The organism is Paenibacillus algorifonticola (genome assembly GCF_050481745.1).
Classification (GTDB): domain Bacteria; phylum Bacillota; class Bacilli; order Paenibacillales; family Paenibacillaceae; genus Pristimantibacillus; species Pristimantibacillus algorifonticola_A.
Map to the genome: position 1 here is coordinate 115,343 of NZ_JBCNGR010000024.1, position 57,671 is coordinate 173,013.

A 57,671-nucleotide genomic window follows, 5' to 3' on the forward strand; every position below is an offset into this window, starting at 1 on the left:
CCTGTTCAAAAATAGGATAAAGCCTCCGCCAATCGCTAAAAACGATTTTGCGGAGGCTCTCCCTGCTATTCATGATGCTATTTGTGCTCCTAACGCTCTACCTTTTCAACGTTAAAATATTGCGCTTCCGGATGAGAAAACACCATTGCAGATACCGATGCTTCCGGCTCCATCATGAAACCCTCCGTCAACTCAACGCCAATATCCTCCGGCTTCATCAGCTCGAACAATGGACCTTGATCTTCCAGATCCGGACAGGCTGGATAGCCAAACGATACGCGAATCCCTTGATAACGTGCGCCGTGTCGCTGCTTCATCGTCATCGTATGCGGATCCGGGTAGCCCCAAATATCCCGCATCATATGGTGGACGCGCTCAGCGAGCCCTTCCGCCACTTCAAGCGCCACCGATTGCAGCGCGTGCGAACGCAAGTAATCGCCTTGATCCTTCCATTGCCCCGCCAAATCGCGAATGCCTTCGCCTGCCGTTACAACGAGGAAACCGACATAATCCATAATGCCGCTATCTACAGGCTTCAGGAAATCCGCCAAACAAAGGAATGGCTCTACCTGCTGGCGCGGGAAGGTGAAACGTTTGATTTCCTTCGTCTGATCGTTAGCGTCGTAAATAATAATATCGTTGCCTGAGGATTGCGCCGGGAAGAAGCGGTACATGCCGTTAGCCTTCAAAATCCCGTTTGTCGTTCCTTCATGCAAAATGCCGTCAACCGTATCTTTGAGATGAACCGCCTTCTCGTTCTTTTCCTTCAGCAGGTTTTCCACGTTGCCCTTCAGTCCTAGATGATGACCGAGCAGCATCTGCATATTGATATAAGGAATAATATGCGGCAGCGGAACATCGCGTAAAATGTGGCGATCCAAATCAGGCGGAATGTATACAGGTGCGTCTACGGAAATTTTCGAACGCTCGATCCGGGTAAGCTTAGGCAGCTCTTTGCTTTGAACCTCTTCTTCGCCGCCCGATGCTTTATATTCCGCCATCTCATCTTCCATCCGCTTACGGTGGTCTTTATCCATCAGCTTATTGGCAATATCAAGCCCGTCCATTGCATCCTTCGCATACAGCACTAAGCCGTCATACTCCGGACCAATCCGCGTCTTCGTAAATTTCCGGGTCAACGCCGCACCACCGACAAGAATTGGCGCGTCAATGCCTGCGCTGCGCATATCCTGAGCCGTAATGACCATCTGCTGCGCCGATTTGACAAGCAAGCCCGACAGGCCAATCGCATCCGCCTTCTCATTGCGGTAAGCCTCTATAAGCTTCTCAGGCGGAACTTTAATGCCGAGATTAATAATTTTGTAACCGTTGTTGGACAAAATAATTTCAACGAGGTTTTTGCCGATGTCATGCACGTCGCCTTTTACCGTCGCCAATATAATTTTCCCTTTTACGGACGATTCATCCTTCTCCATAAACTGCTCCAAATGAGCAACCGAAGCTTTCATGACCTCTGCGCTTTGCAATACCTCCGCCACAATGAGCTCGTTATTATTAAACAGTCTGCCGACCTCTTCCATCCCCCGCATGAGCGGTCCATTGATGACCTCCAGCGCCGTATATTTGGCAAGCGCCAAATCCAGGTCAGGAAGCAGTCCTTCCTTCGTGCCTTCAACGACATAAGAACCGAGTCTTTCCTCCAGCGTCAGATTGGAGATTTTCTCTTTCTTGACCACTTTCTTCTCACGGAAGGCAGCAACGAAAGCAGCTAACGTCTCATCCGTCGTATTAAAAATCAATTCCTCCGCCAGCCTGCGCTCCTCTTCAGGAATCGAAGCATAACGCTCCAGCTTTTCAGTGTTCACAATCGCATAATCAAGTCCCGCTTTTGTACAATGGTACAAATAAACCGAGTTCAACACCTCACGGCCCGCATCCGGCAAACCGAATGAAATGTTGCTGAGGCCAAGAATCGTTTTGGCAAGCGGATATTTTTCTTTGATTAGTTTAATCCCCTCAATCGTCTCCACTGCGGAGCCGATATATTGCGGGTCACCAGAGCCGACCGGAAACATATTCGGGTCAAAAATAATATCCTCCGGGTTCATGCCATACTTATCCACTAGCAAACGGTAGGAACGCTCTGCTACTTCGAGCTTCGCTTCACGGCTAACCGCCTGACCGCGCTCATCAATTAAAATCATGACGACAGCCGCGCCATATTGATGGATAAGCGGAAGAATCTTTTCAAACTTGGCTTCGCCATCCTCCAGGTTAATGGAGTTAATAATCGCTTTGCCTTGCGAATATTTAAGCCCCAGCTCAATAATATGATCGTAGGTTGAATCAAGCATGAGCGGTACTTTAATCTTCTTGACGACTTGCGGTAAAAAATGATGAACGGCGTAAGCTTCATCAATGTCCGTATCCTGCAAGTTGATGTCAATGACATGGGCTCCGCCTTTTACTTGCGCTCTGGCAATTTCCGAAGCTTCGTCAAACTTCTCTTCTTTAATGAGGCGCTTGAACTTCCGCGAGCCGGAAATATTCGTGCGCTCCCCAATCATAATTGGGCGGTTTTCAGGCTCAATATAGACAGTATCAATGCCGGATACTGCTGCAGGATGCTCGCCATATTTGGTACGCGGCGGGTATTTCGCCATCGTCTCGACAAGAGCGCGAATATGTTCCGGCGTCGTACCGCAGCAGCCGCCAGCAATGTTCAGCCAGCCCTGCTCGGCAAAAGCAGACATTTTTTTCGCGAGCGATTCCGGAGACTCATGATAATTACCGTTCTCATCCGGCAAGCCCGCGTTCGGATAACAGCTTACTGCCGAATTGGCAATTTCGCTAAGCGTACGAATATGGTCACGCATAAACTCAGGACCCGTCGCACAGTTTAGCCCCATCGATATTGGCTTCAAATGCTCCAGTGAAATATAAAACGATTCAATGCTTTGGCCCGCAAGCGTCGTTCCCATAGGCTCAATCGTTCCCGAAATCATGATCGGAAGCTCACGGCCCATCGTCTCAAACGCATTGCGAATGCCGATGCTTCCCGCTTTTACATTAAGTGTATCCTGGGAGGTTTCCAGAAGCAGCGCATCTACATCCGCTTCCATGAGCGCAATGACCTGCTCGTAGTAGCTGTCCACAAGCTCCTCAAAAGTAACACCGCCTGTTACAGAAAGCGTCTTCGTCGTCGGACCAAGCGCTCCTGCCACATAACGCGGATGCTCAGGCGTCGAATATTTATCCGCCGCTTCACGGGCAATTTTCGCCGCCGCCAGGTTGATTTCGCGAGCCTTCTCCGGTATATCGTATTCAGCCAGCACGACGCTCGTTGCTCCGAACGTATTCGTTTCCAAAATGTCCGTGCCTGCCTCTAAATATTGTTCATGTATTGTACGGATGACATCAGGTCGCGTCAACACGAGTATTTCATTACAGCCATCCATATCCTCACCGCCAAAATCTTCCTCGGTAAGACCAGCTTGCTGAATCATCGTTCCCATTGCGCCGTCCAAAATCAGTATCCGCTTCTGCATCATTTCCTGTATGGTTGGTTTCGACAATTATGTGCACCCTTCCTGTGAAAATCACTAAAGTTCAGTTTAACAGAATCGACGCAATGTGAAAAGCAATTGCAATCGACAATCGCTTGTTTTTGCATTATAATCATTATATATTTAATATAACATTTAATTTCAATAGGAAAAGAGGGAATTGTGATGGCTGAGATTAGAATTCGCAATACTGAGGAAAGAATATCTGGCGAGCAGAACGTTCGCGCGTTTTTGGAAAGTCAAGAAGTTCTTTATGAACACTGGGATGCTAGTAAGTTGCCAAGCCATCTGCAAGATAAATTTGTATTATCCGATGAAGAGAAAGCGGAAATTCTCGCTACTTACGATGTTGAAATTCGCGAGCTTGCTCAGCGTCGCGGTTACAAAACATGGGATATCGTTGCCCTTTCAGACGCTACCCCAGGTCTTGATGATATTTTGAAACGTTTTGAGCAAGTCCATACACACACGGAAGATGAAGTGCGGGCGATTACAGCTGGACGCGGCATCTTTATTATTAAAGGCAGTGAAGAAGTCGGTTATTTCGACGTTGAGCTGGAAGCTGGAGACGTTATTTCGGTTCCAGAAACAATTCCTCACTTCTTCACATTGATGGATAATCGTCAAATCGTTGCTGTTCGCCTGTTTATTGAAACAGAGGGCTGGATTGCCCACCCGTTCGAAGATCCTGCTTTTACTAAAGCTTGATTGTTCCTTCATCAGCTTACGTCATTATAGAGAGAAGCCCCTTGAGCCATTTCCAATGGACCAAGGGGCTTCTTCTTATCCTTATGCAGCAGCAATGGCGCGAGTATACGCGGTTACCCCAACAGCGGCAGCAGTTCCTCTAAATGCTTAATTTCATATGTAGGCACAATTTCATCCGAACGAACAGCGCCATGGCGATTAATCCATACTGAATCCATGCCAATGGTATTTGCACCTAAAATATCCGTAGTCAGCTTGTCCCCAACCATTATGCCCTGCTCCGGTTCAATACCAAGGCGCTCCAGTGCATGGCGGAAAATCGAAGCTGCTGGCTTGCCTTCCCCGAAAGCGCCAGAAATAATGATATGATCAAAATAAGGCGTGAGCTGTGGAACACCTGTAAGCTTCTCTTGCTGCAAATCAGGTGAACCGTTCGTTAGCAGCAGCAGCTTATACTTGCCTTTTAGCGCATCCAGCAATCGAAACGTTTCATCATATACAATCGGGCGCGCTCTGCGCTCTGCTGGAAACTGCTCAGCCAGTCTGGCGCCAAGCTCTTGATTGTCTACGCCCAGCGCTTTTAACCCTTTCGTCCATGCTTCACGACGATAAGTGGGTGCAAGCTGCTCCAGCTTTCTGAACTCCTCCTGTTCTCCCTCACGGAAGTTAGCCCATAGGCCTTCGAAAGGATTAATTCCGATCATTTTCGTAAAAGGGAACGTCTCATACGATTCATATAAGCTGCGAGCTTCCTTGCGAACAGCTTCCTCCAGCTCTACAGCATCTACGCCCGCTGCTTCCGCACCCGCTCGACAGGTCGCATCAAATGCTTCTTTTACACTACGGTCATCCCATAGCAGTGTGTCATCCAAATCAAATAATACCGCTAGCTTTGCCATTGTTCACTGACGCTCCTGGTCGTTTTATTTTTGTTCGTATGTTATACCGTTATCTTTGGCAAATTGCTCTAATCTTGCGCTGATTTCATCCGTTGGATAACGATGAAATACTCGCGAAAAAGCCCACGTCGATCCTTTTTGCGGTTCAATCGACACATAGCCAGGCTGTACGCGAATCGTCTTGATCGCTTCTGCACCTAGCCGCTTGTCGCCAGTCATCTTGCGAGTTTGAACATAGTTTTTACCGATTGTAATATACGGGCGCCGCAGGAAAAACACAATTGCCAGAAATACATAGCAGCCAATTGTCACACCTAGCAAGGTGTCGAATTTAAATTGCGGGTCCATTTGGGCAAGTATAACGTACATGGCAATAAACAGCAGAAGCAAAATCGGCGCAATATAGCTGCGACCAACAAATCGATCTGACTGGGCTCCGGCTGGCTTAAAGCTTGGACCGCCTTGTTTTTTGCGATTTTTGTTAATTTGATTCGTATTTCGGCGCACCTTGCGCTCCCATGTACGTGACAAAGTCGTTCCTCCTTATTATGCTGCAGCACAAAATCACGCTTAGTAATTCAAGTCTGACAAGTGATGCAGGCTGACACCGTATATCTCTAGGTTTCACAGTAATTCGTTAAAACGGACGTTTGAATTTTGCAATAAATCGATTCGGATAGTCTTCGGCAAGCGCGCTGACCTGGTCCAGACGGTTCCATATTTCTTTAGGCATCGTCCAGCCGACAGCTCCCATATTATCCTCATATTGCGCAAGCGTACTAGCTCCAAAGATTGGTGAAGTAATGCCCTCCCTTTGCAGCAGCCAATTTAATGAAACTTGAGCAGGTGTTTTATCAAGCTCCTTGGCGGCTGCCAATACTGCATCCAAAACAGCAAAGTTTTGCTCACTTGCCCGGTTTGCCCAAGCACTTTCGCCTACTTTGCTCGTCAATCTGCCCTCTGTCGGCTCTGTACGATCATACCTGCCTGTCAGAAAACCGCCACCAAGCGGAGCCCATGGGATAACGCCAACATTTTCTTCTAGGCAAAGCGACATCATTTCGCGATCCATCTGGCGGCTGACGAGGCTATATTGAGGTTGCAGCGAAACAAAGCGTACATACCGATTAGCATCGCTCCAAGCCAAAGATTTCATAAGCTGCCAAGCAAAAAAGTTGGAGCAGCCGATATAACGCACCTTGCCAGATGTGACAAGATCATCGAGCGTACGAAGCGTCTCTTCAATCGGCGTAGCATGATCCCATACATGAACCTGGTACAAGTCAATGTAATCGGTTTGCAGTCGTTTAAGGCTCGCTTCCACGCCTTCCATAATATGCTTGCGGGACAACCCTACTCCATTAATATCAGGCGATGTTGTCATTCTAACTTTCGTCGCAACGACCATTTCAGAACGACGGCCTTTAATCGCTTTTCCGACGATCTCTTCTGAGCGTCCGCTTACATAAACGTTCGCCGTATCGAGAAAATTGCCGCCGCGCTCCACAAAACGATTAATCATCTCAAGCGAATCCTGCTCATCTGTTGTATTGCCAAATGTCATCGTTCCAAGACAAAGTTCAGAAACAGCTAGTCCACTACGTCCAAGCAGTTGATATTTCATAAAATAATCCGCCTCTCCCATTAAAATAATTAATGCTGTGGCTTCTCGTCTCCCGCTTCGTTCTCTTCATCTTCTACGAATTTAATCGTATCTAGCTGTTGGCGAAAATTGCTTTTAAACTGCTCCATATATTTACTGCGCAGTTCAGCCCGTTCCGTCAGTTCCTCGGGCGTCAAACCAACTGTTTTATTTTTACGGGATAATTCATTAATTCTGGCAATAAGCTCTTCCATTGATTGCTCACCTCACTTGCTGTACTTTTCCCAAACTCTTTCTACTTTGACATTACCAATGCGTTGTTGTCAAGAAAACGCGGCGATAAGTGAATTACCTACCAACTATGAGGTGGTGGCTTCTTGGTCAATGGAAGCTACTGCTCCAAGTTTACCCAAGCTTACAAGCTAGATTCCTTACCTCTAATAGATGCCATTTACATGGTTAGTTTCAGAAGGTTTTGAGCAGCGTTTACGTCTCTGTCATGATGCGAATGACAGTTTGGGCATGCCCATTCTCGCAAGGCAAGATTCTTCATCTCAGCATGTTTGTAATCGCATCAAGAACACAACTGGCTGCTTGCATAGTTCTTTGGTGCAGTCATCCCCCACTTTAGAAGAGGGTGAATTCTGACAACTAACGTTAAATACAGAATAGATCGTTCAATGATAATGCAATCATTGTTCCGATCTATTCTGTATTTTAGGTATCGTATTGGCACTCCCTGAACCCCATTATTCAGCTATATGATTTCTATCATGCAGACCATGTTGCTAAACGACACTATGGCGAAGGAATAACCAGCTTCTGCCCAGGCCATATATCCGGTGACGACAGATGGTTGCGCTCCCGTATTTGATAGACGGACCAACGTATATCCTCAGAATTGTCCGAGTATTTGCGTGCAAGCTCCCATAATGTATCACCTTGCGTAACCACTACCGTCTGCTCTCCAGCAACCGCTGGCGCAACATGGTTCACCGAAGCTTCTGTGCGCACCAATAAAAGACCTGAAAACAATACTATAAACAGAGCCAGACACACTGCCAACTTCAAAACATAGTTGCTAAATCCAGCTTTGCTGATTTGCCATTTCATCTTTACCGCCTTAACAGGCGCTTTCTTTGAGAAAATAGATTGATAGGATTCTGGATAAATGATCATTGCCCTCACTCCCAAACGTTTGTTCTGTTTTGATATTAACACGAACATTTGTTTGTGGTCAACAGACAATGCGAACTTTTGTTTTTAGGAACTTATGTTTGTACGAACGGCGGTTCCATGTTATAATTTGAGCAATAAATACTCATATTGCACTTCGATTGAAGTGCATGGATCAAAGATTCAATCAAAATTCATGTCGCACTCATCATGAAGTGCGTGAACTGGAGTGATCGTGTTGTCCAAAGCTTTCAATCGCCAGCAGTCGATTCTGGAATTTATAAAGAACGAAGTTCGCGAGAAGGGTTATCCGCCTTCCGTACGTGAAATTGGAGAAGCAGTTGGACTTGCTTCAAGCTCGACTGTTCACGGTCATCTGGACCGTCTGGAGAAGAAAGGACTTATCCGCCGCGATCCGACTAAACCTCGCGCTATCGAGATTTTGGATCAGGAAGATGTCGACGGGATTATCCGTCCTGCTGTTACCCATGTACCAATCGTCGGTAAAGTTACTGCCGGAGTGCCGATTACCGCTACCGAGAATATTGAAGAATATTTTCCTATCTCTTCTCATTACGTAGGAGATGATGATGTATTCATTCTTAATGTCATTGGCGAGAGCATGATTGAAGCCGGCATACATAACGGCGACTACGTTATTGTACGCCAGCAGCAAACCGCTACTAACGGTGATATAGTTGTCGCAATGACTGAGCACGATGAAGCAACGGTCAAAACCTTTTACCGCGAGAAGGATCATATCCGTCTCCAACCGGAAAATGTAACCATGGAACCTATCCGCCTGAAGAACGTTACGATTTTAGGCAAAGTCATCGGCCTGTTCCGAGATTTTCATTAATCGTTGAAATTTCATACCTTCTTACATGAATAAAGCTGCATCCTTGCCCGCACAAGAAACGGGTTGGATGCAGCTTTTTAATTTAGGCAGAGGATTTTTTCTAGCTCACGATCTTCCTAATCATACCGCTTCGGTATGACGACATTTAGGAAAGCTTGAACAACCCAAAAACTCTCCACGCGCACTTTTACGACGAACTAAGGGCTGGCCGCATTTTGCACATGCTACTTCTGTTCTTATTTGCTTCGTACTCATTTTCTCTGTATTGTTTTGTTCTGGGACGGAATGTGGTGTTGAAATTGATCTATCGGCATTGATCTTCAAAATCATTTCAATGAGCTCTGCTCGATCAATAAGCCGAACGGCATTTGATTTTGCTAAGATGATTGCAGCTTCTGTATATCCACTATTGGAAATGACCCATGCCTCACTTGCCGAATAATGTGCGATAGAAGCCTGTGCTTCTTGAACAGCCTTAATCCCGACATTTTTACTATAACGTTTAGCTTGAATGACCACCCTTTGCTCCCCTTTTGCTATAACAAGATCTGCCCCGAAATCTCCTGCTGCCTGCGTCACCGTTACCTTATAGCCATGAGCCTCTAAAAGATGTCCAAGATACTTCTCGAACTGTCGGCCCTCCATCTTATCTATTTCTGCGATACCGGAACGTTTAAGGCGTTCATTACGTTTGCGAGCAATTGATATCGCTACAATTGCATACAACATCATAACCGCACCAAATGCGGCACCCGCTAAAATAAAAGAATTTGTAAGCTTGTAAGCACCAAAACCTGCACCAAGCATAAGAAGCAACACTAATGCTTGTAACGGATCCAATTCCTCTTTCTTCCTTCTACGTTTTGCCATATTTAGATCCCCTTTGCTCAACATAATATACCTTATATCGGCAAATATAATATGGGTTTGTATATAATAATAAAAAATATATAAAAATTCTCAGTCTACGTTTCAACACGATCAGATCAGTAGTGTCGATTTTCGCAATAACTAACACCATATTAAAAGGCTGACACAAAGCACTACTGATATCTACATCAGTAATGCTCGTGTCAGCCCTCTTCGAATTTACAATCGGTTACCCTTATCTATGCTATTGTTTCATCATTCATTAGAAGTCATGGATCTGATCGAACCCAGCGAGGAAGAGCCAAACTTCCGTAATCAACAGTATAGCGGAGTGAAAGTAGTTCCAGTTCGCTGGACTGTGAGACGAAAATAATTGCGGCTTTATCTCCCCGCTGCCTGGAACTCGATCATTCCTGCTTTAATATCTTTCTGTCTCTATAATGATATTTGTTTCCCTCTGTTTTACATTTTTAATATAACACAGGATACTCATGCATTTTGTCGTTTTTTGTCGAATTGTTTAATCGTTCGATACTAGTATCGATTTTTATTGACATAATAATGAAAATGTGTATTAAAAAAGGACTAACCCAATTCTGGATTCAGCCCTTTTTTAGTAAGTGTTCCACTAATGGTAGTTTTCCTTTAGCTACGTTTGCTGTATAACCGCCTTCGAAATGTGCAGTTATTGCGTAAAATGTTTTAGTTACCTCGCGAATATGCTGTACGTTCACGAGGTTGTTAACATCCAGTGCAACAAATCCCAATGGCAAAAATATTTGTTTGCACGCTTCAAGTGTCGTTATGAATGTGAAAAGGCCCTTAGTAGTATGGAATCTCGGAATATGATAGTTTTTTTTGGGCTGAAATATATCCACAAAAAAAACTTCACCTAATTTGAATGTATCAAATTGCTCTCCATCGATTTCCCCATCGAAAATTCGTTGTCCTAAAATCTCAGTCGTTAGATCCATATGATAGCCACTCTACTTACGAAGTTCTTTCGGGATTGGTTGGGCTCCAATGAACCCTTTCCGATTTCCAGTTGCAACGGAACGTTCAGCGTCTTTTTGCAGTTTCTCTGCAATTTTACGCGCTAGTTTTTGCATCATATTCAACACCTCCCTCCCTTTGATGAATGATTACCAATACCATCTGAGCGAAGAAAGCTAACGCAACAACATCTGATTGAAAAAATATATTTGACAAAATGAGCAGCAAAGGTATATTCCTATCACTGCCTCTACTCCAGCAAATCAATAACGTTAAACTCAACAATATCAATATTATCATGACCATGCCACTTAATACAATATGTGGAATTATAGATAAAAGGAAAGTTGAGACGACTACACATGTTGTTAAAGACTTGAAATGGAAGCCCCCAGTAAACTTCCTCAAAGTCCAAAAAGCCACTAAACCGATTAATGACGGTATAAAAGATTCTGTTGCAATCCCAATTAACAATGTGAACACGATTATAGTTGCAGAACAAATCCGATTCCCCAACGAAAATGCCATCACTTCTACAGACACATCACCCTTAGGATCGAACCTTTTTATAAATAGCGCCATTTTTCGTGAAATAAATTCTATCATCTTCTGATTCCCTCCTTCTTGAAAGGAAATACAGGGCGCCAAGTATTAATAATACCAAGGGGTACGCGTACAAGGCTGCATCGTAATGTACGGTCAAATATAAGGATGTCGTGATTATTGCTGCAGCAGCCAATGTGGATACGGCAAGCATTCCATTCGTTCCGTTGAATAGTTTCTCCTTGCGGCTTAAGTCATGCGGAGGAATGACAATGAAAGTAAAACCGTAATTAAACAATGATATCAGCCATCCGACCATCAAAGAAGCAGCATCTGTGAAAAATTGAATCGCAATAACCCCGTTGCCTCCCGTATTTAGAGCTATAACATCGCTAACACCTAGTGCTGTCACGGCAAAATAGATCGGGAACTGAATGCATACATAGGCAGCATAACCTACCGCTACCATCAAACCAGAATAAACAAGTCTAATTTTAAGAGAAAAACGAAAAAACGCGGCGAAGATTAAAAATTGGCCAAATATATCTATGTATGGAGATAACCCAACAACAACCCGAACGGCATATGACCAACCAGCGACCCCAATACAAATGAAAAGAACATTCCATTTATATGCTGCAAGTGGCTGCCTGTAAGATTTAATCATCAATACAACCATCGCAATTGCATCCAATATGCTAAAAAGCAGATAACTCGCTGTTTCCATTTATAGCGCCACCATCTTTTATTTTATTTTATTTTAAATTTTGGTTTTCAGGTTTATTACTTTCATCATTGCATGATCGCAACTCTATTGGCAAGAACGAATTTTAATACCAGATGGATATACGCAACCTTAAAGAACTTCCCCATAAAAAACAATCCATATTATGATTTTTATAACCAACAGATTGTTACGAATATCTTTCCAAAAACAGCGCAACCTTAAATAAAAAAAGGGAGCGTGAAATTATTATGCATACCGTCTGGAAAGGCGCTATAAGCTTTGGTCTCGTACATGTACCAGTCAAGATGCACTCTGCCACAGAGGATAAGGACCTTTCATTTCGCAGCTTGCATAAAGAATGTGGGATGCCAATCAATTACATGAAGACTTGCCGACACTGTAACAAAGAAGTAAGTCCAGATGAAATCGTGAAAGGCTTCGAATACGAAAAAGATAAATTTGTGATCGTTAAAGAAGAAGAGCTTGATGCCATTAAACCCGAGTCCGCTAAGACCATTCAGATATTAGATTTCGTGGACTTATCTGAAATTGATCCGATCTATTTTCAAAAGGCCTATTACCTCTCCCCCGATATGACAGGAGCTGGAGCCTACAGCCTTTTATTAGAAGCAATCCAGCAGACTAGCAAGATCGGCATTGCAAAAATAACCATTCGCAGTAAAAGCAGCCTAGCAGCTGTCAGAGTCGTGGGAAATTGCTTATGTTTGGAAACGATGTTTTTTCCAGATGAAATTAGAGCCATATCTCAGGTTCCCAACATCCCTGCTCAAACAACGATTAACGAAAAAGAACTCGATATGGCCAAGATGCTTGTGGAGCAGCTTAGTGAGCCGTTTGATCCTGCCAAATATACGGACGATTACCGTATCGCATTAACTGAATTGATTCAACATAAAATAGCAGGACAGAGTGTTGATGTTGTATCTGCACCGACAGCTGAAGGACGAACCAATGTCATCGATCTGATGGCCGCCCTACAAGCAAGTTTGGACGCTACAAAATCCGCCATACCTCCAAACGCTCCCCCAACCAAGAAAAAGAGAACAACCAAAGCAAAGGGGAACGTATCATGAACATGCAGCTCCCTACTGTCCCTATGGCTCCTATAACCTCCCCCGATATTCCCGAAGGCCCCGAATGGGGCTATCAAATTAAATGGGACGGCGTGCGCACTTTGGCCCGCTTAGATGGTGTAGGGAGGGTGGAACTATTCGGACGAAGGCTGGAGCCGCGTAATCATACTTTCCCGGAAATAGTGGCCTTATTAGAGCCGATCCGAGTTGGCCCTTGTATTTTGGATGGAGAAATCGCCTATTTTGATGGGGTGCGCCCAAATTTTCAAAGGGCCAAGTTAGGGGTGCGAAAACGAAGCCCTGATGATGGCCTTATATTTGTAATGTTTGATATGCTCAATTCGAACGGTGAGGACATTCGCAAACTCCCTTATAAAGAACGTTTTGAGAGGCTGCAAGCCACCTTCCCCGAGAAAAGCCCACGTCTCTTCGTAACAGATTTGCATTTCGATGGACAAGCACTTTGGAATTGGTTGAATGAGCGAGAATGGGAAGGAATTATCTCGAAAAGATTAGATAGCCCTTACATGGAGGGAAAAAAGCATCAATATTGGTTTAAAAAACGCAAAGAAGTACGGATAGTCGCAGATGTTGTCGGCATAAAACTGCGGGATGGACTTGTTTCAAGCCTTGTCCTGCGATATGAAAATCGTTACATCGGGCATGTGTCGGGCTTGGATCAAGCATCCAAGCAAGTGCTTCATCAGTTCATGGTAGATCATCCTGGTGAGTGCCCTTTTAAAGAGCTCACTCCTGGCATGGTAAAATCTGATGTTGTGTGGCTTTCAGTCCCCTTCTCAGCTCGTGTTACAGCTCTGGAATTTACTGACTCCGGACTACTTCGCCAGCCTAAACTACTCGGATTTGGGGACAAATAAAAACCAAATTACTTTTAAAAAGTCCGACGAACGCAAAAAGCCCTTGATTTTCCAATTGAAAATGCAAAAAAAGCCCGGTTCATTCCCCGGGCAAAATACACTTTAGTATCGGTTATTTTTTTATATACTCAATCATTTTCTGATGCAATTCACTCTCGGAACTTTGAAAGATCCCATTAAAATCCTGAGGGTTACGGATCAATTTGTTTAAATGATCTATTCCATATCGCTGAACAACAAATTCCACGAACATATACGAGAACTGAAAACCCTTCATCGTCTCGAAATCCCAGGTATCATTATCTAATTGTTCAAATGTCGGGATCGCTAAATTGTGAATAGCCTCTTTCGTTGTACCTTCAATATAGTCCTGTGTCATCAGCTTGGCTTCATATACGCCTATTCCCTGCCTGATCCATTTTTGAGCCTTCGGATTAATTTCACTAATTAGCCATATGGTGAACAAGTGAACCGTACCTTTAAGATCGATTGATATCGTACCCATGAACCAATTGGGAGCATCTGCTTCTCCGACTGCTTGGTAAAATGTTGGCAGATCAGGATATACTTCAATAACTACTTTTCGTGATGGTTGGTGATTGTACTTAAATGTGATTCTTTCAACGTGATTGCTAAGTTCATTGAAAAGATCATGGTGTACTTTATTAAGTCTGTTGTTTGAACCCTCGTTTTCCCCCTTATTAACAATTGAAATTAAATCTTGAATAGACATGATGGTAACGTTCCCCCATTCTTTCAGTTCCTTTTTAAGTTTTTCTAAAGATCTGTATAATCTGTTCTTTACTGCACTTTCACGCATCCCGACGATCTTAGAAATTTCAAGCAAAGTGCAGTCCACAAAAAAGCGTAATGCAATGATTTCTTGGTCAGTTTCATCTAGCCTTTTCAGCGCAGCTCCGATATCAATTCGAAAATCAACATATTTCGTAAATTCAAGGGAGATCGACTGTGACTCATATTCCGTAAAATCAAATGGAATTTCTTTTTCTTTTTTTCGCGATAACCTTCGATATTCGTTTTTCACCGTATTCTGAGCAATCTTAAATATCCAGGTGAATAAACTTGATTTACCTTGAAACCTGTGAAGATTCTGCACTGCTTTCAAGAAAACCTGTTGAGTCAGATCATCTGCAACCATTGGGTTCAATCTCAGCGAAAAGTACTTGCAAATTCTTTGACGATACAGCTCATACGTGGATTCAAAGCTGGTGATACTGTCCTGTTCATCCGGATAAACAGGTTTTGTGTCATGAGCTCCTGACATGGTAAGAACCTCCTCTTGATTTACAATAAATTAGACACCACAGACAACCAAAAAGCCACGTGAATGTAAAAAATAAAAATACCCCAAAGAGAGACTTTACAAAGTATCTATTCTTTAGGGTACAGTAATCTGTTTTCTGACGGTCACGGGCAACGAGTACACACACTTGGTCATTACTAAAGTACAGAAAGTAGGTCTCGTCCATTTCAACGATACCTTGAAATACTTCGGTTGGTACCTGCTTCAGTGCAGCAAGAATCTTATGTCGCCAGTAAAACAAGGTGACATGAGTGACTTCACCGTATAACTGCTCTGCACATTTTCTCAGCGAATAGCCCTCAAAATAAGGGCTTGCAGAATAAACCTATCATTATGAAGGGAGCGGAACTCTATAATGCCAAAACAAGAACGGCGTACCTTTACCAATCGAGAAATCATTGGCCATCGTGCAGGTCTGAATCTTGAAGAAATATAAAAGCCCGCCACAGCGGGCCTTACTTAGAATTTAATGGTACTTCTTCTATTAGTGTTGCATAGGAGTTTCTGACATTCCCAACATTTCTCGATACAGGGTATTTCACCATTAACTCTGCTGGGTAAGGCCTGAGATAACTCAGGACATCGTCAGTGCCCTCCATGTCTTCATTTATCCAACTGGCTGCAGCTTCACCAGTTAAAATAACCGGCATACGGTCATGTACATCCGATACTAGCGCGTTTGGTGTTGTTGTAATAATCGTGCAGCTCTGCACTTCTTCCCCTTCAGGGTTGCGCCAGGTATCATACAAACCAGCGAACGCAAAAACAGATTTTGTTTTTAACTGAAACCTAAAGGGCTGCTTACCTCCCTCTTCTTGGCGCCACTCGTAAAAACCATCACTAGGGATGAGTAATCTGTTTCGTTTCAAGAGGTGACGGAATGCTGGCTTCTTCTCGATTCCCTCGGCCCGCGCATTTATGGTCTTGTACGCAATCTTTGAATCCTTGCTCCAGAACGGTATAAGCCCCCATTTAAAGTCTTCCATAATACGCTGCCCATCATTATTAATTATTCCCGGAACCAATTGTGTTGGAGCTACATTGTAACGCTCCATATATTCATAATTCGTTTTCCTCACAGAAAAAACTTCAACTACCTCTTCGATATTGGAAGTTATCGTATATCGTCCACACATCGCCCATCCCTCCTCCATTCAGGATTTCCTTTCATGATGAATTTAATCATTTTATATTTCAATAGGTTTGACTTCAATTTGATCTGCAACAAATTCATTTTTGGCGCTGTCGTATTTATATGTAATATTGAAATCGCAAACATATTCGGGAGATATACCAACAGATCCTGAGAGGTTTAATTTTATTTTCTGATTCTCCAATGTATAAATAACTACACCACCAAAAGCCAGCTCCTCTTGCTTATAATCTGGTGCTGGATCATAATCAAAGTTAAAATTATATTCTTTCCCTTGTGTTTTAACTGTAATGGCTAATGTACCATCACCATTTTTAGCAACATGCGAATCAATTTGGTCGGCGACAATGTCCTCATAATTCTGGACTTTAATTTCGGAGAAGTCCTCGGCATTAACTACATGAATATCATAGTTATTTAATCCTGTTCCTTTTCCAGTCTGAATAATAATTATGGCTTCTTCCTTCCCGTCACCCGTAAGATCAGTATAGTTTACCTGCGGATTTGTTCCCGTATCACCTGGGAATTTCCAATCAAAGTCCTCTTCGATACCATTAATATCCATTCTTAACCCATCGGTCGTTGCATAAAGTTTTACTTTTTCATTCTGAGAAGCCCCAATCCCTTTTACATCAATATCTTGTTCCGGCTGTGTGGTTACTTGTTTACTTGTAGACTCGCCCGACCCCTGAATAACCGTCGCAGACTCTGATCCACATCCTGTAAGCAAAACGGCACTCAATAGCATCATTACGCCTAGCTCTCTTTTCAATACTATTCTCCCCTTTCAACTATTTTATAGAAATTATATCTGAGCAAAAGAACAGATGAATGACAAAAGATTAACAAATTCTCATTCCACACTGCCCTCCTATTCCAAATATCGCCAAGATGCAAATTTTGCAGTAGAATGATGTCATACATGACAAGGGGAGAATGTGGTGAAGTTGAGTTTAAAGCGCCAGGAGGAGAATAACGAATGAGGTCTCTATTATAGCGTCATTAAAAAACAAGCCCACTTAAAAGGGATATGTCCGCGACGAGTGGCCTATGGCGATGTGTCCTAACAAAACTCAAAAGCCCTGCCAGCCTAATGGCTGACAGGGCTTTTGTAAATACTATCCTTTTAATTTTAGAACAATGTCAAATATTGATCTCTTTCCCACTGGTGGACTTGCGTCTTGTACATATCCCACTCAATTTCTTTCAGCTCGTAGAAGTGAGCCAGAGCGTGCTCGCCGAGCGCGCTGCAGATAACATCGCTGCGAAGCAGCTCGTCCAACGCTTCCTTAAGATCAACCGGCAAGCTTGGCACGCCGGACTCAATACGCTCTTCTTCGGTCATGATGTAGATGTTGCGGTCTGTTGGAGCTGGAAGAGCTGTTTTGTTCTTGATTCCATCCAGGCCCGCTTTCAGCATAACAGCAAGTGCCAAATATGGATTGGCAGCAGGGTCTGGGTTACGCACTTCAACGCGCGTGCTCAGTCCTCTTGATGCCGGGATACGGATCATTGGCGAGCGGTTGCTTGCAGACCATGCCACATAGCAAGGAGCTTCATAACCCGGTACAAGACGCTTGTACGAGTTGATTGTCGGATTTGTAATAGCAGCCATTGCGCGAGCATGCTCCAAAATACCTGCCATATAATAACGAGCGGTTGCGCTAAGGCCCAGCTTGTCGCTCTCATCATAAAATACGTTGGTGCTGCCTTGGAACAGCGATTGGTGACAGTGCATACCCGATCCATTAACGCCGAACAGCGGCTTAGGCATAAATGTAGCGTGCAAGCCATGCTCTCTCGCAATCGTTTTAACAACGAGCTTGAACGTTTGAATTTGGTCAGCGGCTTTAATCGCATCTGCATATTTAAAATCAATTTCATGCTGTCCTGGGGCAACCTCGTGGTGGGATGCTTCGATTTCAAAGCCCATTTCCTCAAGCGTCAATACGATTTCACGGCGGCAGTTTTCACCCAAATCCATAGGTGCAAGGTCAAAATATCCGCCTTGGTCATTCAGTTCCAATGTAGGCTCGCCACGCTCATCGGTTTTGAAAAGGAAAAATTCCGGTTCAGGACCGACGTTCATCGCCGTATAACCCATTTCTTCCGCTTCCTTTAGCGCACGTTTCAGAATACCGCGCGGGTCCCCTGCGAAAGGTGTGCCGTCAGGCATATAAATATCACAGATTAGACGAGCTACACGATCTTGTGCAACCCATGGGAATACAACCCATGTATCTAAATCAGGGTAAAGGTACATGTCAGATTCTTCAATGCGCACATAACCTTCGATGGAAGAACCGTCAAACATCATTTTATTATCAAGCGCTTTTTCCAACTGGCTCATTGGAATTTCAACGTTTTTAATCGTTCCCAGCAAATCTGTAAATTGAAGGCGGATGAATCTTACGTTTTGTTCCTCGGCAATTCTCTTGATATCCTCTTTTGTGTAGCTCACTAAAAGTCATCTCCCTTGTTTGCTTGATTATAATCGTACGATTGCACCCTAGCGCTTGTGCAAGAAACGCGATAGCTGACCCTGTATAAGCGAGGCCTGACCAGGCCGTTTCTCCAATAGTTGCTGCTTAAGCATCCGGTGAAGCTGGGCATCAGACAGTTCCTTACGCGTAACCTCCGATTGCTCACTAACAATAGTCGCATCGTCGGATTCTTTGGAAACCGGATTCATAACCTGCTTGATCCCGGCAATATTGACACCCTTCTCAATCAACGATTTAATCTCCAACAGCCGTTCCACATCATTGAAGGAAAAAAGCCGTTGGTTACCAGCCGTCCTCGCTGGAACGATCAGCTCATGCTGCTCGTAATAGCGGATTTGGCGGGCGGTTAAATCAGTTAGCTTCATTACAATGCCTATTGGAAATAAGGCCATATTTCTACGTATCTCGTCAGCCATATCACATCAACCTTCCAGTCGCTCATTTACATCTATTTTAACGTCCTACCAAGGAAGTGTCAAGTTGTGTGAGGTTTAATTACAATTAATCCTTCAACAACGAGACGCTTCAATGCCGTCAAAATACCGTATTTCGCATGGGCAAACGTAAGCCCACCCTGCATGTAAGCGATATAAGGCTCGCGAATTGGCGCATCTGCAGATAACTCAAGGCTTCCGCCTTGAATAAACGTTCCTGCCGCCATTATGACAGGATGTTCATAACCGGGCATATCCCATGGCTCTGGTGTAACATGGGAGTCAACTGCCGCTGCCTGCTGAATGCCCTGTACAAAAGCAATCAGGTGCTCCGCGCTGCCAAATTTGACAGCTTGAATTAAATCCGTGCGCGGTGTATCCCAGTGAGGCTGCGTATCAAATCCAAGCTGAGTGAATAATGCCGAAGCGAGCACACTGCCTTTAACCGCTTGTCCCACTAAATGAGGGGCCAGAAACAGCCCTTGGTAAATCGAGCGCAGCGTTCCCAGCATGGCGCCTACCTCGCCACCAATGCCTGGAGCGGTCAAGCGGTAAGCCGCTGCTTCGACTGCTGCTGCTGTACCGGCAATATATCCGCCAGTCGTGGCAAGACCGCCTCCAGGATTTTTAATCAATGAACCTGCCATTATATCAACGCCAACCTGGGTCGGCTCCAAAAGCTCGGTAAATTCACCATAACAATTGTCCACGAACACAAGCACATCAGGTTTGATCTGCTTGACGCGGCTCGTTATTTCACCAATTTGCTGCACAGTAAAAGAAGCACGCCAGCTGTAGCCGCGAGAGCGCTGGATGCCAATTACTTTAGTTTGCGATGTAATAGCTGCTTCAATTCCTGCCCAGTCAAGGCCGCCATCCTCCAGCAGTTCCACCTCATTGTATTGGATGCCAAAATCCTGCAAGGAGCCCTTTCCATCGCCCGGCTTGCCAATGACTTTATGCAGCGTATCATAGGGCTTGCCTGTAACGTATAAAAGCTCGTCTCCTGGTCTTAAAACCCCAAATAACGCGCAGCTAATTGTATGTGTCCCAGATACAAAATGCGGGCGTACGAGCGCTGCCTCTGCATCGAATATATCGGCATATACCAAATCAAGCACTTCACGCCCACGATCATTATAACCATAGCCAGTGGAGCCGCTAAAATGATAGTCGCTGACACGATGCTTTTGGAAAGCCTGAATGACCTTCCACTGATTGCGTTCTGCAATGCGGTCAACCGCCTTCATTCGATCGCCTGCAAGCTCCTCAGCTTCCTCAGCAAGCTCCTCAAGCCGTTTCCATACCAAGTCTTCTTCCTTGCCACTCCGTCCATTTTCAAATCCGCTATTTCCGTTCATTGCTGCTGTAGTCTCTCCCTTTTGTCGATCGGCTTCGAGGCATCCTTATACGATATAAGGATGCAGGCGGTGCCCATTCACTTCATAATCCTGTTTGCTTAGTTGAATCGTCAGACGGAGCAGTTCTCCCTCTTCGCCATCCACTTCTTGCTCAATTACTTCCCCTGTACGATAAGCAAGCGCGATTAAATCCCCTCTCGCGGCTGGCAGCGCAAAAACAATGGTATCCCCCATCAGCTTTTCCTGAATCGTATCGCAAAGCAGCTTCAAGTCGGCTTCCTTGTACGCATTAATGATTAGAGAATCTCCACCAGAACGAAGCGTGTAGGCTTCTTCAGGCGAACAAAGATCAATCTTATTATAAATCGTCAGCGTCGGTTTGCCCGCGGCCCCCAGATCGTTCAGAATGCGGTCTACAACGGCCATTTGCTCGTCGCGCATCGGCGAACTGCTGTCTACAACATGCAGCACTAAATCCGCCTCGTTCACTTCCTCGAGCGTCGCGCGGAAAGCGGCAACGAGATCATGGGGAAGATTTTGAATAAAGCCTACCGTATCGGTCAAAATCACTTCTCGGCCGTTAGGGAGCTCCAGCGTGCGTGAAGTTGGGTCAAGTGTAGCGAATAGCTGATTCTCCACATATACATCGGCATCCGTCAATTGACGCAGCAGCGTTGACTTACCCGCATTCGTATAGCCAACTAGCGCCACTTGAATGATGCCGGATTTTTTTCTGCGCTCGCGGTATAAATGCCGATGGCGAACAACTTCGTCCAATTGGGCTTTAAGATCAGAGATTCGCCCCCGAATATGGCGCCGATCTGTCTCCAGCTTGGACTCGCCGGGACCGCGCGTACCGATGCCGCCGCCAAGACGCGACAAGTTTTTGCCGTGTCCCGACAAGCGCGGCAGCAAATAACTGAGCTGTGCCAGCTCAACTTGTATATTCCCTTCGCGCGTTCCCGCACGCTGGGCGAAAATATCTAAAATAAGCTGCGTCCGGTCAACAATTTTCACATCCAGCATCTCTTCGAGATTGCGCACCTGCGCCCCGGAAAGCTCTTGATCAAAAATGGCAGTCGTCGCTCCCATTTCATCGGCTACCAGACGAAGCTCCTCCGCCTTGCCTTTGCCGATAAACCATTTTGTATCGGGCTTTTCACGGTTTTGCGTTAACGTTGTGAGCACTTCAACGCCTGCCGTTTCAGCAAGCTTCACCAGTTCCTGAAGCGAATGCTCCGGGTCACTGGAACCTCGTTTAATTTGTTGCGTAACCAAAGTGACCAATATAGCGCGGTCCTGAATTTCAGTCTGTGTATCGTGCGTCTTTTCTCGCATAGGTTTACCCTCTCAATCGTTCATTGTGGCTCCATCAAGCTTTCGGCTCCCATTTGAAGTCCTCAGGCCTAATGGTCAACAGCTCTTGCTTTGGCGGTACACCGCTTGCATAATGATTCAGCAGCCGCACCGCCTGATGGCGAATCGCCTTTTCCAATATGTTTCTAACGTATCTTGCATTGCTGAAGGAAAAAATGTCATTTTGCTTCTCCGTCATTAAATGCTGCCTTAACTTAAATATGGACTGCTGAGCCAAATGATAATCACGATCCTTGGACATCAGCTCGGAAATTTGAATTAATTGGTCCACCGAATAGTCAGGAAAATCAATCTGAATCGGGAACCGCGAAGGCAAACCGGGATTCGTCAGTAAAAAATGCTCGATCTCGGCCGGATAGCCGGCTAGAATCAGCACAAAATCATTGCGCCGATCTTCCATGCACTTCACAAGCGTATCAATCGCTTCTTTGCCAAAATCCTTTTCCCCGCCTCTGGCAAGGCTGTAAGCCTCATCGACAAACAACACGCCGCCCATGGCCTTGCGTACCAAATCGCGCGTTTTCTGCGCCGTGTGGCCAATGTATTCACCTACAAGATCAGCACGCTCTACCTCAATCAGATGGCCCTTCGACAGCACGCCCATTTTTTGAAACAGCTTGGCGACGATGCGTGCAATCGTTGTTTTCCCAGTACCGGGATTGCCTTTGAAAATCATATGATACACATGCGAGCCGCCAAAAAGACCTGCTTCCGTCCTCATGCGGCTTATATAGAGAAGGGCATAAATTTCATAAATCAGCGTTTTCACATTTTCCATCCCGACCATTGGCTCGAGCTCTTTCTGAATTTCAGCAAAATGGTCGCTCGCAGGCAAAGGCTTTACCGCTGACAAAGACTCGCTTTCAGTGAGGGGCGCAGCAGCTGCGACTGCATACGTCTCATGGCTTCTGAGAATAACGTTAATTTGCCTTGAAGGCCTGGGTCCGCTATTTGTGCCCGATTTGACCTGTCCGCTCATCTGACGCATCACCTATCCTTCGCACTTGTCTTTAGGAATGAGCGCATTTGCATAAGCGCCGCATTCAAGGTGAAACGGCTGTCGCCGTCCTTTGACGGCGCGGCGCGTTTCAGTCCGAGAAATATAGAGAAAGGATGGGAAAATCATATACTTTCCTATATTTCAAGCAGACCGCTCCCTTGCAGCAATCTCGCTGCTTGGGCATTGTTCCGCTTTACAAGTGTATTCAGGCTTAAACGGTCCTATTAACAGATTTTATAACTAAAGCTGTCATAGGATCACCCCAGCCAAAGTATCAGGGCGTCAAGCTTCCATTTCGTATAGGCCAGAACCTCGCGTCCCTCAGCGTTCCACGGCTTCAATACCTGTGATGCTGTACCCTCAGCTTCTACTGACTCATAATTCAAAAATTTCGCAATTTCCAGTGCCCTAGGCGCATGGAATTGATGGGTAATAATTAAAGCGCTCGCAAAACCTTCGCGCTCCATAATGGTTTTGCTGAAAAGCAGATTTTCATACGTGCTCGTCGATTTGTCCTCCAGCAGCACCTTGTCCTCTGGAATGCCTTTATTGACCAGATACGTCTTCATTCCCGCTGCTTCTGTCACAACAGCGCCCCCTGCATCAAGACCGCCGCTCATAATGAGCTTGTCCACCTTGCCTTGCTCATAGAGCTTATAGGCCAAGTTCAGACGCTCTTTAAGCGCCGGACTTGGCACATTGTCCCAAAGCGCAGCGCCGAGTACGATACCGACATCCGCTTTCTCGCGCTCTTTAGGAGCATCATAGCTGTTAATAACCCATAATACATAACCACACCAGAAAACCCCTGCAACGGTGCACCAGGCCAACATACGAAACAGGAGCAGCCCCGGACGCTTATTTGTCCGCCACTTGCGTCGGCTGCTCCCTGTCCTTAGCATTTGCTTCATGACTCGCTTAACTCTCCTGTCTTCTCCACCAAGCTTTTGCGATGCTTCAAGCTAAGCGTAAAATAACGGAAACGCCCATTGCGAATATTGGACAGCAGCCTGCCGGCTGTCTTGCGTGCCATAGCAGCCTCCTTGCCTGTTACATCGCCCTGACGCAGCGCATCCTCAAGCTCATCCTCATCGAGCAGAAATACTTCACCGCTTGGCAGCACAACCACATCAAGAAACAGATCATCAAACCAGGGAACCTGTTGATCCGTCAGTCCCTGTGTCTTGCAAATGTCAATGTACCACTGCACAACACGGCCCTTGTCATCAAACATCGTCGTCACGACGAAATGCTCGCCACGAGGAAAATGCTGCATCCACAAATAACCTCGATCTGCCAGACAAAGCCGACGTCCGTTGTACTCTTTCCAAAGCGGCTCCCGCAATTCGTGAATGCGGTAAAAGGTTACCAAGCCTCGGAACTCATCATTGTCCAGCGTGATGCAAGAGTAGCTCTTGCGCAAAATGCGACGCCAGTTCGCACGGTCAGAAAATTTTCGTTTCATACGGAACGTACCTTTCCGTTGAGATAAGCCCTAAAGTAACGGCTTTCGATGGTAAAGGATAGCTTTGTAAAAAGCTTACCATAACCAGCCGCTCATCTCCACCCGACTTGAAAAATAAACCAAGCTTAGCCTTCTTACACTGCAAAATCGCCGCCCCGGTAACGGGACGGCGATGGCAAAGCTATTTTTCCTGGATGACTATATTTTGAATAATGATTTCTTCAAGCGGCTCATTATTGTCAACTGGCGTCTTCGCAATTTCAAGCACCGTGTCCATACCGCTTACGACTTTGCCGAAAATGGAATAGTTCGGGTTCTGATTCAAATTCTCGGAGCCAGAGCCTGTGCAAATGAAAAATTGGCTGCCGCCGGTATTCGGCTTCCCAGCATTTGCCATTGCAACAATGCCAGACTCATACTTAATTTCCGTATCCAGCTCGTCAGGAATCGAATAACCAGGTGTCCCAACGCCATTGCCTTGCGGATCGCCACCCTGGATCATAAACGACTCAATAATGCGATGAAACGTCAAACCGTCATAAAAGCCATGGCGAGCCAGAAAAACAAAGTTATTTACCGTTATAGGCGCTTCATTCGCATACAGCTTCACAGTAAAGTTCCCTTTATTCGTTGTAAAAACGGCGGAATACGATTTATTGAGATCCAGTTCCATCTCCGGCATGCGCTCCCAGCGCATCACCTTCTCGGCATTGCCGGATTCCGCCGCCGTTCCTGTACCGGTCAAGCTTCCTTTCGCTCCACAGCCGGCAAGCAATGTCATTATGAAAAGTGCCATTACAAAAGCACTGCATACCGACCACTGTTTCCTGCTCATTCCTGTAACCAGCTCCTTACGTATTGCCGCTTGCTACCCGGCTTCGTTAGTCGTTCCATCCCCTTGGGCGGGGTCCGGCGTCGCGTTCGCCGGATTATCCCCTCCGCCTACATTGCCGCCATTTTGCCAGCCCTCTTCAACTGGAGGGCTAGCCATGTTATCCGTAGGCTCGGGACTAACTGTCCCTGGGTCGACAGATTCAATTGGAGGTGTCTCCATGCTAGGCGTCGGGGTTGGCGTCATACCGCCGTCAGGACTAAAGGATGGCAGCTCAATACCCCCTTCATCAGGATCAATGGAATCCATCGGAACGTCTGGAACATCAATGACCGTCTCGGGAATTTGTACGGTTATCGTCTCAGACTGCTTGCTTGTCAGGTTGTTTTCCGCATCGATTGCTACGACATAATAGTCGTACGTCATGCCTGGTGCAACGGACATATCATCAACGGTTGTTCCAGCAGCATCAACAAACAAGCTGAAATCCGCTTGATCCATCGCTTTGCGATAAACCTTATACGAAATGTTGCTGCTTGCTGCCCCTTGCCATGACAAAGCAACTTTCATTTGCTCTTGAACAAACACAGCGTTAAAATTCGTTACTGCTCCGACATCTTTAACCGGCTCTTTCACGCCCTGCGGCTTCTTAAAGCTGGTCTTCGGCATGTCTGCCATCGCCTGCTTCATCACCTTGGAGAACATGGCAGCCGACTGGGCACTGCTTTTCTTGAGCACATGCTGCTCATCTGTTCGATCGTACCCCATCCATACAGCGGCTGTCCACTCCGGTGTATAGCCTACAAACCAAGCGTCACGGTTTGCGCTGGAGTTAAAGCCGGGAATACCATGCTGAGTCGTGCCCGTCTTGCCGGCAACTGGGCGATCTATTGCCGCGCCTGTTCCCGTACCTCCGGATTGGACAACGGTCTGCAGCATTTCAGTCATATACCAAGCGGTATCCACATTCATAACTTGCTCAGTTGACGGAGCTTTGTACGTATAGACAGCCGTATTGCTGCTCGTCGTAATTTCTCTAATGGTATGGGAATCAACGGTTTGTCCACTATTGGCAAAAGTACTGTAAGCTGTCGCCATTTGCAGCGGTGTAACACCTTCCGTCAATCCGCCAAGAGCAATCGCAAGATTGCGATCCTGGTCGCTCAGCTCAAAACCAAGCTTTGTCGCAAATTTAACGCCGTTGCTAACGCCAATTTCATTCAGCGTCCATACGGCAGGTAAGTTGCGGGAATGCTTAACCGCCTCCTGCATCGTAATCGGCGTTGCGCCTCTTGAATCTTTAGGACAATAGTTGCCAAAGCACGTTTTATCATTTTTCAAAACCGTCCACGGAAAATATTGACCGGTTTCCAGCGCCGGGCCGTAAGAAGTAATCGGCTTGAACGCCGATCCCGGCTGACGCGGCAATTCCACGCGGTTCAAGCCTTTGCGTTCATAATCGCGGCCGCCTGCGATGGCTTGGATGGCCCCGTCCCGATGGTCGATAATGACCATTGCGCCTTGAACCTTCTTATCGTCGACGCTTTCCTCGAAGTTGGAGTCGTCGGCAAATTCTTTCTCAACGACGCTTTGCGCTGTTGGGTTGAGCGTCGTATAGATTCGGTAACCGCCAATACGCAGATCCGTTTCAGTCATATCCGGCATAACTCTCAAAGCTTCTTCCACTGCGTAGTCAACGAACGCTTTATAAGGCTCGTCCTTGCTTTGCTCTACGGTTGGCGGAGTCACGTAATCGACGGCCTTCGCCTCGTCCATTTCGTCCTTCGTAATGTAGCCCTGATCGTACATCAGCTGAAGCACAACTCCACGGCGCACCTTGGAGCCTTCCGCATCATTAACCGGGTTGTAGCGGCTTGGCGCTTTCGGCATGCCGGCGAGCGTCGCCATTTGCCACAGCTTCAAGTCTTTCAGCTCGGTGTTGAAATAATATTTTGCAGCTCCCTTGACGCCGTAAATGCCTTTGCCGAAGTAAATCCGGTTTAAATAAAGCGTCAATATTTCTTCCTTCGTATTGTTGTTTTCCAATGCGACAGCAATCGAAGCTTCCGTCGCTTTCCGGAACAGCGTTTTATCCGAGGATAAAAACATATTTTTAGCTAGCTGCTGGGTAATCGTACTTCCGCCCTCGACCGCGCTGCGTGCGATAACGTCCTTGACGAGTGCCCGGCCAATTGCAAAAAAGTCGATGCCGGCATGCTCGTAAAAACGCTGATCCTCCGTCGCCACCACGGCATTCATCATTTCTTTCGGAATTTCATCGTATTCGGCAATTTCACGATTTTCTTCTGGTGTGGACAATCGAGAAATTTCATCTCCATTCGCATCATAAACAATGGATGCTTCGCCCATAACCATCATATCGGCTCTTTCCTTCAGCAGCCGCTCACCATTCAAAATAATAAGCGAATACCCGATGATCCCGCACACGATAGCTATAACTACAGTGAAAAATAACAGGAAAAACCATGTTTTCCCCGACATTCTTCTTTTCTTCTTAGGCGCCGTTTTCTTCTCAGGTTGTGTTCTTTGCCTGCGATCAGCCATTGTGACTCCCCTCCTGCGCTTCTTCTTAGAAGCTGTCTGTCTTCTTATTTATACCCCCGGAATGAAAAGGACAACCCCTGTTAAAGCGGGCTGCCCTTTCCTTCCGCTATCTAGTTAAACGCAGATCGCTATTAGAAAGTTTCACTAATAACGTGCGCCTTACGAGTCAGAGCTGCTGTTGTCCTGCATGAGAGATACATTTCGCTGCGGAGTAAACGTCGAAATGGCATGCTTGTACACCATTTGTTGACGGCCTTCGCTGTCAATAATAATGGTGAAGTTGTCAAACGCTTTAATAACGCCCCGGATTTGGAACCCGTTCATCAGGAAGACTGTAACGGGAATGTTATCTTTACGCAATTGGTTCAAGAACGTATCTTGAATGTTGATGGATTTGTTCATTGGACGTTACCTCCGTCTACAAAAGATTGATTAGAAGTATATTCAAGATGGACTTGAAACTTTCCTGCTATTATACCATGAATCCGATGTAAATTGTTGTGAAAATTTTCCCCCATATCGATCCATTCGATATCTTTCATGTGACGAAACCATGACAATTGGCGCTTGGCAAAGCGTCTCGTGTCCCGTTTCAGCAAAGTTACCGCAGCCTCAAGCGTACATTCTCCCCGTAAAAATGACGCTATTTCCTTATAGCCGAGTCCTTGCATGGCTACAGCATGAGGCGGAACGCCGCGCGACAGCAGCGCCTTCACTTCCTCGACCAGCCCCTGCTCCAGCATCTGGTCAATTCTCAGCTCAATCCGGCGGTACAGCTCCGCCCGATCCATCGTCAGCCCGATGATACACAATTCGTAAGGGGATTCTTTTTTCTGACCCTCGAGCTGCTCTGATTGCTTGATTCCTGTTAAATGAAACACTTCAAGCGCGCGTATGACGCGCCTTTGGTCATTCGGATGCAGGCGTTCCGCGGACTTCGGGTCAATAAGCGCAAGCTTCGCATGCAGCGCCTCAGCACCGTGCGCAAGAGCAAACTGCTCCTGCTCCTGGCGAAAGGCCTCGTCTGAGCCGCTCTCTGAAAATTCAAAGCCGTAGCATACGGCTTCCACATATAGTCCCGTGCCGCCAACGATGAAAGGCAGCTTTCCCCTAGCAGCGATCTCTTCAATGCTGCTTCCGCAGCCTGCCTGAAAGTCTGCCACCGAATAGGGGTCATCCGGGTCGCGAATATCAATTAAATGATGCGGGATGCCCTCTCGCTCTTCCAGAGGAAGCTTCGCTGTTCCGATGTCCATGCCGCGATATACCTGCATCGAATCGCCCGAAATGATTTCCGCCTGCCAAGCTTTGGCCAGCTCCAGGCTTAAATTGGTTTTGCCAACTGCCGTAGGGCCAATTAATACGAGCAAAGGCTGCTTTTTGCCCAGCGCAGTTACCCGCTTATTCTCTTGTTCTGGCAACCTCTATCACTCCATAAGCAATTTTTGAAGAATGTAAATGCCGCCGCTCAAAGCCGAGTCTTGCAAACTCCTCGCTATGGCGATGCTCCTTAAGCACGACGGTTTTGCGCGCCACTCGCAGCGCTTCTGCCACTGCCTCAGGAGACAAGGCGCTGTCATTGACCAATTGGCGCAGCGGCTGAATCGAGCTTGATTCATGAATCGGCTGCCGGAACATCGGGTCAAAATATACGACGTCGACGCTCTGATCCGGCAGCTGCCGCAAGTAGTCCAGATGGTTCATGCTGATCATTCGAATTCTGCGCATCGCCGCATCCACATCAGCAAGTCCCGATTCGTAGACGGCAAGCCCTTCGCGTACCAGGGCGCATAGTACCCGCTCGCTTTCAATCGCAGTTACTTGTCCAGACGTACCGGCCGCATAAGCGAATACGAGCGAATCAGAGGCAAGTCCAGCTGTACAATCTACAATCGTATCGCCTTCCTCGCAGCCGGAGAGTGTAATCAGCGGATCTGTTTCTCCTCTTCGAAGCCGCTTGACTCTTACAAATGCCATGCTGGGGTGAAAAAATAACGGCGCATCCGTCTGTCCTTCATAATACCTGACTTCGCGATCCGTCACAACAAACAGGCGAATCTCGGCCATTTCGGCGCCGATTTGCCGCAGCGTCATTCGGCCTCTCGCCCGATAAGGGACGGACAGCTCCCCTGCAATTCTTCTCGCCTTGGCGACCGTCGCCTCAGACGGACGATCGGCGGTCGTTACGATCATGACATCACCCGCTTAAACATTTTTTCGAGCTGATAGGTGGACATATGCACGACTATCGGGCGTCCATGCGGGCAAGTATACGGTTGATGGCATGCACCAAGCCGGGAAAGCAGCGCTTCTCCCTCTTCCCTTGTCAGCCTGTCATTCGCTTTAATAGATGCCTTGCAAGAGCACATAATGGCCGCCTTCTCGCGCAGCTTGGCAATATTGATCGATTTGCGCTCGGCCAGCAGCAAATCGGCCATTTCTTCAATAATATCCTTCTCCTCGCCATCCGGCAGCCACTGCGGATAAGCACGAACAAGAAACGTTTGGGAGCCAAATGGCTCAAGCTCGACGCCCGCTTCGTTAAATAGGGGCAGCAAGCCGCGCAGCTGCTCTGCCTCTCCCGGCGTAAACTCCAGCGTAAGCGGCACTAGCAGCTGCTGGCTAGCTGCCTCGGGCATGCCAAACTTGGCGTAATAATATTCATAATTGATCCGCTCATGCGCCGCATGCTGGTCAATTAAATACAGTCCTTCCTCGGATTGCGCCACAATATACGTGCCATGCAGCTGTCCAATCCAATGCAGCTCGGGAAAACCCGCTTCATTGGCCGCTGAAGGCTGCTCCGGAGCAGCCGGCACTTGTCCTCCTTGACCGAAAGGAATGTCGGGCAAGGCAGCCGTATGAACAGGAGCAGCAACTCCACTGCTTAAATCAGCTGCTGCCCCTGCGCTTTCCAATCCGTTGCCGGGCTCGCTTCCATTCGCCACAGTCTGCAGGCTAGCCGTGCTAGCTGCGTCTTGGCGTATCCATGAAGGCTCGGATGGAAGCGGTGCGTCTTCGCTTTGCGACGGAGAACTATTCGCCGCTGCACGTCCAAGGGGCTGCTTTGCCTCAGAGGCAAGGTTCCCCCATGCTGTGCTTGCTTCACGCGCCAAGCCATTTCCAGTTTGGGCAGGCTTGTACAAACGTTCAGCCGCATCCTTTGGCACAAATTCTCTGGAAGCACCTTGGCCAAATGGGGAATAAGGTGCTTGTGCGATCGACCGCTCCCCTTTGTTGTCCTTCTCAGGTACAGGTGGCGTTTTGGGTTCCGGACGATGAAAGGACATAGCACCCTGAACAAATACAGGACCTGACCTTTTCTGATTATGTATCGAGTCCGGGCCGGGAATATGACGTTCCTTGCCAAGTGCAGCCTGAATAGCCGTCTCAACGAGCGTCCGCAGCTCTGCCTCCTTGCTGAAGCGTACCTCCATTTTGGAAGGATGTACGTTTACATCAAGCAAGCTCGGATGCATGCCAATTTCAATAATCGCAAGTGGAAAACGATTGATAGGCAGCAGCGTATGGTAAGCCTGAAGCATCGCCTGATTAACGGCATGGCTGCGAATATACCGCCCATTTACAATGACGGTTATGCCATTGCGATTCGAGCGGGTCAGCTCCGGCTTGGAAATGTAGCCTAACAGCTCATAATCCGGGCTTTCGCCTTGTATCGCCATCATTGCTTTGGCCGTATTCGAGCCGTAAATAGCAGCGATCACTTGCAGACGGTCGCCCGTACCGAGCGTTCGCAGCAGCGTATTGCCATTGTGCTTAAGTGTAAAAGCAATGCCCGGATGCGCAAGCGCAATGCGGTAAATATAATCTGAAATATGTCCAAGCTCGGTTTGCACCGCCTTCATATATTTCAACCGGGCCGGCGTATTGTAAAACAAGTCGCGCACCGTCATATCCGTTCCTTGCGGAGTAGCAGCCGGAATACTGGCCGTAATCGTCCCGCCTTCAATGCTCAGCTTCTGCCCTAAGCCAGTCTGTCCGGTAGAGGACAAGCATTCCAGGCGCGACACGGCCGCGATACTTGGCAGCGCCTCGCCGCGGAAGCCTAGGCTTGCGATGCGGAACAAGTCGCTGCTCGTTGCAATTTTGCTCGTGGCGTGGCGCTGGAATGCCGTCTCCATTTCTTCAGCTGGAATGCCTGAGCCATTGTCTGTTACACGGATAAGGTTCAAGCCGCCCTCTTCCACCGTGATGTCGATCGTAGAGCTGCCAGCATCAACAGCATTTTCGACCAGCTCCTTAATGACAGAAGCAGGTCTTTCTACCACTTCGCCTGCGGCAATCTGGTTCGCGAGCTGCTCGTCCAGTACGAGAATTTTACCCATATCTGTTTTCCTCCTTCCCACACGGACACGCCGCTTCTAGTCGTTCATTTTGCGTTTCATATCATTTAGCCACTGCATCGCCTGCATTGGCGTCATATTGAACAGGTCGAGCTTGCGCAGCTGATCAGCAAGCTGCTCGGATTTGGGGCTGCCTTTACGGCGGCCCGAATCAGCCTGCGCGGCAGCTGGCTCATCCCAAATGGACAGCTGAATGGCTGCCGCTGTTTCGCGTACGCCAGCATTCGATGCTTGGCTGGAAGGATCGGAATCAGATGAAATGCTGCTGTATGCATGGTCGGAAGCATTAGACAAAGCATCATTAGACTGCAATGCTGCATACGAATGGTCCGGTTTATTTTTATTAGAGGCGGATTTCTCCTCAGCAGTGTGACTAGCTGTTTCATCAGCATCAGCAGCAGTTGTACTCATCTTGATACTCGCATTTTTTTCAACCAAGGCATCCGAAACTTCCAATAGCTCATAGGATCGGGAAATAATGGACTCAGGCAAGCCTGCAAGCTTTGCGCAATAAATGCCGTAGCTCGTCCCTGCTGCGCCGGGTATCATCTTGCGCAAAAAGGTAACATGATCGCCGCTTTCCTGTACCGCCATACATGCATTGGTCAGCTGAGGCAAGGAATCCTCCAAATGCGACAGCTCGTGAAAATGGGTCGATACGAGCGCTTTGCAGCGAATCTGATGATGCACATATTCAATAACCGCTTGGGCAATGGCCATGCCTTCGCCCGTAGAAGTACCGCGCCCAAGCTCGTCAATAATGACAAGGCTGTTCTCCGTCGCCTTCTCGGTCATAATTTGAATATCCTTCATCTCCACCATGAACGTGCTTTGTCCGCCAATCAGATCATCCGCCGCGCCAATCCGCGTGAAAATCCGGTCGGTCAGTGGAATTTGTGCCGATTTTGCCGGAACAAAGCAGCCGATTTGCGCCATAATGCCAATTAAGGCCACTTGGCGCATGTAGGTGCTTTTGCCCGCCATATTCGGTCCGGTAATGAGCAGCATCGAGTTATGCTCTTTATGTAGCTGCGTCGCATTTGCAATGAACGCTGCCCCATTTTCCATAACGGCCTCCACAACGGGATGCCTGCCTTCTTCGATGACCATATCGAACGAATCGGTAATCGAGGGGCGGGTAAATCTGCGCTCTGCGCTGACCGTCGCAAATGCCTGATACACATCAAGCTCTGCTATGGCTTCAGCAAGCCGCTGCAGGCGGTGAAGCTGGCCTGCTAAATGGTCACGGAGCTCGAGAAAACGTTCATATTCGATATCGACCATTTTTTCCTCGGCCTCAAGAATCAGGCGTTCCTTTTCCTTCAGCTCCGGCGTTACGAACCGCTCGGCATTGGAAAGCGTCTGTTTTCTTTCGTAGCGGCCTTCCGGCAGCATCGCGAGATTGGCTTTGGAAACCTCAAGATAATAGCCAAATATTTTATTGTAGCCGATTTTGAGCGAACGAATGCCGGTTGCTTCGCGCTCTGCGCGCTCCAGCTCAGCGAGCCATTTTTTCCCATTGGTGCTGGCTTCCTTAAGCTGGTCCAAATAATCATCGTAGCCCGCACGAATAATTCCGCCTTCGCGAATCGAGACTGGCGGCTCGTCTACGACTACCGTCGCAATCATTTCTGCCAAATCAGCGCAATCGTCCAGACCGTCAACCAGCTTTTGCAGCCGCTGCGAACCCGAGGCTTTGCATAGCTGGGCTAGCTGAGGGACGCGCTGAATAGACGTTTTGAGGGCATTCATATCGCGACCATTGGCACTGCCAAACGCCACTCTGCCGACCAGACGCTCCAAATCATAAATATCATTCAGCTCAGAGCGAATATCATCGCGCAAAATCAAGTTGCGGTACAACGTATCCACCGCATCCAGCCTTGCTTCAATCGCGGTGCGCGACAGCAACGGCTTGTCGATCCAGCGGCGCATCAGCCTTGCACCCATTGAGGTTTGACTGCGGTCCAGCAGCCAAAGCAGCGAGCCCTTCTTCGAGCGGTCGCGCACAGTTTCAGTCAGCTCCAGGTTTCGGCGGGTATAATGATCAAGGATCATATATTGACCCGGCTCATAGCTGCGAATGGCGCGAACATGACCGAGCGAGCGCTTTTGCGTATCATCCAAATAGCCAATTAGCAGGCTCACCGCGCGCAAACATGCTTCATTCAGCTGTACAAGCTCCTGCTTTCCAAACTGGTCGAGCAGCTTTTGCTCCGCTACAGGCTCGCGCTTTGTCAGCAATATCGGGCGGTTCCAAGCGTCTGAAGCTTGCAGCTTGCCTAGCAGTTCCTCATCGCCAACAATTTCCGCAGGCTGATAAACATTAATCTCATCGATCAGCGCTTCCATCTGCAGCGGGAACGAAGTGACGTACAGCTCGCCTGTAGACAAATCGCATGAGGAAATCGATACTTTCCCGTTTAAAAGAGCAATCGCTGAAATAAAGTTATTCGTTTTATCCGCGAGCGCTTTGGACTCCATGACCGTTCCAGGGGTAATGACCTGAACAATTTCACGTCGTACGACGCCTTTGGCAGCCGCTGGGTCCTCTACCTGCTCGCAAATGGCAACCTTGAAGCCTTTTTCAACGAGTCTTGCGATATAGTTTTGCGCAGAATGATAGGGTACGCCGCACATTGGAATTTTTTCCGTGCCGCCTCCTTCTCTTCCGGTTAGTGTAATTTCAAGCTCTCGTGAGGCCGCAATCGCATCTTCAAAAAACATTTCATAGAAATCGCCCAGACGAAAAAAAAGAAACGCATCCTTCGCTTCTTCTTTAATCGCAAGGTATTGCATAATCATCGGGGTATAGCTTGCCACTGTTGCCCCTCCTTTATTGTGGTAAGCGAACGCGGGCGTTCGCCGTCTATGTTTATCGTATCATCAGAGGAGCAAATTTCGCCAAATCTCCGAAATTCTTCCGATGTTCTAATGAAGCAACTTTCTACTATTATATCAAGCGTTGGCTTTCCGCGCCAACTTGACTATTTTTCCTGATGTTTATATAGGGAGAAAAACCGGGGAAATTAGCAAAAAAAGAGAGAAGTAAAGGGAGAAATAAAAGAGAAGTAAAGCGGAGAAAAGAGGAGAATGGCCTGTTTGCTTGGGAAACAAGCCGGGTTGAAAGTGCAGGGTAGCTCTTTTGTTGAATAAGGATGGAAATAGGGCGCTATGTGAAAATAGTGAATTTGCTTCATTTCTGGTTTGGAAAAATTGTGAAGCTAGTGAGCTGGCAGCGTTTTGCCGCTACGTTAAGTGGGCACCGTACAGGCTGGATTTAATGTCAGCTTCGTTTGCTTCCATATATAGAGCTGAGGCGAAGCGTGTAATGAACATTAAAGATTAAAGATTAAAGATTAAAGATTTAACATTAAAGATTAAATAATAAAAATTATGTCGTCCTTTTGTTTGGCAGCATGTTAGAAGTTGGAGCTGGCATAGGGATGCGCCATTTGTGGCGGATGTCAGCCCGCTCATCCCAGGTTATGCCGCGCCGCGCTGCATCGAGCAAAGGCTCGATATCGGCCGCAAGCGCCGCATAGCTTGGCGTCGCCGCCATCGCTGCGGCAAGCGGGTCCAGACATCCGGCCAGCTCTGCGCGGTCGCCGGAGTAGAAGGCTTCGACATACCGCTCGTCAAGAGCCGGTATGTCGGTGAGGGCTATAGTCTCGCGCGCGCATAGCAGAGCGAGCGCGAGCGCGGCTTTTGCCGCTGCTGGCGAGATGAGCCAGCTCGGCAGCGTGCGGTATTCGAAGCCGCCATGCGGCTGCTGGCGGTATTCGCCAAGGGCGCCGTAACGGGGGCGCCTGCCCCGGCCGGCCGGGTCTTCGACGAGAGCGAGCGGAAACGCCGCGTAGCTGTCGAGCAGCCGCAGCAGTCGGCTGGATAGCGGCGTGCCGCTGAGATGGATGTGCCCGCCGAGCGGCAGCCCCGGCACGGGCATGGCTCCGGCGACCCAGCAGAGGCTGGGGTCGCTGATGCGCTTGGCGGCGCGCAGCAGCAGCCGCCGGAGATGCGCGGCCAGCGCAGCCGGGCTTTCAGCCGGCTCGGGCCGCAGCTCGGCGACAGGATAGACGATCCGTCGCCCAATGAGCATGGCGTCGCTGCCCGCGGCCCCTTGGGCGCCATCGCCAAAAAAGCGCGAAGCCGGCACGATCCGCCCATCCGGCCGCACCAGCGCAAATTCCGGGTCGGCGCCCAGCATTAGCTTGGGCGCCGTTCCCGGCACAGGCGCTGCAGCCGCCTCATACCAGGCGGCCATCCGCGCCAAGCCCACCGCGCGCAGCTTCGCATCGCGCACAGCCCCCGCTGCGCGGACGGCGGCCCGCCCGCCTTCGCCCAGCACAACCTCGGCCTCGCCCATATCGAGGCCGAGTGCATACAAAGCGGCGACTGCGGCGCGGATGACCCGCCGCAGAGCCGCATCCCGCGGCCATGGCGCTGCCGCATGGCCGCCTGGCTCCGCCCGCAGCAGCGGCTGCCCCGCTGCGGGCCTGCCCCAGCGATCGAGGCGCTGCAGCTCGATCAGCTCCAAATGCGCAATAGCGACCTTATACAATCGGTCGCTATTTCCCAGCTCCTGCCGCCGGAGCAAGCCTGCCCGTCGCAGCCTTTGCTGCTGCTCGGCGGCAGACATCGCCGCAAAGCCGATCTCCCCCTCATTCAGCAGCCAGATGCCGCTTGGGAAAGCAGGCAGCACCTGCTTTTCCAAGCCTTCACGCTTTTCACTCATATGCTGTTGTTCCCTAACGCCCTTCTGATCCCTCTTGCCTCCCTGTTCTTTAACGCCGTGCTGTTTCCACAAGCCAGCCTCTTGCCTGCTCTCGCCTTGCTGTTCTCTCTCTTCCTGCCTAGATTCACAACCCTTCTTTTTCTCAGTGACACAGTCGCTCACAATAACCGCGTCGCCTGCCTTGATCTCTGAAAGCAGGCTTGCAGTTGGAGCTGACCCAGCGGCAGTTGCAGTCTCTTTACCTGCTAACTCCAATCGCCCGGTACTGCTGTTCCACAGCCATACTGCCGCCATCCCATTACTCCTTTCTGCTAAAAACCACTAACGCTATACATCATTCCCTGGCCAAAATCCCCCATCTTCTCGGACCCCGATATAGGGCATACGCCCGATTATGTTTAATATCAACAAAAAGAGGGCTTTCGCCCTCAAGTTTGCGGACATCGCCGCATATCATACCGTACAGAAGCCGAGGCACAATGGAGTTAAGCTAACGTGGAGAGGATTTAAGCTTCCGTGCCGGGAAGTTTCAATCCACATAAGCCACATGGCCGTCAGGCTGCCAGATTAAAGCTCGTCGTCGAGCAAATCCGGATCAAGATCTTCGTAGTCGTCATCGCCGAGACCAAACTCGTATTCCTTGGCATCAAGGCCGTCCAAACCTCCAGGGATACAAGCAACCGTCACTTTTGTCTCGGCAACCAGCTCTACCGAAAATTCGCGTTCAACCCGGATGACAACGCCGGAGCCGCTCGATGAAACATTCGCTTCGATGCAATTCGGCTCCTGAAGCGCGTCTGCTGAAACTTCCACCGTTGTGGCACGATGCTTCGGATCGACAAACGAAAGCGGAACATTTTCTACATAATGAACAGATTCCTTCGCAACCTCGGTTTGCGAGTTTTTGCTGTACGAGTACCAGATGTTAATGTCGTAAGTACCGATGACCTCAATCCCATCGCCCGAACGAACCGCTTCATATTGATGGTTGATAATCCATGCGCCCAAAATACTGGTCGGATGTTGGGGCGGCGTAACGGTATGGGTTACAGTGGAAAACTTACGACCTTTGCCGCAGACAGCTTTGGTGATAATTTCTCTGTACTGAAGCTGTTTATCTGCATTAGCCATTGATTTAACCTCCTCCATGCAATCATTCACTTAAAGTGTATGCAGGACGTGGGCGAATGTTGATAAAACGAATGCAGACAAAGAGAGATTGTTTTAAAAAATACCCACAAAACCCGCTGCAAAACGTAAATCCACGTTTCCCCAAGACCTTCGCTCCCCATTTCCCCGCCTTTAGTTGGCCGCTATATACGAGCAGCTTGCGGGAGGCTCGCCGCAAAATCCTTTTTTCACCCTTGCAGCTCCCGCTCCTGTTACGAAAGCGCCAGCTAAAATCGAACTATACTCATAGTTATGAAGCCGCCCCAGCCATTATGCCAAAGCCTGTTTTTGTACCTTTCGGGCAACTCGGAACTAGCTCGATAAAATACATAAAAATCGCTATGCCATTTGTCCTACTGCTCACGCCAACCATCCATTAGCCTGCGCTCCAGCGCAGAAACAGCTTTGTACATAACTGTCGCAACCGCAGCAATGACAAGCAGGCTGGAGAGAACGAGCGTAAAATTGAACACTTGGAAGCCATAAATAATAAGGTAGCCCAGCCCAAGCTTCGCCACGAGAAACTCGCCTACAATCACGCCGATCCATGCCAAGCCCACATTCACTTTCAACGTCGAAATAATAACTGGAAACGAAGCTGGCAAAATCACGCTGCGAAAAAGCTGTGACCGCCCTGCTCCGAACAACCGGACAACTTTAATGTAGCCTGCGTCCACCTCACGAAACTGGTTATAGATGTTCAAGGTTGTAATAATAACTGTTACCGACAAGGTGACCGCTACAATGGAGAGAAAGCCAGGGCCAAGACAAACGATAAAGATTGGCCCTAGCGCCACCTTCGGCATGCTGTTCAGCACGACCAAATAAGGGTCCGCTACCCGCGATACAAAAGGAAACCACCATAGCAGCGCCGCAAGCAGCGTGCCCAGCAGTGTGCCTAGAGCAAAGCCGACAATCGTTTCCGATACGGTCACCCCAATATGCGGCCATATTGACCCGTCCGACATCGTCCCCCACAATTGATGGAACATCTTCGTTGGATAGCTGAACAGCAGCGGATCAACCCACCGATATCGTCCCGCGGCCTCCCATAGCCCAATAAAGAGTACTAAAATAATGAACTGTGTCACGCCGACTAACGCCGTCGTCCTTTTTGCCCGCCGCATATAAGCCTGGTGCAGCCAGTCTAGCCAGACTGCTCTGCCCTCATTCACATCAGTAGACGATTGTTTCTGCTCCATCCCCACCCGCTGCGGCTCTCTATCTGTGTGTTGCTCCCTTTGCTGATTTGAACCCTCGTCATCCTTCATTGCTTTCGCTCCCTTCCCAGAGGGTCTGCTCGGCAGCATCCAGCTCTGACCATAACTGATCGAACAACGGCTGAAATTCCGGCAGCTGCCTGGCTTTCATCGGCGATGCCTGCCGGATTGAATCAGGTACCGTCAGCTCGTAGCGAATTCGCCCTGGATTTGCTGCCAGTACAACGACGCGATCACTCATCGCCACAGCTTCAGCTAGATCATGCGTGACGAGCAGCGCCGTTTTCCCAAGCTTTCGCAGCGTTACCTGCACCAAATCCTCCAATTGAAGCTTAATGTGCAAATCCAGCGCAGAAAAAGGCTCATCCAATAGCAATACTTCCGGCTCAGTTGCCAGCGTCCGCGCCAAGGCGACCCGCTGCCTCATACCGCCCGACAGCTCATGCGGATAACGGGTTCCCGCTCCGGGCAGGCCGAGCTCAGACAGCAATTCAGCTACGGTTTCAAGCGCAGCATGCGTCTTATTTCCCGTCAATTCCAGCCCCAGCGCCGCATTATCCAAAATCGTCCGCCATGGAAACAAATAATCCTGCTGGAGCATATAACCGACAAGCGTTGACGGTTGTTTAACCTGTCGATTGTTCAGGAGCACTTCGCCGCGTGTCGGTAAAAACAAGCCCGCCAGCATGCTGAGCACCGTCGTTTTTCCGCATCCGCTTGGGCCAACCAGACTGACGAACTCGCCGCGCTGAACGGTCAAGTTCAGATTCTCGACAGCAAGCGAGGCGCCCTTGTCATTCACATATACATGAGTCACTTCCCGCAGCGTAAGCGCGGGGTCACTATTCGCCATCTTTTTCCCTCCTCGCAGCCATCCCTACTTCACGGCTTCAATCGCAGCTTCCGCAAAGGCTGTGTTTACGATGGCATCATGCTCGGTTCGCGCTTTCAGTTCGCCGGCTGAGGTCATGACATCCAGCAAATTGTTCCATTCCTCCTGATCAATGATCGGGTCGGTCGCAAAAGAGCCTTGCTGCTTATAACGATCAATCGAGCTAATCAAAATGCCGCGATCTACATTTTCAAAATAAGGCAGGACAACGTCCGCAATGGTTTCGGCACTATTTTCAGCCACCCATAATTGTGCCCGATGAATCGCATTGGTGAAAGATTGCAGCGCCGACTTGTTTTTATTCGTAAAGCTTTGCTTCGCCATATAAACGGTGTACGGCAAATGCCCGCTCTCCGCACCAAAGGAAGCCACAACCTTCCCACGGCCCTCTTTCTCAAAAATAGAAGCCGTCGGCTCAAAAAGCTGCACGAAATCGCCTGTCCCTGAAGCATAAGCTGCCGAAATGTTGGCAAAATCGACATTTTGGATCAGCTCCAAATCCTTTTGCGGGTCAATTCCGAATTTTTTCAGCGTAAATTCTCCAGCCATCTGCGGCATGCCGCCTTTCCGCTGTCCAAGGAAAGTTTTCCCTTTCAACGACTGCCAGTCGAAGGTAGGCTCCGGCTCGCGAGCAACTAGAAACGTCCCATCGGTCTGCGTCAATTGGGCAAAATTGATGACCGGATCCTCCGCTCCCTGCTGGTACACATAAATCGAAGTTTCCGAGCCGACAAGCGCCACATCGATTACGCCCGACAGAAGCGCCGTCATCGTCTTGTCCCCGCCAGCCGTTGTCGTTAGTTCAATGTTCAGCCCTTCCTCTTCAAAAAAGCCCTTCTCCAGCGCTACATATTGTGGCGCATAAAAGAGAGAGCGCGTAACCTCGCCGACTTTCAGCGTTGTTTTCTCGCTTTTGCCGCCGCAGCCTGCCAGCGCGGCCGCCAGCGCCAACGTGACAACTAGCAGCAACGTTGTCCATCTTCTCCTCATCCTTTTTTCTCCTCCCGCTATTTACAGCTTGCGTGTTTACTCCAGCCTATGCGTGCGCACGCACGGCGGTGATTGCCGCTAACGGCTTTTGGGCATGAAAAAGCCGTTATTCCACCTGATGAGGAATAACGGCTCTACGAAAAGACTATAAAACTATTTTACATTTTATATAATTTAATAGACATTTTAATCCTCGCCCCAGCACGAGGAGCGACTGGCGCCAAACACGACACAATTTACACAGTTGAAGTGTTTCAATCCACGCTCCCGCACAGGGAGCCACATATATGCGAGCATACTGTCTCGCCACACTGCGCTTGTTTCAATCCACGCTCCCGCACGGGGAGCGACATCATATTTGACCCTCGTCGATAATGCCAAGCAAGTTTCAATCCACGCTCCCGCACGGGGAGCGACTGTGAATGATCGGTATCGGAGCATAGACCAACAAGTTTCAATCCACGCTCCCGCACGGGGAGCGACAGCATACCCAAAAACTCCTTACCTAGCAAGGAAAAAAAGGCTCATTTTCGCGAACCTCAATCCCCTTTCTCTTATCCGCCCCTTAATTTAATCCGAAATCCTCTTTTACCCTTACGGGACGCAGAGTGCGAACGTCCCGGGGTTTTCATGGGACCTTAGGGTTCGCGTGGGGAGTTGGTGCTTGCCACTATCGCAGCTCCCTTCCCCCACTAACCAAATCCTGCTTACAACTTACAACCATTCCCTTATTACAGCTTATAAATCTCGCTATATTTCTTCTCCAAATATTTGACCAAATATTGCGGGTCCAAAGGCTTGCCGGTTACATTTTGGATCAACTCAGAGGGTGTTCTGAGCTTGCCGTATTTGTAAATGCGTTCGCTGAGCCATTCTTTAATCGGCAGCAGATTCCCTGTGCTTACAAGCTCCCAGAAATTCGGAAGCTCCCGCTCCAACGTATCGGCGAATTGCGCCGCATACATGTTGCCCAGAGAATATGACGGGAAGTAGCCGAATGCGCCACCGGACCAGTGCACATCCTGCAGGACGCCTTCTGCATTCGTTGGCGGCTCAATACCCAGGTATTCCTTATATTTTTCATTCCAGATGGCCGGAAGATCTGCCGCCTTCGCACCTTCATTAAATATCATTTTCTCAATTTCATAGCGGATAATAATATGAAGATTGTAAGTCAGCTCATCGGCTTCAATGCGAATAAGAGAAGGCTGCACAACATTATTGCCCCGATAAAATTGATCCAGCGTCACATCCAACTGACCCGGAAACTGCTGCTGCAAAGCGGCAAAATTATGCTGCCAGAACGGTTTGCTGCGGCCAATGACATTTTCCCAGAAACGCGATTGCGATTCATGAATACCCATTGAAGTGCCCGTGCTCAGCGTCGTTCCATCCAGCTCAGCCATAATATTTTGCTCATAAAGCGCATGTCCGCCCTCATGAATAGTGCCGAACAAGGCGCTCGTCACATCATCTTCCAGATAACGAGTCGTAATTCGCACATCGCCTGTGTTAAGCCCCGTTGCAAACGGATGCGCGCTTTCATCAAGCCTGCCCGCTTCAAAATCATAGCCCATCTGCTTCAAAATCCGCAGGCTGAATGCTTTTTGAGCTTGCTTATCATAGTTTTGGCGCAGGAAGGAAGTATCCGGCTGGTGCTTGGAAGCCGCAATTGCTGCTGCAAGTGGAACCAACTGCTCGCGGAGGCCGCCGAACACTTTGTCCAGCTCCTTCACGGTCATGCCCGGCTCATATTGGTCAAGCAGCGTGTCATAGCGAGTTTCTTTCGGCCCCCATAGGTCGATAAACTGCTGGGTATAGTCGATTACTTTTTCCAAATATGGCTGGAAGCCCTCATAATCGTTCGCCGCCTTCGCTTCTTCCCACTTGGATTCAGCCTGGGAGCAAATAACGACATGCTCTTCATAAAGCTTCGGTGGAATTTTGACGCTGCGATCGTATTCTTCCCTTGTATCGGTTACAAGCTTGCGCTCTATTTCGCTTAGTCCACTGAATGTTTCTGGCTGTTCCAGCTCACTCAGCCATTCACCTAATTCAGGCGATGTGGAGAGCTTGAACATGTCGCCGGACAAAGATCCGATGACCTCCGAACGCATATCCATGCCTTTGCGCGGAGCGCCGGTACGCAAATCCCAATAAAGTACGCCAAGTGCCTCGCCGTAAGCTTTCAATTTTTTCACCGTTTCCAGAAATGGAGCTAGCGCCTTCGAATTATGTACGGTCATTTCTCATCACCCTTTCCAAATAAATAAAAGATCAGCCTATTTCAATTTTGAAATGTGCAATTGCTGCTAGAGAATAACACTATTCCTTCATCTTTCATCTGATCTTAACTTGATCTTAACGATTACTGTACGTATAATCAAATTTATTCTAAACCTCATATAAAGTGCGAATGGAAATGGAAGGGAGGCATCACCTATGTTTATAACTTTTTCGCCATCGGCAGTTAAGCAGCTTTCTCCCTATTTGGAAGACGGCGTTCATCAGCTTAAGCTGCTGCATGATACAGAAGGCTGCGGCTGCGTTGTCAGCGGCGTACCTGCCCTCCAGCTTGTAAAGGAACCTAGTTCAGACGACCGATTAACACAAGGACAGCCCTTCGCCTTTTTGTATGAGCCCCGCCATGAAGTTTTTTTTGAACCTCAACTGCGCATCGGTTACGATACGGATCGTGGAACATTCAGTTTGAAGAGCGACGGACAAATTTATTCCCTTAATTTGCGATTTCTGACGGCCTGACGGCTCCAGCCTAGGTACACTGTATTTTATGAAATTTCAACTAAGATTATCCTGCAACACCAGATATAGGAGGGGCCTATGAACAACGTTGATCAAATCATGAACGACAATAAAGCTTTTGTCGAGCGCAAAGATTATGAGCAGTACATAACGAGCCGTTTTCCCGACCGTAAAATGGTCATCGTCACCTGCATGGATACGCGGCTGACCGAAATGCTGCCGAAAGCGATGAACCTGCGCAATGGAGACGCCAAAATTATCAAAAATGCTGGCGGCATCGTCACCCAGCCGTTCGGCAATATTATGAGGAGTGTTTTAATCGCCATCTATGAGCTGCAAGCCGATGAAGTATTTGTCATCGGGCATCATGGCTGCGGCATGACCGGGCTTAATCCCGAGGTCATCGTTCAGCATATGACGGATCGCGGCGTACCCGAGCAGACGGTTGAAACACTGCGGCATTCTGGGCTTAATTTCATGCGCTGGCTGACGGGCTTCGACAATGTGAAGGAAAGCGTGGAGAAAAGCGTAGGCATTATCCGCAATCACCCTTTGCTTCCACCTAATGTTCCCGTGCATGGCATGACGATTGAGCCGGAAACAGGACAACTCGATCTCATTGTCAACGGCTACGACAAGCTGAAGCAGCAATAAACGAGAAGCCGTTCCCGCACAAAAGGGAAGTTGAACCGATAGCTGCCTACGCGGAATCGTTCAACGATTGTGCGTGGACGGCTTTTTTGCTCTCGCGGCAATCGCTTCTGCTCTTGCGGCAATGACATCGCTGCGATCCCGCAGCGTATGACGATGGATAAGCGCTTCGTCTGTCATAACGCTTGGCAATCCCCACTGCTTCTGGGCTATTCCTCTTTCCGTGCATTCCTGCTCACATAACACTTGCAGTTCAGCATCGACAATCTCGAGATTCATATCTTTATAGGCAGGCGAATTGGCATCTTCCAGCTGTTTGGCTCTCGCGAGCGCAGCTTCCAGTTCCACAACTGCCTTAGCGCCATTTAGTCCGAGACTGTCCAAAGCTACGGAGGTCAGCTTACCGAGCGCTTGCTCGTACATTTTTGCCGCGCCTGCGAGATTGCCACGCCGCTCATGATATTGGCCGACAGCCAGTTGGATCAGCCCTACCCAGATTAATGCCCGCTCATCTTCAGGATGTTCCTTCCAATACTCCTCCAACAGCTCATGGCATTCAAAAAAATCTCGCGTTGAATGAAACTCAACTAAATACGATACATAATCTCCTGGATATTTCATACCAATCTTCCCCTTCTGCCTTTCTTCTCATTGTAGCGCTTTGCATTGCAGATGAGCAACTGACTAACCAGGCCGCAGGGAATGTCATTTCAAACGATTATTTCTATAGTACTCATGCAACAATATTCGCCCAAGCTCCGTCAAATAAAATACGGCTACCAACACTTTAAAATGGAAGGAATTAGAGTAAATTGAAAAAAAGCAAATGGATAACTTTAACAGCTGCATGTGCCGGATTCCTTATTATATCTGGATCTGTCTTTGCCTCATCCTCCGGAGCACGAATTTTTATAAACCATACAGAATTTTCAGCTAGCCAATTTAACCTTCATATGGACAAAGGGACAGCCATGGTATCTTTAAAATCCATCGTGGAACAGTTCCATGGAAAATTAGCTTATAAAAATAACAGTATTTATGTAACGATGCCCGAATCTTCCGATTTATCGATGCAGACGAGCAGCCTGGAAAATGCTCTTATCGCTGAATCGCCAGAGGAAGCGGTTCAAACCTGGATACATGGTGTTCAAAAGAGAAGCGGCGCCATGCAATATGCCGTCTTATCACCTCTACTTCGCCAAAAAACAAAACAGGAATTCAGTGATCATTTTTGGGTAACCGGTGGTTCCAGTCCTCATATGGGAAAAGTAGAAAAGCTGAACTCTAAAGAAGTAACAACTAATAAAGTTCAAATTACGTTTCAATATCCGCTTGTCGTTATGGAAGAAACGATTGGAACGGGAAGTGCTGCCCTCATGGTCGAGAAGATAGAACGGGAATCTTCCGATTACTGGGCCATTTCCAGCATCGTTCTGGGGGATCCAGGTGATACAGGCACGATGATCGGAGCTACTGCTTCAAGTACTTCTAAATAAAACTTTATCAGAGGATGACAATATAAATAATAAGGCCAAGATAACAAGCTGTTTCCGATGCTTTAATGGACACAGCTTGTTTATTTTTTATACTAATTGACTGTTTATCCATGCCGCGGCCTGCTGCTCTCTGCCTAACAGGCCTGCCAGCTGCTCCAGTGTCTGTCCATTCAACCGCTGAAAGATCGTCAACTCCCTCAATCTTCCCCTTCAATGGAAAAATAGGCCGCTCCACCGATCAGCCTTCTCTCGGCTTGCTCAACTGTATACAGGAGAACGGTGGAGTCAGGGTACCCTTCTACCATCATTTCAGGCCTTGAGCAGCATTACCGTTCATTTTCAGTAAGCCCTTGCCAGCAGATACATAGGATGAGTCTCTACCTCAAGTTTGCTAGGTCATTCAAGAGCCACGACGGCGCCAGCCAAAAACGCGTACGTGAACAATGCCCTTCGTCGCCCAATGGGCTAAAATATACAGCACAATAAACAAAATAAGAAATGGTTTGAAAAAGATAATAGCTACTAGCCAGCTGACGAAAATCTGCCAGCCTTTCATGCGCCTTATGACCTTCATCGGTGCTAAAAAAATTCGATACAGCTTATGGCTGTTTTGCAAAGCATTCAGATATTCATCCTGATACTGCTTATCCTCTGGATTGAGCCTGACGGCGCTTTGCATATACTTTTCCTGCAGCGTATAGTCGCCCCGGTGGCCTGCCGCCCAAGCGAGATGCAGCAGTACACCCGGCTCTTCCGCCTCTGCCCGAATAGCCTGCCTGTCCAATCGCTCCGATTCCTCAAAATGACCGAGCAGCGCTTCCGTATAGCTCAGCACAGCCAGATAAAGCGGCGACTCTGCATTCAGTTGGAGCGCTTGCTGCAAATATTCCTTCGCTTGCTCGAATTTCCCCATTTTATTCATCTGACTAGCAAGCAAAAAGTAGTAATGAGCTCTATAAGGTTCAATTCGCAAAGCTTCATGCGCTGCGTCGAAAAAGGCCTTTACAGCATTCGTATCATAATAGGCGACAACCCGAACATACCAAGCATCCGTATGGTCCGGATCGCGCTTCAACACTTCACCAGACCAATATAGGCTTTTCTCATAATCTTCCATTAATAAATAAATCCGTGCTAGAAGCGCCAATGCATCTGGATCCTCCGGTTCATGGTGCAAAATCTGCTCCGCTTGCTTTAGAGCTTCCTTATACCGTTTCCACTCGATCAATTGATATACAGCAGCATACGTATTTTGCTCAAAATCTCTGTCTTCCGCCAAAGCTTTTCCTTGCTCCTTCCTGCTACTTAATGCCGTGCTTCTTCATATAATCCAGCACAACCTGATAGTCACGGTTTACATCACTGAAGGTCGCATAGTTTTTTGCAGTGGAAAACCACTCCAGCGTTGTCGCTTTGCGAGATTTCACTGCAGCTTTCACATCATTTTGAGAAATAGGCTGCACTTCACCCGTCTCCAGCATGCGCTCCATCGCCGATTCCACCGCATCGCTAACGACCTGCTCCAAATCAGCTCCAGAAAAATATTTCGTCTCGGCAGCAATCCGCTCCAAATTCAGTGAATCGACGGGCTTGCCTTTCAGCTTCAGCCCCAAAATCGTTTGGCGCTCCGCTTCCTCTGGCGGCGGTACAAAGACAAGATGGTTAAAGCGTCCAGGACGTCTAAGTGCAGAATCCAAATACCACGGGGTATTGGTTGCGCCAATTACAAAGACGTTCTCGTTCTCCGCTTGCAGACCATCCAGCTCAAGCAGCAGTTGGTTGACCAGCATGCGGTCGTGATGCTGACGCATTTGGTTTCGGCTGCCGCCCATTGCATCTAGCTCATCTATGAAGATGACACAAGGCCTGCACTGGCGCGCTTTTTCAAAAAAGTCATGCAAGTTATGCTCACTCTGGCCCGTATACATCGAAAGAATCGCCTGCAGCTCAATATGGATAAAATTAGCTTCAATTTCGCCCGCCACCGCTCGCGCTAGAAACGTTTTTCCACACCCCGGAGGCCCAAACAGCAGCAGGCTTCCTCCCGCTGATTTGCCATACGCGGCAAACAATTCTGGCTGCTTTAGCGGCAAAATGAAGTTCATGCGAATTTTCTTCTTAACATCCTCTAGTCCGCCTACATCATCGAACGTTTCCGCTGGCTTATCCGACTCGACAAGCGATTGATCCTCTTGATTGAATTGAATAAGCTTTAGATTTTTGCGCCTTTGCGCCGCGAGATCATCAAAATCAGACATTAGGCTCTCTCCTTTACTAAACTAGCATGCTGAAAATACGCTATTTATCCAGAATAATGAAATATATTGTCGTTTGCAACTTTTCTATTCTTCCTCCACTACCTCTTCCCATGCAGCATCCCCGTCCTGCCTTTCAACCGCCGAGCCATGCGCTCCCTTAAAGGGGGCTAATAAACTAGCATCCCGGTCTACCATTTCGTAAACCTGTACCCTGAAAATATTATCGGCATTAATATAGCTGTCTTCCTCATCGCCTGCGAACAACCGCCAGCCGCTGTCCTGCTCATTGTCTCCTGCTTCACGGTACATCCAGCACACGGCATCCCCCTGCTCCAGGCAGCGCCTGGATACGAGCGCCATTTTTTCGCCATCCGCAAGCCATCTCCTATCGCCTTCCTGGAGAATCGTTCTGGCAATATGCTGCGGCTCGAACACTAGGCTGTCTCCTTGCTTCAAGCTTTTCAAATAGACTGGCTGGTTCGTCAGCACTCCGGTATATTGCTCTTCCGCTTGGTTAAAGCCTGTAATCTCCACCCACATCCGTTCGGCTCTCGGCTCATTTTCACCTGGGTTTGCTAGTGTAAAATGCAATCGAACCCGCCTTCCTACTTCTTGCGACCGTCTCTCCTTCGCAGGTGGGATAAAGAAGCTGTCTGGATACAGCTTGCTTGTCTGTTCTACATCTTCAAGCGTCCATTCCATCAATTATTCCTCTCTCTCTTATATTCTTCATATCCCCAGAGGGCTTCCATTCAAGCTTCGCGCTGAAATAGAATTGTATTTATAAAAAAGCCGTCCCCGCACCAATCAGAAAGTTGTGCTGTGAGCTGCAATAGCCCCTCAGTTCCATTCTTGTGCTTGGACAGCTTTATAGTTTACAAGCTAATTTTCAGTTGTCGTTCTTGAGTGTATTATGCAGGATTATGGAAGTAATGTCCATATTCGTGCATTTACGTTCCGCAATAAGTACGATAAGCACAGTCTGACGGCTCAGGCAATGCCGCATAATCAGCCTGCTTTGGTGAATGTGCAAACGGGTTAGCAAGCGCTTCAAGCAGCCGCTCCATTACACCGTAATCTCCTTTTATCGCCGCCTCCAGCGCCTCTTCTACCCGATGATTGCGGGGAATTACGGCGGGATTGCTGCTGCGCATCAGCTGTCCCACTTCTTCACTCGACTGCTCCTGCCTGCTCAGCCTATTCTGCCAGCGCTCATGCCACTCTGTATACTCAGGACTGCTAAACAGAGCTGAGTCATCCGGCTTGTTAAACGTTAACGCCACAAATGTATTCGTATAGTCCGCGCCATGCTTCTCCATCAAAGTGAGCAGGCCTTTCATCAGCTCGTCGTCCTGCTCCTCCTCATTGAAAATGCCCAGCTTTCCACGCATGCCCGTGAGCCAATGACGGTGGTATTGGTCTGTAAAATCCGCTAAAGCTTTTTCCGCAAGCTTCAAAGCCTGCTCCTCATCGTCATGCAGCAGCGACAATAGCGATTCAGCCAATCTTGCCAAATTCCAGACCGCAATGTAAGGCTGATTTCCATAGGCATAACGGCCTTGACTATCGATGGAGCTGAACACTGTCGCCAGGCTAAAAGCATCCATAAAGGCACATGGGCCGTAATCAATCGTTTCGCCACTAAGCGCCATGTTGTCCGTATTCATTACGCCATGAACAAAACCGACAAGCTGCCATTTGGCGATAAGTGATGCCTGCCGTTTAATCACTTCCTGAAGCAAGGAGAGATAGCGATTTGCATCAGCAGCAACAAGCGGAAAATGTCTTGAGATGGTATAGTCCGCCAAGGCTCGCAGCTCCTCTGCCGTTCCCCATTGTGCAGCAAATTGGAACGTTCCGACACGGATATGGCTCGCAGCTATACGGGTCAGAATCGCCCCCTGCTGCGTATCCTCGCGGTAAACAGGCTCGCCCGTTTTTACAACCGCCAAGCTGCGGGTAGTGGGAATGCCCAGCCCCTGCATCGCTTCGCTGATGATGTATTCACGCAGCATGGGCCCAACCCCCGCTCGGCCATCGCCGCCGCGGGAATATGGCGTTCGGCCTGCACCTTTCAACTGAATATCGACCCGCTCGCCTGAAGGTGCTATTTGTTCTCCCAGCAGCAGTGCCCGTCCGTCACCCAAGCGGTTAAAATGACCAAACTGATGCCCCGCATAAGCTTGGGCAAGCGGCAAAGCTCCTTCGGGAATCTGGTTGCCCGCAAGCATGGCGACGCCTTCCTCGCTTTGCAGCGCCTCGGCACCCAGTCCTAACGATGCAGCCAGCTTGTCATTGCAAATAATCAGCTCTGGAGAACGTACCGGAGTTGGGTTTGTTGGTGTGAACAATCCGTCTGGCAACCTTGCATAGCTGTTGTCAAAGTTCCATCCGATATGTATATTGGCTTGCCTCTCGCTCATATTCGATCGCCTACTTTTTCATCAATTTGCACTCTTCTTCATTATACTACATTCTGCGTTCCCGCTTAGCCGCCTTAAGGATTAGCCAGCCGCCTTGATCTCGGGATATAATTAACAATATATCACAAAAGATATGACCATTTCATAATGAGGAGTGAAGCATAATTATGGACCAGCAGCTTTTGACTCAAATCAACCTTTGGCATGACGAAGAAGCGTTCGAGAGCATTGTTGATCGACTGCAGGAAATCCCTGAAGCCGACAGAGATTATGAGGTCATTATCCAGCTTGCCCGAGCCCTTAACAATACAGATTGTTACCATGATGCACTAAAGCAGCTTTCCATAATCAAAGAGCAAGGCAAAAACGATCCTTTATGGCATTTTCGCCAAGGCTATGCCTTTTATTTTCTGGCTCGTTACGTGGATGCTCTGCAGGCTTTTGAGCTGTCCTTCCGCTTGGACTCCAGATCCGAGCCAACCTTGGAGTTTTTGGAGTGGACCAAGCCGCTCGCTGAAAAAATGGTACGCCAGCACAAGCGTTATGTGGAAGAAAGCGCCGCGGCCGGGCAAAATCGAGGCTCCGCGCCAGACACACCATTCTCCTCGCTTGATTTACAAAGCTTTTGGGAGGATAGCGACTATGCCCGCAAGTCTTATGTGCTGCCGCCTCCAACCGCAGAGCTGACTGCATCCATTGAGCAGGAGCTTGGCTACAAGCTGCCGGCCTCCTATATTGCCTTAATGAACAGCCAAAACGGCGGAGTTCCTGTCAATTGCCGCTTTCCAACGGAGGAACCGACTTCGTGGTCAGAGGATCATATCGCGATTACGGGCATTATGGGCATTGGACGAAATAAATCCTACACATTAGGCGGAGATTTGGGCAGCCGGTTTATGATCGAAGAATGGGGCTATCCTGACCTTGGGATCGTGATTTGCGACTGTCCATCCGCCGGCCATGATGTCATCATGCTGGATTACCGCTTCTGCGGACCAGAAGGCGAACCTGCCGTCATTCACGTTGATCAAGAGAACGAATACAACATTACTTATTTGGCATGCAGCTTTGAACAGTTTATTAAAGGACTCGTGCATGATGATGTGTACGATAGATCAGCTGAAGAGAAAGAAGCAGATCTGAAGAAAGTAGCCGAAGGCGCATTTTCCCCTCTGTTGGCTGAGCTTTGTGCCGCTGTGACGGAAACCGATGAGCTGGAAGGAAAAATCCGGTCGATTGGCAGACAGATTACCGAGGAGAAAGGGTATTTCGTCTTTCAAGCCGACGAGCTGTCTACCTTGATGTATGATTTGCAATTTTGGCTTTATACGAAAACCTATCCGAATCCTGCACGAAAAAAATATTTAGACGACTATGATAAGTTGATCGCATTCGGTGAAGGGGAGTTTAGCACAGGCGGCTATGCGCCAGCCTTTATTACGGACTGGCTCGATGATCGCATCAAGCTGGGAAAGATCATCGTAACGGATCGCACTCTCGCCATGACGGATGAAGCTATCGAGCAGGTGATTGAGCATTTAAACGCTTATGCAGCTAACAATAAAGCAGTGCCTCATTCAAAGGCTGACGGGATTGCAGCACAATTGCAGCCTTTTATTTTGATTGACCACGACAATAAATCCTGGTCTGTTATTTTAAATGCCGGAACCTACAAGCAGGAACTGTTTGATACGAGGGCAGAAGAGGGCTTTCAAGGCAGCGGCTATGACTGGGGCTCGCTTGCAGCCGTATTTTTGGAGGAAAAAATGCCGGAGCTCGCCGAGCATATCCGCTTTGATCCGGAGGCAGATATGTTCTGCGTGTACTCCAGCAATCGTGAAGCCATGGTGAATTTTTCCTTGGGCTTCAAAGCAGCCTGCGAGGATCGTGAATTAATCAGTGATCTATTTACTCGCGCCGAGCTGGATTAAATTTATGTAACGACCTGCCTTCATTCATCAAGTGCTGCCAGCTTCATTATTTTTCATAATCTTTAACTAAAAAATGCCCGATAGGCTCCTTTATTGAAGCCTTCGGGCATTTTTTCTAGCTAGTTTAGCTGATTTTGCTAGTTGCATGAGGCTTATGTAGCCCCACTCACCAAATTTCCTTTATACCACACGTAGGGGCTCGGTCTTTATAAAAGCATCATCCAGCAGTTTACTGATCGCGGCTTACAGGCTAATGTAATCCGAGAATGCTCCGATATTTCCCTATTGTTGAAGCAGGAAATCGCGCATCTTCGATTGTGATTTTCCCACGCTCCAGCACCATCATTCGGCTGCACATGAACTGCACGGCTGCCAAATCATGTGAAATAAACAAGCAGGCAAAACCAAGCTGCTGCTGTAATCGCTGCAATAGCTTTAAAATCTGGGCTTGGATGATCATATCCAGGCTAGCTGTGGGCTCATCCAAAATAATAAAGTCAGGCGCAATGCTGATCGCTCTGGCGATGCATACCCGCTGCTTCTGGCCCCCGCTCAGCTCATGGGGATATTGCCGCATGACGCTAGCCGGAAGCCCCACCATATCGAGCAAAAGAGCAGCCGCTTCATCCCGTTTATATCGGCTATCGCCTAAAAAAGCTGGTGTTTTGTCCTTGAATACGTCGAGCGGCTCCATTAACGAATTCACAATAGTCAGCCTCGGGTTCAAACTGGCGGCTGGATTTTGAAATACCGTTTGAATACGTCCGTTTATGAACGACCGTGCAGCAGCTTTCCGTTTATGCAGCGGCATTTGCTGGAACAGGAGCTCTCCTTCGTCAAGCGGCTCCATAAGCATCAAGCATCTAGCCATTGTACTTTTACCACTGCCGCTCTCGCCGACCAGCCCTAAACACTCCCCAGCTTTCAGTGTAAAAGATACTTGATCCAGCGCCTTGATGCCTTGCGGGTACGTTTTGACTAGGTTTTGAGCAGATAGCATAGCATTCCCTCTCGTAGACGCTGGCCCTGTTCCCTGATCCAGCATCGTCTGATCGGCATCTACTAATTGCAGCCTCGCTTCTTGTTCTAGCGTTCTTGTTGGTGACGACAATAGAGCAGACTCAGCCGCAAGCAGCTGCTTCGTATAGAAATGGGCTGGCTGTTCCAGCACGGACCGCACATCACCCGACTCGAGCACACAGCCTCCGCGCATAATCGCCACTTGATCGGCATAACGCCTGACATGCCTTAAATCATGCGTAATAAACAGAATAGCGCAGCCGATTCGCTCCTGCATTTCCTTTAGCAAACCGAGTATTTCCTCTCCCGTTGCCTGATCCAGTGCAGTCGTCGGTTCATCGGCAATAAGCAGCTTCGGCTGAAGCAGCATCGCTGCTGCAATCGTTACCCGTTGCAATTGGCCTCCACTGAGCTCACACGGATAGCTCTTAAATATGCGCTCTGCCGGCAGACGCACCTCCTCTAAGCAAGTCAAAATTTGCTTTTTTCGCTCCTTGCGTCCTAAGCCACGATGTGCCTGCAGCGTTTCATCCAGCTGCTTCCCCAGTCGAATAAAGGGACTAAACATTCCCGCATAATCTTGAAAGACATAAGCAATCTCTTTGCCCCGCAGCCCATTTATTTGTTGGGCCGATAGCTCTGAAAGGGATTGTCCCTTGACCAAAATCTCGCCATTTGTCATACGTACAGCCTGAGGGAGCAAACCCGCTATCGCGAGGCCCGTCAGCGTTTTCCCGCTTCCGCTTTCACCAATTAATGCGAGCCATTGCTGCTTTTCAATAGATAGATGAAGGTCATGAACAAGCTGCTGCTGCCCTGCGTTTAAGCTAAGTCCTGTTATTTTTAATACGCTCATCGCTGTGACCTCCTTTACTCCCTGCAACGCTTCACATCCAGCCGATCGCGAATCCGATCACCCCAAGCGTTGGACAATAGTACGACTAGCATAATCGCAAGTCCCGGCGCAAGCATCAAATATGGAGCCTGATGAAAATAGGCGCGGCCTTCATTCAGCATCGCTCCCCATTCTGGAGACGGCGGCTGAACGCCAAGTCCAATGTAGGATAACGACGCAATCATCAAGATGATTTTGCCCACATCCAGCGAAGCGATGACGATGACGTTGCTGAACGCATGCGGCAGCAAATGCTTGATCACGATATGAAGCGAGCTTACCCCATTCAAGCGGGCAATCGCTATATAATCCTTGTGCTTTTCAGACCTGACACTATTGCGTACAATACGCGAGTAAGCGATCCATTTGACCGCTGCAATGGCAAAAATCAGATTAAATAGGTCCGGTCCTAGAAGGCCGCTAAGCACAATAGCAATAATGAAATCCGGAAAAGCAAGGAAGGAATCTGACACCCGCATAAATAGGCGATCCACGAATCCGCCCGCATACCCCGATAGCAGCCCCACAGGAATACCAATGCTTAACGCTGCCACAAGTACGATCAGACTAGCGCCGATCGTATTCCGCCCTCCAATGAGCAGGCGCGAAAACAAATCTCTGCCGAGTCCATCGGTTCCCAGCCAATATTGTGCGCTCGGCAGCAGCAAGCGGTCGTTAAGATTCACTACATAGGGATCATGAGGAACGAGGAAAACCGAGAAAGAAAGCACGGCGATAAGAAACATGGCTATATATCCGGCAAAACCTATTTTCTTCATCGGTTCTCCCCTTTCAAACGCATTTCCGGGTTCAGAGCATAATTCGCCAAATCCACCAGCAAATGAATAAGCGTGACGACAATTCCCATCACGACCATGTAGCCTTGAATGACCGGATAGTCCCTACTCTGAATGGCATCCACAATAAATTTGCCCATGCCCGGATAAGCAAACAGAACTTCAATGACAACCGTGCCGCTGAGCAAGCTGCCTATGCTGATACCGAACATCGTCACAACGGGCGTAAGCGCATGGCGAAAAGCATGACGCAGCAAAATTACCCCGCTGCCAATGCCGCGCGACCGCGCTCCCCGAATAAAATCCTGTGTTAAGCTGTCCATCAGGCTGGAGCGAATCAAGCGGACATAAACGGCTGACATTGTAAGACCGAGTGTCAGTGAAGGCAGCACGAGATGCAAGGGCGTTCCCATTCCCATTGACGGCAATAAGCCAGCCCTTACAGATAGCCCTTCTATTAAAAGAAGCCCTAGCCAAAAGCTAGGGATAGAAGTTCCCAATACAGCAAGGAGCCTGCTTGCGCGGTCAATGAAGCGATTGGGATAAAGGGCAGACAAAGCGCCAAGCGGCACTGCAACGAGTAATAAAATGAGCAGCGAGCTGCCGGTAAGCAGCAGCGTGGCTGGCATTTTACGAAGCAGCTCCTCGCTTACTGGCCGATTCGTTATATACGAGTTTCCCAAATCGAGCTGCGCCAGCCTGGCAAGCCAGCTGCCATACTGAACCCATACCGGCTCGTTTAGTCCCAGCTCCTCCCTTTGTTGCTTGATTTCTGAGCTTGTGATCGCTACGTCATCTGAACGAAGCATTTGCTTAACGGCATCTCCCGGAGCAAGCTTAACGAAGACGAAGCTGACGAAGGAAAGCAGCAAAATAAACAGAACAAGCTCTACGCCCCTTTTCCAAACGATGCTCATTTCACTTCTACATCCAGCTCGTTCGTCAGCATATAATATTCGCTTTTACTCGTCACCCAGTTTTTCACCTTGCCCTGGTACACAACGAGCGTATTGGGATGAACGAGGTAGGAATAATACATTTCTTCATTAATGCGGGTAAGCGCCTTTTTAATGAAAGCATAACGCTCATTCGTGTCCACCGTCTGATCCAGCTCATCAATCCAAGCGCTCAGCTCTTTATCATCGATTTTTCCGAAATTCAGCGAGCCCTCAGGCTTAAAGGCTACATTTAGAAAATAACTCGCATCCCCGCGCGGTGCAATTAACGGGCTGTAGGTGCCCAAATCCCAATCACCCTTCTCCAGCAAATAATCCTCGTATTTATCGACCTGTGCGATCGTTATGGTAATGCCAAGCTCCTTCGCTTGCGATTGCAGCACTTGTGCCAGCAATGGAAATTCCGCTCGCGAAGCGTACGTGACCAGCTTGAAGGAAAGCGGCTTTCCATTCTTGGTCACCTTGCCCTGCTCGACCTCATAGCCTGCTTGTTGAAACCATTTGCGTGCAGCGTCCAATCCGGTTTCCTTCGATTCATAGTCAGGCACGAACGGAAATTCCGGCAAAAAAGGACCGCTGGCAACCGTCGCTTGGCCGCCCATAATGGCGTCCTTCAGCTCATCGCGATTGACGAGCGCATCGAAAGCTTTACGAACGTTACTATTTTGAAACTCCTCATGCTCCGTATTAAAAATGAGCTCATGCGTCCGCAAGCTGACAACAGAATCCAAATGAAGACTTGCATTACTTTTCATCGTTTCGAGGCTCTCAACTGGCGGACGGTACACAATATCCGCATCCCCCGCCAGAAGCGCTGACAACCGGGCATTGGCATCCTCATTAAAGCTGAAGGTCGCATGGCTGAGCTTTGCTGCACCGTTCCAATATTTGTCGTAGCGATCCAGCTTAAGCGAGCTGCCTGAAGTGAACGAGGCCACTTGAAACGGACCGGTTCCGATTGGTTTTTTATCAGGCTCTGCTGCAGACACGTCAATAATCGCTGTATTGGGGTGAACCAGCTCTGATGGAAACTGTGGAAATGGCTGCTCCGTCGTAATTTGCAGGCTTTGTCCGCTGGCTTCCATTTGCTTGATTTTCAAAACCTGCTTCACGCCCGGATTTTGCTCCATCGCACGCTCAAGCGATTGCTTGACGGCATCCGCATCAAGCTCTTTGCCATTTTGGAACGTCACCTGTTCCCGAATTTTAAACGTCCAA

General features: G+C 48.3%; 51 protein-coding genes and 2 pseudogenes (1 of these 53 cut by a window edge). 8 read left to right on the forward strand and 45 right to left on the reverse strand.

Annotated elements, in window-relative coordinates:
• Positions 1 to 89: 89 nt before the first annotated feature.
• The gene (gene metH / locus ABEW34_RS20125) at positions 90 to 3,512 is read right to left on the reverse strand and encodes a methionine synthase (RefSeq protein WP_430161216.1); all 3,423 of its coding nucleotides are present in this window, start codon (positions 3,510 to 3,512) and stop codon (positions 90 to 92) included.
• A gap of 180 nt (positions 3,513 to 3,692) precedes the next feature.
• Between metH and ABEW34_RS20130 the strand changes: the two genes are divergently transcribed.
• A complete protein-coding gene (locus ABEW34_RS20130) occupies positions 3,693 to 4,235 on the forward strand; it encodes a 1,2-dihydroxy-3-keto-5-methylthiopentene dioxygenase (protein ID WP_430161143.1) in 543 nt (180 codons plus the stop codon).
• Between the two features lie 113 nt (positions 4,236 to 4,348).
• Here the strand turns inward: ABEW34_RS20130 and ABEW34_RS20135 are convergent, their stop codons facing one another.
• The 6 genes and pseudogenes from ABEW34_RS20135 to ABEW34_RS20160 form a co-directional block, all read right to left on the reverse strand.
• Positions 4,349 to 5,134, reverse strand: a complete 786-nt coding sequence (locus tag ABEW34_RS20135; protein WP_430161144.1) for an HAD family hydrolase — start codon at positions 5,132 to 5,134, stop codon at positions 4,349 to 4,351.
• Between the two features lie 24 nt (positions 5,135 to 5,158).
• Entirely contained in the window at positions 5,159 to 5,665 is a 507-nt protein-coding gene (locus tag ABEW34_RS20140; protein ID WP_430161145.1) for a hypothetical protein, read from the reverse strand.
• Between the two features lie 106 nt (positions 5,666 to 5,771).
• The gene (locus ABEW34_RS20145; protein ID WP_430161146.1) at positions 5,772 to 6,758 is read right to left on the reverse strand and encodes an aldo/keto reductase; all 987 of its coding nucleotides are present in this window, start codon (positions 6,756 to 6,758) and stop codon (positions 5,772 to 5,774) included.
• A 29-nt stretch (positions 6,759 to 6,787) separates the two neighbouring features.
• Positions 6,788 to 6,991 carry a DUF896 domain-containing protein gene (locus ABEW34_RS20150; RefSeq protein ID WP_046232545.1) on the reverse strand — a complete coding sequence of 68 codons (204 nt, stop codon included), beginning with the start codon at positions 6,989 to 6,991 and terminating at the stop codon, positions 6,788 to 6,790.
• A gap of 197 nt (positions 6,992 to 7,188) precedes the next feature.
• A pseudogene (locus ABEW34_RS20155) lies at positions 7,189 to 7,344 on the reverse strand (zinc ribbon domain-containing protein); the annotation flags it as partial.
• Between the two features lie 191 nt (positions 7,345 to 7,535).
• Entirely contained in the window at positions 7,536 to 7,916 is a 381-nt protein-coding gene (locus ABEW34_RS20160) for a LysM peptidoglycan-binding domain-containing protein (RefSeq protein WP_430161147.1), read from the reverse strand.
• Between the two features lie 235 nt (positions 7,917 to 8,151).
• Here ABEW34_RS20160 and lexA point away from each other — a divergent pair, with 235 nt between their 5' ends.
• Positions 8,152 to 8,772 (forward strand): transcriptional repressor LexA, encoded by a 621-nt coding sequence (lexA, locus tag ABEW34_RS20165; protein WP_430161148.1) that lies wholly within the window; start codon positions 8,152 to 8,154, stop codon positions 8,770 to 8,772.
• 120 nt (positions 8,773 to 8,892) lie between these two features.
• Here the strand turns inward: lexA and ABEW34_RS20170 are convergent, their stop codons facing one another.
• The 5 genes from ABEW34_RS20170 to ABEW34_RS20190 form a co-directional block, all read right to left on the reverse strand.
• On the reverse strand, positions 8,893 to 9,642 hold the full coding sequence (locus ABEW34_RS20170) for a restriction endonuclease (protein ID WP_430161149.1): 750 nt from the start codon (positions 9,640 to 9,642) through the stop codon (positions 8,893 to 8,895).
• A 602-nt stretch (positions 9,643 to 10,244) separates the two neighbouring features.
• Complete coding sequence (locus ABEW34_RS20175) at positions 10,245 to 10,616, reverse strand: LytTR family transcriptional regulator DNA-binding domain-containing protein (RefSeq protein WP_430161150.1); 372 nt, start codon at positions 10,614 to 10,616, stop codon at positions 10,245 to 10,247.
• A gap of 12 nt (positions 10,617 to 10,628) precedes the next feature.
• A complete protein-coding gene (locus tag ABEW34_RS20180; protein ID WP_341277886.1) occupies positions 10,629 to 10,754 on the reverse strand; it encodes a hypothetical protein in 126 nt (41 codons plus the stop codon).
• Entirely contained in the window at positions 10,732 to 11,241 is a 510-nt protein-coding gene (locus ABEW34_RS20185) for an accessory gene regulator B family protein (RefSeq protein ID WP_430161151.1), read from the reverse strand. Before ABEW34_RS20185 ends, ABEW34_RS20180 begins: the two co-directional genes overlap by 23 nt.
• The gene (locus ABEW34_RS20190) at positions 11,186 to 11,905 is read right to left on the reverse strand and encodes a hypothetical protein (RefSeq protein ID WP_430161152.1); all 720 of its coding nucleotides are present in this window, start codon (positions 11,903 to 11,905) and stop codon (positions 11,186 to 11,188) included. Before ABEW34_RS20190 ends, ABEW34_RS20185 begins: the two co-directional genes overlap by 56 nt.
• Positions 11,906 to 12,153: 248 nt before the next feature.
• Here ABEW34_RS20190 and ABEW34_RS20195 point away from each other — a divergent pair, with 248 nt between their 5' ends.
• Together ABEW34_RS20195 and ABEW34_RS20200 are read left to right on the forward strand one after the other, a co-directional pair.
• Positions 12,154 to 12,999, forward strand: coding sequence for a Ku protein (locus ABEW34_RS20195; RefSeq protein WP_430161153.1), 846 nt, complete (start codon positions 12,154 to 12,156; stop codon positions 12,997 to 12,999).
• Complete coding sequence (locus ABEW34_RS20200) at positions 12,996 to 13,877, forward strand: DNA ligase (RefSeq protein WP_430161154.1); 882 nt, start codon at positions 12,996 to 12,998, stop codon at positions 13,875 to 13,877. Before ABEW34_RS20195 ends, ABEW34_RS20200 begins: the two co-directional genes overlap by 4 nt.
• Positions 13,878 to 13,989: 112 nt before the next feature.
• On the opposite strand, the gene ABEW34_RS20205 is transcribed toward ABEW34_RS20200, so the two are convergent.
• The 24 genes and pseudogenes from ABEW34_RS20205 to ABEW34_RS20320 form a co-directional block, all read right to left on the reverse strand.
• Positions 13,990 to 15,162 (reverse strand): RNA polymerase sigma factor, encoded by a 1,173-nt coding sequence (locus tag ABEW34_RS20205; protein ID WP_430161155.1) that lies wholly within the window; start codon positions 15,160 to 15,162, stop codon positions 13,990 to 13,992.
• A gap of 181 nt (positions 15,163 to 15,343) precedes the next feature.
• A pseudogene (locus tag ABEW34_RS20210) lies at positions 15,344 to 15,502 on the reverse strand (IS1595 family transposase); the annotation flags it as partial.
• A 154-nt stretch (positions 15,503 to 15,656) separates the two neighbouring features.
• Positions 15,657 to 16,337, reverse strand: a complete 681-nt coding sequence (locus ABEW34_RS20215; protein WP_430161156.1) for an SOS response-associated peptidase — start codon at positions 16,335 to 16,337, stop codon at positions 15,657 to 15,659.
• 51 nt (positions 16,338 to 16,388) lie between these two features.
• Entirely contained in the window at positions 16,389 to 17,126 is a 738-nt protein-coding gene (locus ABEW34_RS20220) for a hypothetical protein (protein ID WP_430161157.1), read from the reverse strand.
• Between the two features lie 360 nt (positions 17,127 to 17,486).
• Positions 17,487 to 18,815, reverse strand: a complete 1,329-nt coding sequence (glnA, locus tag ABEW34_RS20225) for a type I glutamate--ammonia ligase (RefSeq protein WP_430161158.1) — start codon at positions 18,813 to 18,815, stop codon at positions 17,487 to 17,489.
• A gap of 48 nt (positions 18,816 to 18,863) precedes the next feature.
• Positions 18,864 to 19,274: a MerR family transcriptional regulator gene (locus tag ABEW34_RS20230; RefSeq protein WP_046232536.1), complete on the reverse strand. Its 411-nt coding sequence runs from the start codon at positions 19,272 to 19,274 to the stop codon at positions 18,864 to 18,866.
• A gap of 59 nt (positions 19,275 to 19,333) precedes the next feature.
• Positions 19,334 to 20,653 carry an aminotransferase class I/II-fold pyridoxal phosphate-dependent enzyme gene (locus tag ABEW34_RS20235; protein ID WP_430161159.1) on the reverse strand — a complete coding sequence of 440 codons (1,320 nt, stop codon included), beginning with the start codon at positions 20,651 to 20,653 and terminating at the stop codon, positions 19,334 to 19,336.
• Positions 20,654 to 20,698: 45 nt separating this feature from the next.
• Entirely contained in the window at positions 20,699 to 21,991 is a 1,293-nt protein-coding gene (hflX, locus tag ABEW34_RS20240; RefSeq protein ID WP_430161160.1) for a GTPase HflX, read from the reverse strand.
• Positions 21,992 to 22,025: 34 nt separating this feature from the next.
• On the reverse strand, positions 22,026 to 23,009 hold the full coding sequence (locus ABEW34_RS20245) for an AAA family ATPase (RefSeq protein ID WP_430161161.1): 984 nt from the start codon (positions 23,007 to 23,009) through the stop codon (positions 22,026 to 22,028).
• 278 nt (positions 23,010 to 23,287) lie between these two features.
• Positions 23,288 to 23,941, reverse strand: a complete 654-nt coding sequence (locus ABEW34_RS20250) for a YdcF family protein (RefSeq protein WP_430161162.1) — start codon at positions 23,939 to 23,941, stop codon at positions 23,288 to 23,290.
• On the reverse strand, positions 23,938 to 24,495 hold the full coding sequence (locus ABEW34_RS20255; protein WP_099520162.1) for a DUF402 domain-containing protein: 558 nt from the start codon (positions 24,493 to 24,495) through the stop codon (positions 23,938 to 23,940). Before ABEW34_RS20255 ends, ABEW34_RS20250 begins: the two co-directional genes overlap by 4 nt.
• A gap of 181 nt (positions 24,496 to 24,676) precedes the next feature.
• Complete coding sequence (locus ABEW34_RS20260; RefSeq protein ID WP_430161163.1) at positions 24,677 to 25,330, reverse strand: peptidylprolyl isomerase; 654 nt, start codon at positions 25,328 to 25,330, stop codon at positions 24,677 to 24,679.
• 33 nt (positions 25,331 to 25,363) lie between these two features.
• Positions 25,364 to 27,892 carry a PBP1A family penicillin-binding protein gene (locus ABEW34_RS20265; RefSeq protein WP_430161164.1) on the reverse strand — a complete coding sequence of 843 codons (2,529 nt, stop codon included), beginning with the start codon at positions 27,890 to 27,892 and terminating at the stop codon, positions 25,364 to 25,366.
• Between the two features lie 159 nt (positions 27,893 to 28,051).
• Entirely contained in the window at positions 28,052 to 28,294 is a 243-nt protein-coding gene (gene hfq / locus ABEW34_RS20270; protein WP_056028072.1) for an RNA chaperone Hfq, read from the reverse strand.
• Positions 28,291 to 29,313 (reverse strand): tRNA (adenosine(37)-N6)-dimethylallyltransferase MiaA, encoded by a 1,023-nt coding sequence (gene miaA, locus ABEW34_RS20275; RefSeq protein WP_430161165.1) that lies wholly within the window; start codon positions 29,311 to 29,313, stop codon positions 28,291 to 28,293. The genes hfq and miaA overlap by 4 nt, the downstream gene beginning before the upstream one ends.
• Positions 29,294 to 30,085, reverse strand: a complete 792-nt coding sequence (locus tag ABEW34_RS20280) for a class I SAM-dependent methyltransferase (protein ID WP_430161166.1) — start codon at positions 30,083 to 30,085, stop codon at positions 29,294 to 29,296. The genes miaA and ABEW34_RS20280 overlap by 20 nt, the downstream gene beginning before the upstream one ends.
• Complete coding sequence (mutL, locus tag ABEW34_RS20285; protein WP_430161167.1) at positions 30,082 to 32,238, reverse strand: DNA mismatch repair endonuclease MutL; 2,157 nt, start codon at positions 32,236 to 32,238, stop codon at positions 30,082 to 30,084. Before mutL ends, ABEW34_RS20280 begins: the two co-directional genes overlap by 4 nt.
• Before the next feature lie 36 nt (positions 32,239 to 32,274).
• Complete coding sequence (gene mutS / locus ABEW34_RS20290) at positions 32,275 to 35,079, reverse strand: DNA mismatch repair protein MutS (RefSeq protein WP_430161168.1); 2,805 nt, start codon at positions 35,077 to 35,079, stop codon at positions 32,275 to 32,277.
• Positions 35,080 to 35,650: 571 nt separating this feature from the next.
• Complete coding sequence (locus tag ABEW34_RS20295) at positions 35,651 to 37,285, reverse strand: putative amidoligase domain-containing protein (RefSeq protein WP_430161169.1); 1,635 nt, start codon at positions 37,283 to 37,285, stop codon at positions 35,651 to 35,653.
• 273 nt (positions 37,286 to 37,558) lie between these two features.
• Entirely contained in the window at positions 37,559 to 38,122 is a 564-nt protein-coding gene (locus ABEW34_RS20300) for an outer spore coat protein CotE (protein ID WP_056028083.1), read from the reverse strand.
• Positions 38,123 to 38,514: 392 nt separating this feature from the next.
• The gene (locus ABEW34_RS20305) at positions 38,515 to 39,288 is read right to left on the reverse strand and encodes an ABC transporter permease (RefSeq protein WP_430161217.1); all 774 of its coding nucleotides are present in this window, start codon (positions 39,286 to 39,288) and stop codon (positions 38,515 to 38,517) included.
• A 133-nt stretch (positions 39,289 to 39,421) separates the two neighbouring features.
• A complete protein-coding gene (locus ABEW34_RS20310) occupies positions 39,422 to 40,234 on the reverse strand; it encodes an ABC transporter ATP-binding protein (RefSeq protein ID WP_430161170.1) in 813 nt (270 codons plus the stop codon).
• 24 nt (positions 40,235 to 40,258) lie between these two features.
• Positions 40,259 to 41,263 carry an ABC transporter substrate-binding protein gene (locus ABEW34_RS20315; protein ID WP_430161171.1) on the reverse strand — a complete coding sequence of 335 codons (1,005 nt, stop codon included), beginning with the start codon at positions 41,261 to 41,263 and terminating at the stop codon, positions 40,259 to 40,261.
• A gap of 731 nt (positions 41,264 to 41,994) precedes the next feature.
• Positions 41,995 to 43,509: a carboxypeptidase M32 gene (locus tag ABEW34_RS20320; RefSeq protein WP_430161172.1), complete on the reverse strand. Its 1,515-nt coding sequence runs from the start codon at positions 43,507 to 43,509 to the stop codon at positions 41,995 to 41,997.
• A 196-nt stretch (positions 43,510 to 43,705) separates the two neighbouring features.
• Between ABEW34_RS20320 and ABEW34_RS20325 the strand changes: the two genes are divergently transcribed.
• The gene (locus ABEW34_RS20325; protein WP_430161173.1) at positions 43,706 to 44,026 is read left to right on the forward strand and encodes an iron-sulfur cluster biosynthesis family protein; all 321 of its coding nucleotides are present in this window, start codon (positions 43,706 to 43,708) and stop codon (positions 44,024 to 44,026) included.
• Positions 44,027 to 44,104: 78 nt separating this feature from the next.
• Complete coding sequence (locus ABEW34_RS20330) at positions 44,105 to 44,680, forward strand: beta-class carbonic anhydrase (protein WP_430161174.1); 576 nt, start codon at positions 44,105 to 44,107, stop codon at positions 44,678 to 44,680.
• A gap of 60 nt (positions 44,681 to 44,740) precedes the next feature.
• Here ABEW34_RS20330 and ABEW34_RS20335 read toward each other — a convergent pair whose 3' ends face one another.
• Positions 44,741 to 45,298, reverse strand: a complete 558-nt coding sequence (locus ABEW34_RS20335; RefSeq protein WP_430161175.1) for a DUF309 domain-containing protein — start codon at positions 45,296 to 45,298, stop codon at positions 44,741 to 44,743.
• A 191-nt stretch (positions 45,299 to 45,489) separates the two neighbouring features.
• Between ABEW34_RS20335 and ABEW34_RS20340 the strand changes: the two genes are divergently transcribed.
• The gene (locus tag ABEW34_RS20340) at positions 45,490 to 46,173 is read left to right on the forward strand and encodes a hypothetical protein (protein ID WP_430161176.1); all 684 of its coding nucleotides are present in this window, start codon (positions 45,490 to 45,492) and stop codon (positions 46,171 to 46,173) included.
• Between the two features lie 400 nt (positions 46,174 to 46,573).
• Here the strand turns inward: ABEW34_RS20340 and ABEW34_RS20345 are convergent, their stop codons facing one another.
• The 4 genes from ABEW34_RS20345 to ABEW34_RS20360 form a co-directional block, all read right to left on the reverse strand.
• Positions 46,574 to 47,452, reverse strand: a complete 879-nt coding sequence (locus ABEW34_RS20345; RefSeq protein ID WP_430161177.1) for a tetratricopeptide repeat protein — start codon at positions 47,450 to 47,452, stop codon at positions 46,574 to 46,576.
• Positions 47,453 to 47,474: 22 nt separating this feature from the next.
• Positions 47,475 to 48,431: an ATP-binding protein gene (locus ABEW34_RS20350; RefSeq protein WP_046232510.1), complete on the reverse strand. Its 957-nt coding sequence runs from the start codon at positions 48,429 to 48,431 to the stop codon at positions 47,475 to 47,477.
• Positions 48,432 to 48,515: 84 nt separating this feature from the next.
• Positions 48,516 to 49,133 carry an immunity protein Imm33 domain-containing protein gene (locus ABEW34_RS20355; RefSeq protein ID WP_430161178.1) on the reverse strand — a complete coding sequence of 206 codons (618 nt, stop codon included), beginning with the start codon at positions 49,131 to 49,133 and terminating at the stop codon, positions 48,516 to 48,518.
• Positions 49,134 to 49,381: 248 nt separating this feature from the next.
• Positions 49,382 to 50,854 (reverse strand): protein adenylyltransferase SelO, encoded by a 1,473-nt coding sequence (locus ABEW34_RS20360; RefSeq protein WP_430161179.1) that lies wholly within the window; start codon positions 50,852 to 50,854, stop codon positions 49,382 to 49,384.
• Positions 50,855 to 51,021: 167 nt separating this feature from the next.
• Here ABEW34_RS20360 and ABEW34_RS20365 point away from each other — a divergent pair, with 167 nt between their 5' ends.
• Positions 51,022 to 52,785 carry an Imm51 family immunity protein gene (locus ABEW34_RS20365; RefSeq protein ID WP_430161180.1) on the forward strand — a complete coding sequence of 588 codons (1,764 nt, stop codon included), beginning with the start codon at positions 51,022 to 51,024 and terminating at the stop codon, positions 52,783 to 52,785.
• 250 nt (positions 52,786 to 53,035) lie between these two features.
• On the opposite strand, the gene nikE is transcribed toward ABEW34_RS20365, so the two are convergent.
• The 4 genes in view from nikE to nikA are tightly spaced (at most 14 nt apart) and all read right to left on the reverse strand, a layout consistent with a single transcriptional unit that may run on beyond the window.
• Positions 53,036 to 54,661, reverse strand: a complete 1,626-nt coding sequence (gene nikE, locus ABEW34_RS20370) for a nickel ABC transporter ATP-binding protein NikE (protein WP_430161181.1) — start codon at positions 54,659 to 54,661, stop codon at positions 53,036 to 53,038.
• Between the two features lie 14 nt (positions 54,662 to 54,675).
• The gene (gene nikC, locus ABEW34_RS20375; RefSeq protein ID WP_430161182.1) at positions 54,676 to 55,479 is read right to left on the reverse strand and encodes a nickel transporter permease; all 804 of its coding nucleotides are present in this window, start codon (positions 55,477 to 55,479) and stop codon (positions 54,676 to 54,678) included.
• A complete protein-coding gene (gene nikB / locus ABEW34_RS20380) occupies positions 55,476 to 56,414 on the reverse strand; it encodes a nickel ABC transporter permease (RefSeq protein ID WP_430161183.1) in 939 nt (312 codons plus the stop codon). Before nikB ends, nikC begins: the two co-directional genes overlap by 4 nt.
• On the reverse strand, positions 56,411 to 57,671 hold the 3' portion of the coding sequence (gene nikA / locus ABEW34_RS20385; protein WP_430161218.1) for a nickel ABC transporter substrate-binding protein. It continues 269 nt past the right edge of the window; only the last 1,261 of its 1,530 coding nucleotides appear in the window; its start codon lies off the right edge, out of view; the stop codon is at positions 56,411 to 56,413. Before nikA ends, nikB begins: the two co-directional genes overlap by 4 nt.

Bases quoted from the DNA above. Each gene is read 5' to 3' on its own strand.
- hflX (WP_430161160.1), bottom strand. From the start codon at position 21,991: ATGCGAGAAAAGACGCACGATACACAGACTGAAATTCAGGACCGCGCT.
- ABEW34_RS20135 (WP_430161144.1), bottom strand. From the start codon at position 5,134: ATGGCAAAGCTAGCGGTATTATTTGATTTGGATGACACACTGCTATGG.
- mutL (WP_430161167.1), bottom strand. From the start codon at position 32,238: ATGGGTAAAATTCTCGTACTGGACGAGCAGCTCGCGAACCAGATTGCC.
- ABEW34_RS20255 (WP_099520162.1), bottom strand. From the start codon at position 24,495: ATGAAACGAAAATTTTCTGACCGTGCGAACTGGCGTCGCATTTTGCGC.
- ABEW34_RS20130 (WP_430161143.1), top strand. From the start codon at position 3,693: ATGGCTGAGATTAGAATTCGCAATACTGAGGAAAGAATATCTGGCGAG.
- metH (WP_430161216.1), bottom strand. From the start codon at position 3,512: ATGATGCAGAAGCGGATACTGATTTTGGACGGCGCAATGGGAACGATG.
- nikC (WP_430161182.1), bottom strand. From the start codon at position 55,479: ATGAAGAAAATAGGTTTTGCCGGATATATAGCCATGTTTCTTATCGCC.
- ABEW34_RS20330 (WP_430161174.1), top strand. From the start codon at position 44,105: ATGAACAACGTTGATCAAATCATGAACGACAATAAAGCTTTTGTCGAG.
- ABEW34_RS20175 (WP_430161150.1), bottom strand. From the start codon at position 10,616: ATGGATCTAACGACTGAGATTTTAGGACAACGAATTTTCGATGGGGAA.
- ABEW34_RS20325 (WP_430161173.1), top strand. From the start codon at position 43,706: ATGTTTATAACTTTTTCGCCATCGGCAGTTAAGCAGCTTTCTCCCTAT.
- ABEW34_RS20245 (WP_430161161.1), bottom strand. From the start codon at position 23,009: ATGAGCGGACAGGTCAAATCGGGCACAAATAGCGGACCCAGGCCTTCA.
- ABEW34_RS20265 (WP_430161164.1), bottom strand. From the start codon at position 27,892: ATGGCTGATCGCAGGCAAAGAACACAACCTGAGAAGAAAACGGCGCCT.
- ABEW34_RS20355 (WP_430161178.1), bottom strand. From the start codon at position 49,133: ATGGAATGGACGCTTGAAGATGTAGAACAGACAAGCAAGCTGTATCCA.
- ABEW34_RS20250 (WP_430161162.1), bottom strand. From the start codon at position 23,941: ATGAAGCAAATGCTAAGGACAGGGAGCAGCCGACGCAAGTGGCGGACA.
- ABEW34_RS20260 (WP_430161163.1), bottom strand. From the start codon at position 25,330: ATGAGCAGGAAACAGTGGTCGGTATGCAGTGCTTTTGTAATGGCACTT.
- ABEW34_RS20190 (WP_430161152.1), bottom strand. From the start codon at position 11,905: ATGGAAACAGCGAGTTATCTGCTTTTTAGCATATTGGATGCAATTGCG.
- ABEW34_RS20215 (WP_430161156.1), bottom strand. From the start codon at position 16,337: ATGTGTGGACGATATACGATAACTTCCAATATCGAAGAGGTAGTTGAA.
- ABEW34_RS20195 (WP_430161153.1), top strand. From the start codon at position 12,154: ATGCATACCGTCTGGAAAGGCGCTATAAGCTTTGGTCTCGTACATGTA.
- ABEW34_RS20150 (WP_046232545.1), bottom strand. From the start codon at position 6,991: ATGGAAGAGCTTATTGCCAGAATTAATGAATTATCCCGTAAAAATAAA.
- nikB (WP_430161183.1), bottom strand. From the start codon at position 56,414: ATGAGCATCGTTTGGAAAAGGGGCGTAGAGCTTGTTCTGTTTATTTTG.
- ABEW34_RS20300 (WP_056028083.1), bottom strand. From the start codon at position 38,122: ATGGCTAATGCAGATAAACAGCTTCAGTACAGAGAAATTATCACCAAA.
- ABEW34_RS20180 (WP_341277886.1), bottom strand. From the start codon at position 10,754: ATGATGCAAAAACTAGCGCGTAAAATTGCAGAGAAACTGCAAAAAGAC.
- hfq (WP_056028072.1), bottom strand. From the start codon at position 28,294: ATGAACAAATCCATCAACATTCAAGATACGTTCTTGAACCAATTGCGT.
- ABEW34_RS20310 (WP_430161170.1), bottom strand. From the start codon at position 40,234: ATGGCGAATAGTGACCCCGCGCTTACGCTGCGGGAAGTGACTCATGTA.
- ABEW34_RS20230 (WP_046232536.1), bottom strand. From the start codon at position 19,274: ATGGCTGACGAGATACGTAGAAATATGGCCTTATTTCCAATAGGCATT.
- ABEW34_RS20305 (WP_430161217.1), bottom strand. From the start codon at position 39,288: ATGCGGCGGGCAAAAAGGACGACGGCGTTAGTCGGCGTGACACAGTTC.
- nikE (WP_430161181.1), bottom strand. From the start codon at position 54,661: ATGAGCGTATTAAAAATAACAGGACTTAGCTTAAACGCAGGGCAGCAG.
- ABEW34_RS20365 (WP_430161180.1), top strand. From the start codon at position 51,022: ATGGACCAGCAGCTTTTGACTCAAATCAACCTTTGGCATGACGAAGAA.
- ABEW34_RS20205 (WP_430161155.1), bottom strand. From the start codon at position 15,162: ATGTCAGGAGCTCATGACACAAAACCTGTTTATCCGGATGAACAGGAC.
- ABEW34_RS20145 (WP_430161146.1), bottom strand. From the start codon at position 6,758: ATGAAATATCAACTGCTTGGACGTAGTGGACTAGCTGTTTCTGAACTT.
- ABEW34_RS20315 (WP_430161171.1), bottom strand. From the start codon at position 41,263: ATGAGGAGAAGATGGACAACGTTGCTGCTAGTTGTCACGTTGGCGCTG.
- ABEW34_RS20350 (WP_046232510.1), bottom strand. From the start codon at position 48,431: ATGTCTGATTTTGATGATCTCGCGGCGCAAAGGCGCAAAAATCTAAAG.
- ABEW34_RS20235 (WP_430161159.1), bottom strand. From the start codon at position 20,653: ATGAACGGAAATAGCGGATTTGAAAATGGACGGAGTGGCAAGGAAGAA.
- ABEW34_RS20185 (WP_430161151.1), bottom strand. From the start codon at position 11,241: ATGATAGAATTTATTTCACGAAAAATGGCGCTATTTATAAAAAGGTTC.
- ABEW34_RS20160 (WP_430161147.1), bottom strand. From the start codon at position 7,916: ATGATCATTTATCCAGAATCCTATCAATCTATTTTCTCAAAGAAAGCG.
- ABEW34_RS20320 (WP_430161172.1), bottom strand. From the start codon at position 43,509: ATGACCGTACATAATTCGAAGGCGCTAGCTCCATTTCTGGAAACGGTG.
- ABEW34_RS20170 (WP_430161149.1), bottom strand. From the start codon at position 9,642: ATGGCAAAACGTAGAAGGAAGAAAGAGGAATTGGATCCGTTACAAGCA.
- ABEW34_RS20295 (WP_430161169.1), bottom strand. From the start codon at position 37,285: ATGGCGGCAGTATGGCTGTGGAACAGCAGTACCGGGCGATTGGAGTTA.
- ABEW34_RS20335 (WP_430161175.1), bottom strand. From the start codon at position 45,298: ATGAAATATCCAGGAGATTATGTATCGTATTTAGTTGAGTTTCATTCA.
- ABEW34_RS20360 (WP_430161179.1), bottom strand. From the start codon at position 50,854: ATGAGCGAGAGGCAAGCCAATATACATATCGGATGGAACTTTGACAAC.
- ABEW34_RS20280 (WP_430161166.1), bottom strand. From the start codon at position 30,085: ATGATCGTAACGACCGCCGATCGTCCGTCTGAGGCGACGGTCGCCAAG.
- ABEW34_RS20200 (WP_430161154.1), top strand. From the start codon at position 12,996: ATGAACATGCAGCTCCCTACTGTCCCTATGGCTCCTATAACCTCCCCC.